50 protein-coding genes are annotated in these 57,279 nt (G+C 65.2%); 27 read left to right on the top strand and 23 right to left on the bottom strand.

What is annotated here, in order from left to right; all coding sequences use genetic code 11:
- Window positions 1-170: 170 nt before the first annotated feature.
- Window positions 171-1,604 carry a hypothetical protein gene (locus XH84_RS15985; protein WP_164935872.1) on the bottom strand — a complete coding sequence of 478 codons (1,434 nt, stop codon included), beginning with the start codon at window positions 1,602-1,604 and terminating at the stop codon, window positions 171-173.
- Between the two features lie 75 nt (window positions 1,605-1,679).
- Between XH84_RS15985 and XH84_RS15980 the strand changes: the two genes are divergently transcribed.
- Window positions 1,680-2,876: an MFS transporter gene (locus XH84_RS15980; protein ID WP_128916466.1), complete on the top strand. Its 1,197-nt coding sequence runs from the start codon at window positions 1,680-1,682 to the stop codon at window positions 2,874-2,876.
- On the opposite strand, the gene dgcA is transcribed toward XH84_RS15980, so the two are convergent.
- On the bottom strand, window positions 2,846-3,841 hold the full coding sequence (gene dgcA, locus XH84_RS15975) for an N-acetyl-D-Glu racemase DgcA (protein WP_128916467.1): 996 nt from the start codon (window positions 3,839-3,841) through the stop codon (window positions 2,846-2,848). The genes XH84_RS15980 and dgcA overlap by 31 nt on opposite strands.
- Before the next feature lie 134 nt (window positions 3,842-3,975).
- Between dgcA and XH84_RS15970 the strand changes: the two genes are divergently transcribed.
- The 3 genes from XH84_RS15970 to XH84_RS15960 are packed head-to-tail and all read left to right on the top strand — an operon-like array spanning window position 3,976 to window position 6,796.
- The gene (locus tag XH84_RS15970; protein ID WP_128916468.1) at window positions 3,976-5,109 is read left to right on the top strand and encodes an MlaE family ABC transporter permease; all 1,134 of its coding nucleotides are present in this window, start codon (window positions 3,976-3,978) and stop codon (window positions 5,107-5,109) included.
- Between the two features lie 2 nt (window positions 5,110-5,111).
- The gene (locus XH84_RS15965) at window positions 5,112-5,894 is read left to right on the top strand and encodes an ABC transporter ATP-binding protein (RefSeq protein ID WP_164935873.1); all 783 of its coding nucleotides are present in this window, start codon (window positions 5,112-5,114) and stop codon (window positions 5,892-5,894) included.
- 29 nt (window positions 5,895-5,923) lie between these two features.
- The gene (locus tag XH84_RS15960; protein WP_128916470.1) at window positions 5,924-6,796 is read left to right on the top strand and encodes an MlaD family protein; all 873 of its coding nucleotides are present in this window, start codon (window positions 5,924-5,926) and stop codon (window positions 6,794-6,796) included.
- Between the two features lie 389 nt (window positions 6,797-7,185).
- Here XH84_RS15960 and XH84_RS15950 read toward each other — a convergent pair whose 3' ends face one another.
- The gene (locus XH84_RS15950) at window positions 7,186-12,828 is read right to left on the bottom strand and encodes an apolipoprotein A-IV repeat region-like domain-containing protein (protein ID WP_128948487.1); all 5,643 of its coding nucleotides are present in this window, start codon (window positions 12,826-12,828) and stop codon (window positions 7,186-7,188) included.
- Between the two features lie 408 nt (window positions 12,829-13,236).
- On the opposite strand from XH84_RS15950, the gene XH84_RS15945 reads away from it, so the two are divergent.
- Entirely contained in the window at window positions 13,237-13,611 is a 375-nt protein-coding gene (locus tag XH84_RS15945; RefSeq protein WP_128918207.1) for an Hpt domain-containing protein, read from the top strand.
- Between the two features lie 164 nt (window positions 13,612-13,775).
- A complete protein-coding gene (locus XH84_RS15940) occupies window positions 13,776-14,096 on the top strand; it encodes a 2Fe-2S iron-sulfur cluster-binding protein (protein WP_018317347.1) in 321 nt (106 codons plus the stop codon).
- Window positions 14,097-14,112: 16 nt separating this feature from the next.
- On the opposite strand, the gene XH84_RS15935 is transcribed toward XH84_RS15940, so the two are convergent.
- A complete protein-coding gene (locus tag XH84_RS15935) occupies window positions 14,113-14,580 on the bottom strand; it encodes an acyl-CoA thioesterase (RefSeq protein WP_128918203.1) in 468 nt (155 codons plus the stop codon).
- Between the two features lie 181 nt (window positions 14,581-14,761).
- On the opposite strand from XH84_RS15935, the gene XH84_RS15930 reads away from it, so the two are divergent.
- The 3 genes from XH84_RS15930 (at window position 14,762) to XH84_RS15920 (ending at window position 17,088) form a co-directional block, all read left to right on the top strand.
- Window positions 14,762-15,790, top strand: coding sequence for an NAD(P)/FAD-dependent oxidoreductase (locus XH84_RS15930; RefSeq protein WP_128918202.1), 1,029 nt, complete (start codon window positions 14,762-14,764; stop codon window positions 15,788-15,790).
- A 104-nt stretch (window positions 15,791-15,894) separates the two neighbouring features.
- Window positions 15,895-16,488 carry a DUF2147 domain-containing protein gene (locus XH84_RS15925; protein WP_128918201.1) on the top strand — a complete coding sequence of 198 codons (594 nt, stop codon included), beginning with the start codon at window positions 15,895-15,897 and terminating at the stop codon, window positions 16,486-16,488.
- 243 nt (window positions 16,489-16,731) lie between these two features.
- On the top strand, window positions 16,732-17,088 hold the full coding sequence (locus XH84_RS15920) for a hypothetical protein (RefSeq protein WP_128918200.1): 357 nt from the start codon (window positions 16,732-16,734) through the stop codon (window positions 17,086-17,088).
- 53 nt (window positions 17,089-17,141) lie between these two features.
- Here XH84_RS15920 and XH84_RS15915 read toward each other — a convergent pair whose 3' ends face one another.
- From XH84_RS15915 to XH84_RS15885, 7 genes are all read right to left on the bottom strand, one after another.
- On the bottom strand, window positions 17,142-17,411 hold the full coding sequence (locus tag XH84_RS15915) for a hypothetical protein (protein ID WP_164936103.1): 270 nt from the start codon (window positions 17,409-17,411) through the stop codon (window positions 17,142-17,144).
- 184 nt (window positions 17,412-17,595) lie between these two features.
- Complete coding sequence (garD, locus tag XH84_RS15910) at window positions 17,596-19,137, bottom strand: galactarate dehydratase (RefSeq protein ID WP_128918198.1); 1,542 nt, start codon at window positions 19,135-19,137, stop codon at window positions 17,596-17,598.
- Window positions 19,138-19,298: 161 nt separating this feature from the next.
- Window positions 19,299-20,747, bottom strand: a complete 1,449-nt coding sequence (locus tag XH84_RS15905) for an aldehyde dehydrogenase family protein (protein WP_128918197.1) — start codon at window positions 20,745-20,747, stop codon at window positions 19,299-19,301.
- 18 nt (window positions 20,748-20,765) lie between these two features.
- Window positions 20,766-22,109 (bottom strand): glucarate dehydratase, encoded by a 1,344-nt coding sequence (gene gudD / locus XH84_RS15900; protein WP_128918196.1) that lies wholly within the window; start codon window positions 22,107-22,109, stop codon window positions 20,766-20,768.
- 24 nt (window positions 22,110-22,133) lie between these two features.
- A complete protein-coding gene (gene kdgD / locus XH84_RS15895) occupies window positions 22,134-23,078 on the bottom strand; it encodes a 5-dehydro-4-deoxyglucarate dehydratase (protein WP_128918195.1) in 945 nt (314 codons plus the stop codon).
- A gap of 131 nt (window positions 23,079-23,209) precedes the next feature.
- Window positions 23,210-24,115: a LysR family transcriptional regulator gene (locus tag XH84_RS15890; protein WP_128918194.1), complete on the bottom strand. Its 906-nt coding sequence runs from the start codon at window positions 24,113-24,115 to the stop codon at window positions 23,210-23,212.
- 124 nt (window positions 24,116-24,239) lie between these two features.
- Window positions 24,240-25,592: an MFS transporter gene (locus XH84_RS15885; protein ID WP_164936102.1), complete on the bottom strand. Its 1,353-nt coding sequence runs from the start codon at window positions 25,590-25,592 to the stop codon at window positions 24,240-24,242.
- A gap of 62 nt (window positions 25,593-25,654) precedes the next feature.
- On the opposite strand from XH84_RS15885, the gene XH84_RS15880 reads away from it, so the two are divergent.
- Window positions 25,655-25,999, top strand: coding sequence for a hypothetical protein (locus tag XH84_RS15880; RefSeq protein ID WP_128918192.1), 345 nt, complete (start codon window positions 25,655-25,657; stop codon window positions 25,997-25,999).
- 62 nt (window positions 26,000-26,061) lie between these two features.
- Here XH84_RS15880 and XH84_RS15875 read toward each other — a convergent pair whose 3' ends face one another.
- Window positions 26,062-28,011 carry an SGNH/GDSL hydrolase family protein gene (locus XH84_RS15875; RefSeq protein WP_128918191.1) on the bottom strand — a complete coding sequence of 650 codons (1,950 nt, stop codon included), beginning with the start codon at window positions 28,009-28,011 and terminating at the stop codon, window positions 26,062-26,064.
- A gap of 86 nt (window positions 28,012-28,097) precedes the next feature.
- On the bottom strand, window positions 28,098-29,180 hold the full coding sequence (locus tag XH84_RS15870) for a lysylphosphatidylglycerol synthase transmembrane domain-containing protein (RefSeq protein WP_128918190.1): 1,083 nt from the start codon (window positions 29,178-29,180) through the stop codon (window positions 28,098-28,100).
- Between the two features lie 427 nt (window positions 29,181-29,607).
- Here XH84_RS15870 and XH84_RS15865 point away from each other — a divergent pair, with 427 nt between their 5' ends.
- Entirely contained in the window at window positions 29,608-30,114 is a 507-nt protein-coding gene (locus XH84_RS15865) for a YciE/YciF ferroxidase family protein (RefSeq protein ID WP_128918189.1), read from the top strand.
- A 140-nt stretch (window positions 30,115-30,254) separates the two neighbouring features.
- Window positions 30,255-31,661: an MFS transporter gene (locus tag XH84_RS15860; protein ID WP_128918188.1), complete on the top strand. Its 1,407-nt coding sequence runs from the start codon at window positions 30,255-30,257 to the stop codon at window positions 31,659-31,661.
- Window positions 31,662-31,684: 23 nt separating this feature from the next.
- On the opposite strand, the gene XH84_RS15855 is transcribed toward XH84_RS15860, so the two are convergent.
- Window positions 31,685-32,119 (bottom strand): hypothetical protein, encoded by a 435-nt coding sequence (locus XH84_RS15855; RefSeq protein ID WP_128918187.1) that lies wholly within the window; start codon window positions 32,117-32,119, stop codon window positions 31,685-31,687.
- A 79-nt stretch (window positions 32,120-32,198) separates the two neighbouring features.
- Here XH84_RS15855 and XH84_RS15850 point away from each other — a divergent pair, with 79 nt between their 5' ends.
- Both XH84_RS15850 and XH84_RS15845 read left to right on the top strand, forming a co-directional pair.
- On the top strand, window positions 32,199-32,786 hold the full coding sequence (locus XH84_RS15850) for a hypothetical protein (protein WP_128918186.1): 588 nt from the start codon (window positions 32,199-32,201) through the stop codon (window positions 32,784-32,786).
- Between the two features lie 65 nt (window positions 32,787-32,851).
- Complete coding sequence (locus XH84_RS15845; protein ID WP_128918185.1) at window positions 32,852-33,451, top strand: YdcF family protein; 600 nt, start codon at window positions 32,852-32,854, stop codon at window positions 33,449-33,451.
- A 21-nt stretch (window positions 33,452-33,472) separates the two neighbouring features.
- Here XH84_RS15845 and XH84_RS15840 read toward each other — a convergent pair whose 3' ends face one another.
- Window positions 33,473-34,816, bottom strand: coding sequence for an aminotransferase-like domain-containing protein (locus XH84_RS15840; RefSeq protein WP_128918184.1), 1,344 nt, complete (start codon window positions 34,814-34,816; stop codon window positions 33,473-33,475).
- A gap of 187 nt (window positions 34,817-35,003) precedes the next feature.
- Between XH84_RS15840 and XH84_RS15835 the strand changes: the two genes are divergently transcribed.
- Window positions 35,004-35,240 (top strand): DUF1127 domain-containing protein, encoded by a 237-nt coding sequence (locus XH84_RS15835; protein WP_164936101.1) that lies wholly within the window; start codon window positions 35,004-35,006, stop codon window positions 35,238-35,240.
- Between the two features lie 316 nt (window positions 35,241-35,556).
- Here XH84_RS15835 and XH84_RS39815 read toward each other — a convergent pair whose 3' ends face one another.
- Complete coding sequence (locus XH84_RS39815) at window positions 35,557-35,718, bottom strand: hypothetical protein (protein ID WP_164936100.1); 162 nt, start codon at window positions 35,716-35,718, stop codon at window positions 35,557-35,559.
- Between the two features lie 507 nt (window positions 35,719-36,225).
- Between XH84_RS39815 and XH84_RS39810 the strand changes: the two genes are divergently transcribed.
- Window positions 36,226-36,864 carry a helix-turn-helix transcriptional regulator gene (locus XH84_RS39810; RefSeq protein WP_164936099.1) on the top strand — a complete coding sequence of 213 codons (639 nt, stop codon included), beginning with the start codon at window positions 36,226-36,228 and terminating at the stop codon, window positions 36,862-36,864.
- 252 nt (window positions 36,865-37,116) lie between these two features.
- Here XH84_RS39810 and XH84_RS15825 read toward each other — a convergent pair whose 3' ends face one another.
- The 4 genes from XH84_RS15825 to XH84_RS15800 all read right to left on the bottom strand — a co-directional run bounded on the left by XH84_RS15825 (window position 37,117) and on the right by XH84_RS15800 (window position 40,861).
- Complete coding sequence (locus tag XH84_RS15825; RefSeq protein ID WP_164936098.1) at window positions 37,117-37,941, bottom strand: papain-like cysteine protease family protein; 825 nt, start codon at window positions 37,939-37,941, stop codon at window positions 37,117-37,119.
- Window positions 37,942-38,792: 851 nt separating this feature from the next.
- Entirely contained in the window at window positions 38,793-38,984 is a 192-nt protein-coding gene (locus XH84_RS15815; protein ID WP_128948486.1) for a ParB N-terminal domain-containing protein, read from the bottom strand.
- Between the two features lie 530 nt (window positions 38,985-39,514).
- Entirely contained in the window at window positions 39,515-40,135 is a 621-nt protein-coding gene (locus tag XH84_RS15805) for a transposase (protein ID WP_128918181.1), read from the bottom strand.
- On the bottom strand, window positions 40,136-40,861 hold the full coding sequence (locus XH84_RS15800; RefSeq protein WP_164936097.1) for a transposase: 726 nt from the start codon (window positions 40,859-40,861) through the stop codon (window positions 40,136-40,138). It lies immediately after the preceding gene.
- 100 nt (window positions 40,862-40,961) lie between these two features.
- On the opposite strand from XH84_RS15800, the gene XH84_RS39805 reads away from it, so the two are divergent.
- Entirely contained in the window at window positions 40,962-41,189 is a 228-nt protein-coding gene (locus XH84_RS39805) for a hypothetical protein (RefSeq protein ID WP_164936096.1), read from the top strand.
- 93 nt (window positions 41,190-41,282) lie between these two features.
- Here the strand turns inward: XH84_RS39805 and XH84_RS15795 are convergent, their stop codons facing one another.
- Complete coding sequence (locus XH84_RS15795; RefSeq protein WP_128918180.1) at window positions 41,283-41,708, bottom strand: universal stress protein; 426 nt, start codon at window positions 41,706-41,708, stop codon at window positions 41,283-41,285.
- A 68-nt stretch (window positions 41,709-41,776) separates the two neighbouring features.
- The gene (locus XH84_RS15790) at window positions 41,777-42,313 is read right to left on the bottom strand and encodes a SixA phosphatase family protein (protein WP_164936095.1); all 537 of its coding nucleotides are present in this window, start codon (window positions 42,311-42,313) and stop codon (window positions 41,777-41,779) included.
- Window positions 42,314-42,409: 96 nt separating this feature from the next.
- Between XH84_RS15790 and XH84_RS15785 the strand changes: the two genes are divergently transcribed.
- The 9 genes from XH84_RS15785 to XH84_RS15745 all read left to right on the top strand — a co-directional run bounded on the left by XH84_RS15785 (window position 42,410) and on the right by XH84_RS15745 (window position 56,000).
- Window positions 42,410-43,879: an NAD(P)/FAD-dependent oxidoreductase gene (locus XH84_RS15785; RefSeq protein ID WP_128918178.1), complete on the top strand. Its 1,470-nt coding sequence runs from the start codon at window positions 42,410-42,412 to the stop codon at window positions 43,877-43,879.
- An 85-nt stretch (window positions 43,880-43,964) separates the two neighbouring features.
- Window positions 43,965-44,477, top strand: a complete 513-nt coding sequence (gene msrB / locus XH84_RS15780; RefSeq protein WP_128918177.1) for a peptide-methionine (R)-S-oxide reductase MsrB — start codon at window positions 43,965-43,967, stop codon at window positions 44,475-44,477.
- Between the two features lie 177 nt (window positions 44,478-44,654).
- On the top strand, window positions 44,655-46,922 hold the full coding sequence (locus XH84_RS15775; protein ID WP_128918176.1) for a flagellar hook-basal body complex protein: 2,268 nt from the start codon (window positions 44,655-44,657) through the stop codon (window positions 46,920-46,922).
- 34 nt (window positions 46,923-46,956) lie between these two features.
- Complete coding sequence (gene flgK, locus XH84_RS15770; RefSeq protein WP_128918175.1) at window positions 46,957-48,840, top strand: flagellar hook-associated protein FlgK; 1,884 nt, start codon at window positions 46,957-46,959, stop codon at window positions 48,838-48,840.
- A 21-nt stretch (window positions 48,841-48,861) separates the two neighbouring features.
- Window positions 48,862-50,754: a flagellar protein gene (locus tag XH84_RS15765; protein WP_128918174.1), complete on the top strand. Its 1,893-nt coding sequence runs from the start codon at window positions 48,862-48,864 to the stop codon at window positions 50,752-50,754.
- A 70-nt stretch (window positions 50,755-50,824) separates the two neighbouring features.
- Entirely contained in the window at window positions 50,825-51,610 is a 786-nt protein-coding gene (locus XH84_RS15760) for a hypothetical protein (RefSeq protein WP_128948485.1), read from the top strand.
- Complete coding sequence (locus tag XH84_RS15755; protein WP_164936094.1) at window positions 51,600-53,249, top strand: hypothetical protein; 1,650 nt, start codon at window positions 51,600-51,602, stop codon at window positions 53,247-53,249. The genes XH84_RS15760 and XH84_RS15755 overlap by 11 nt, the downstream gene beginning before the upstream one ends.
- Before the next feature lies 1 nt (window position 53,250).
- Window positions 53,251-54,504 carry an ATP-grasp domain-containing protein gene (locus XH84_RS15750; RefSeq protein ID WP_128918172.1) on the top strand — a complete coding sequence of 418 codons (1,254 nt, stop codon included), beginning with the start codon at window positions 53,251-53,253 and terminating at the stop codon, window positions 54,502-54,504.
- The gene (locus XH84_RS15745; RefSeq protein ID WP_128918171.1) at window positions 54,501-56,000 is read left to right on the top strand and encodes a pyridoxal phosphate-dependent decarboxylase family protein; all 1,500 of its coding nucleotides are present in this window, start codon (window positions 54,501-54,503) and stop codon (window positions 55,998-56,000) included. Before XH84_RS15750 ends, XH84_RS15745 begins: the two co-directional genes overlap by 4 nt.
- Before the next feature lie 75 nt (window positions 56,001-56,075).
- On the opposite strand, the gene flbT is transcribed toward XH84_RS15745, so the two are convergent.
- Complete coding sequence (gene flbT, locus XH84_RS15740; RefSeq protein ID WP_128918170.1) at window positions 56,076-56,501, bottom strand: flagellar biosynthesis repressor FlbT; 426 nt, start codon at window positions 56,499-56,501, stop codon at window positions 56,076-56,078.
- 324 nt (window positions 56,502-56,825) lie between these two features.
- On the opposite strand from flbT, the gene XH84_RS15735 reads away from it, so the two are divergent.
- Window positions 56,826-57,279 (top strand): flagellin N-terminal helical domain-containing protein (locus XH84_RS15735; RefSeq protein WP_488226095.1); only part of this gene is annotated, 454 nt, incomplete at its 3' end.

Raw genomic sequence — 57,279 nt, 5'->3', positions numbered from 1 at the left:
CTCGCCTCGTGCCCCGGACGCAGCGCAGCGCTAACCCGGCGATGCGAAGCATCGTCCGGTCAGCGGTGCGCTGCAGAGCCGGGGCCCATGTTGCAGTAGAACTCGTGGCTCCTAGGTCCCGGATCTGCGCTTCGCTTGTCCGGGACACGAAAGTGAGTACGCAGCTCCCCTTACGAGAAGAACGCGATCTTCTCGGCCTGGGTCATGCGGCGGATCGGCGCGAGGGGATCGTTGGCGGGCGCGCGGGGCTTTTGCAGAATGCCGCTGGCGAGGATGGTGGCCCCGAGCGAGGGCTCGGACGAGGACGCGGACAGAGGCGAGGGCGCGGTCAGCGTCGTGGCTGGCGCCGCGGCGAAGGTGGCACTGGCCGCCATCGCCGGGGCCTGCTGCTCCATCACTTCGGCGGCGGCCTCCGCGATGGCGTCGGTGAGGCGCGCGAGCGAGTCCATCGCGATCGGCGCGTCCGCCGGGTGCTCTTCCGCAACCGGGGCGGCGACTGGCTCTGTTGCGATCGGCTCGGCAAGCTCGGCGGCGAAAGGCGCTGCGGGCTCCGCGGGCATCGGCTCCGGAACAGCCGCTTCCATCTCGACCGGCGCGATGATCTCGTCGAACTCCGGATCGGGCGCAGCCATCTCGAGCGCGATGGCTTCGAGCACGGCGTCGTCCTCGGCTTGCGCGGCCGCATCGAGTGCGAACGCGTCGGCGACTTCCGCGAAGGCGGTAGGTTCAGTCCCCGGCTCTTCAAACGAGGCGTCTTCAGCCGCCGGATCTGCAGGCGCGACATTTTCCAGCGCGACCTGACCGAGCGCGGCGTTTTCGACGGCGGTCTGATTTTCAGTCGAAATCTCCGGCGCGACGGCCGTGTCCAGTGCCTGCTCGGCAGCGGCGAACGCTTCGGCGACGCTGGCCGCTGCTACTTCGGGCTGGGCACTTGCTGCGACGTCCTGTAGCGGCTCCGTAAAAGCCACGGGTGCCTCGCTGGCCATCGCCGCCGGCGCGGTCTCGACAGGCGCTTCGGCGGCGGATGACGGGGCTTCCTGCACCGGAGCTGCCACCTGCTGCTTTGCGCCGCCCTCGGTCTGGTCGACCCGATCCTTCAGCAGGTCGAAGGCGATCTTGAGCTCGACACGGGGATCGATGGTGGAGGCCTGTCCGCAGGCGGCCTCGATCGAGGCGAGCTGCGAATCAATGAGGTCGCAGATTCGCCCGTCGGCGCCGATCTCGCGCCAGCGCCAGGAGATCTCCTTGATGATGCGTACCCCGCGCGGGATCGGCGCGAGGCTCGCCTCGATCGCCGCGGGGTCGAACGCCGCAAGCGCAATCGTCTCGGCCTCGCGGATCGCGCGGCGGATCTCGACAAGCGCCTCGGGCAGGCGGTCCTCGACGACCGGTTGTCGCTGCGCCGCAAGGGTTTCTTCGATCTTCGCGACCGCGTCGAGCACCATGCGGGTGTCGGCATTGCGGTTGCGCTTGGCGTACTCGCCGAGGAACCAGCGGCCGCGCGCCGTCTCCATGAAGGCTTCGCGGATCGCGTCGTAATCCTGCTCGTTCGGCTCCGCCGCGCGGGCAGACATGGGCGAGAGGGCGAATGCTTCGTTGGCCATGGCGATCTCGTCGCGCAAATCACTGCGCGTTATTGTAACGATCACCACGATATCGACCGAATCGCAATTGGTTTGATGCCCTCCGAATCACAAATCCCCATCGCGGCATCCAGGAAGCGGCGATTCGCCGTCAGCCTCGCCCTGTTCTATTCGGCCGTCTTCGCGGTTTCGGGCACGCATCTGCCGTTCTTCCCGGTGTGGCTGAAGGGAAACGGCATCGACGCGGCCTGGATCGGGCTCATCAACGCGCTGCCGGCGATCACGCGCTTCACCACGCTGCCGCAAGTGACCGCCTTTGCCGAAAAGCGACACGCCATCCGCGCCGCCATCATGGTGTCGGTGCTGGCGACAGCGATCGGCTTTACGGCGGTCGGCCTGCAGCAGCAGCCGCTGGCGCTGTTCCTGATTTACGCGCTGACCTGCATGATGTGGACGCCGACGATGCCGCTGACCGATGCCTATGCGCTGCGCGGCGTCGCCCGTTACGGGCTCGACTACGGACCGTTGCGACTGTGGGGCTCGGCGGCCTTCGCCGCCGGCTCGCTCGCCTGCGGCTATCTCGTCGACGTCATCGCCGCGCGCGACCTGATCTGGATCATCGTCGCATGGGCCGTCGTTGCGGTCGCAGCCAGCCTGCTGCTTCAGCCGCTCGACGACATCAGGCGCAAAACGACGGAGAGGCATGCCGGCAAGGCGCTGCTGCGCGATGCCGGCTTCTGGGCGGTCATCGTCTCGGCGGCGCTGATCCAAGGCAGCCACGTCGCCTATTACACCTTCTCGGCCATCAACTGGCAGCTCCATGGAATCAGTGGGCTGACGATCGCGGGGCTGTGGACGCTGGGCGTGATCGCGGAGATCGTTGTGTTCGCGCTGTCGCCGCGCTTCTCGTTGCATCCGTCCACCATGATCGCGATCGGAGGCTTGAGCGCCGTGGTGCGCTGGATCGTCACCGCCAATGAGCCGCCGCTCGCACTGCTCGCGATCGTGCAGCTCGGCCACGGCTTCACCTTCGGCATGACCATCGTCGGCACGATGAACCTGCTGGTGCAGCGCGTGCCGCCGCATCAGATCGCGCGAGGGCAGGGCTATTATGCCGCGTGCAACGGCCTCTTGGGCGCCACGACTTCGATCGCGTCAGGCGCGATCTACGCCCGCATCGGCGACGGCCTGTATTACGTCATGGCGGCGATGGCCGCTGGCGGCGCGCTGGCGATCTGGTCGGCGCGGCACCGGCTCATGGCTCAGCCCCAGAGCGAGACGTCCGGCGGATAGACCAGGCTGTCATCGTAACGCAGCCCATGGTCGCGGTCGCGCGCCAGCAACAGCGGGCCGTCGAGATCGACGAAGCGCGCCTGCGGCGTCACCAGCATGGCCGGCGCCATCGACAGCGAGCTCGCGACCATGCAGCCGATCATGATCTCGAAGCCGAGCGCCTGCGCCGCATCGGCCATTGCCAGCGCCTCGGTGAGGCCGCCGGTCTTGTCGAGCTTGATGTTCACGGCGTCGTAGCGGTCGCGTAGGGAGGCAAGGGAGCTGCGCGTATGCACGCTCTCGTCGGCGCAGACGGCGAGCGGCCGTTTGATCCGCGCCAGCGCCTCGTCCTTGCCGGCCGGCAGCGGCTGCTCCACCAGGGTGACGCCGACGGCGGCGCAGGCGGCGAGGTTGGCTTCCAGATTGGCCTCGGTCCAGGCCTCGTTGGCGTCGACGATCAGCTCGGATTCGGGCGCGGCCTTGCGCACCGCCGCGATCCGCATCCCATCGCCGTCGCCGCCGAGCTTGATCTTGAGCAGCGGCCGGTGGGCCGCTTTGGCGGTCGCGGCGGCCATGTCCTCGGGGGTCCCTAACGAGATCGTGTAGGCGGTGGTCCGCTCGCCCGGCACCGGGCGCTGGAGCAGGTTCCAGGCCCGCTGGCCGGCCGCCTTGGCCTCCAGGTCGATCAGGGCACAATCCAGGGCGTTGCGGGCCGCACCGGGCGCCATGGCGGCCTGCAAGGCCTGCCGCGAGATACCGTCGGCGACGGCCTGCTGCATGGCCTGGATGGCCGCGAGCGTCGCCTCCGGCGTCTCGCCATAGCGGGGATAGGGCACGCACTCGCCGCGGCCGGTCAGCCCCTCCCGGCTGACCTCCGCGATAACCGTCACGGCCTCGGTTTTGGCCCCGCGGCTGATGGTAAAGCTGCCCGCGATCGGGAAGCGCTCGATTCGCGCCGCCAGGGCAGCAAATTTCATGGAAGTCATTTTGAACTCTGGCGAAATCTGAACCTGCTAGTTACCTCTAGCAACTAACATTAACCACTTGGGGATACCTTCTCTGGGTAAGGGCGCGTGCGCAACTCTCTGATTTTCTCCGCCCCGGCACGGGAGCGGACATCTTGAACAGCGATCCGAAGCTGGAACGGATTGCCAAGGGCAACGCGCTGGCACTTTGCGCCACTGGGACCTGGACCGCGAGCTTTGCGCCGGTCCTGGAGCGGATGGTGGCCGACGCCGAGAAGCTCGCCGGCACCCCGCAAAGCATCTTCATCGACGTCTCCGAAATCGCCAAGCTCGACACGTTCGGCGCCTGGCTGATCGAGCGGCTGCGCCGCAGTCTGACCAAAGGGCCGGTCGAGGCGCAGATCGCGGGGCTGTCGGCCAATTATTCCAGCCTCGTGGACGAGGTGCGGCGGGTCAGGGCGACGGCGGTGGTCGACAGCAGCCCGATCACCATCACCGGCATGCTGGAGCAGATCGGCCGGAGCGTGGCCGGCGTGGCCGGCACGGTCGCGGGCCTCATCGACATGCTCGGCGCCGTGCTCGCGGCCGGATTTCGCATCCTGATCCATCCGCGCTCGTTCCGCCTGACCTCGACCGTGCATCACATGGAGCAGGTGTGTTGGCGCGCGGTGCCGATCATCGTGTTGATCACCTTCCTGATCGGCTGCATCATCGCTCAGCAAGGCATCTTCCATTTCCGGAGATTCGGCGCCGACATCTTCGTGGTCGACATGCTCGGCGTGCTGGTGCTGCGCGAGATCGGCGTGCTCCTGGTCGCGATCATGGTCGCAGGACGCTCCGGCAGCGCCTACACCGCCGAGCTCGGCTCGATGAAGATGCGCGAGGAGATCGACGCACTGCGCACCATGGGCTTCGATCCGATCGAGGTTTTGGTGCTGCCGCGTATGATGGCCCTCGTGCTGGCGCTGCCGATCCTGGCTTTCCTCGGCGCGATGGCCGCGCTCTATGGCGGCGGGCTCGTGGCCTGGCTCTATGGCGGGGTCGAGCCCGAGGCCTTCCTGCTGCGCCTGCGCGATGCCATCTCGATCGATCATTTCATTGTCGGCATCGTCAAGGCGCCCGTAATGGCCGCCGTGATCGGCATCGTCGCCTGCGTCGAAGGCCTCGCGGTGCAGGGCAGCGCGGAATCGCTGGGACAGCACACCACGGCCTCGGTGGTGAAGGGCATCTTCTTCGTCATCGTCATGGACGGCATCTTCGCCATCTTCTTCGCCTCGATCGGGATGTGACGATGGCAAGAGAAGCTCAAAGCGAAACTCAAAATCCCATCATCCGCGTCCGCGACATCACCGTGCAGTTCGGCTCGACACGCGTGCTCGACGGCCTCAACCTCGACGTCAAGCGCGGCGAGATCCTTGGCTTCGTCGGTCCGTCCGGCGCGGGCAAGTCGGTGCTGACGCGCACCATCATCGGCCTGGTGCCGAAGGTCGCAGGCTCCATCGAGGTGTTCGGCGTCGACCTGGATTCCTCCAACACCTCGCAGCGCCGCAACGTCGAGCGGCGCTGGGGCGTCTTGTTCCAGCAGGGCGCGCTGTTCTCCTCGCTGACCGTACGGCAGAACATCCAGTTTCCGATGCGCGAATATTTGCGGGTCTCGCAGCGGCTGATGGACGAGATCACCATGGCCAAGCTCACCATGGTCGGCCTCAAGCCCGAGGTTGCCGAGCGCTTCCCGTCCGAACTCTCCGGCGGCATGATCAAGCGCGTGGCGCTGGCGCGCGCGCTGGCGCTCGATCCGGACCTCGTCTTCCTGGACGAGCCGACCTCGGGCCTCGATCCGATCGGCGCCGGCGACTTCGACGAGCTGGTCAGGACGCTCCAGCGCACTTTGGGGTTGACGGTTTTCATGGTAACCCACGATCTCGACAGCCTTTACACCGCATGCGACCGCATCGCCGTTTTAGGGAACGGTAAGATCATTGCGGCAGGGTCGATCGCCGACATGCAGGCCTCGCAGCATCCCTGGTTGAGGCAGTATTTCCATGGCAAGCGCGCCCGCGCGGTCATGGCTTGAGTAGCTGGGATGAGTAGCCGGAGCACCTGATGGAAACGCGGGCGAACTACGTGTTGATCGGATCGTTCACGCTGGCGGTGATCGCCGCGGCGATCGGCTTCGTGCTGTGGTTTCAGTCGCTGCACACCACCAAGCAGCGCAGCCCCTTGCGCGTCGTGTTCGAGGGCCCGGCGGCGGGCCTGCGCAATGGCGGCAGCGTCAACTTCAACGGTATCCGGGTGGGTGAGGTGGTCTCGGTGAAGCTGGACAACCCGCGGCGGGTTGTCGCACTGGCCATGATCGAGAACAACGCCCCGATCCGCAAGGACACCCTGGTCGGCCTCGAATTCCAGGGCCTCACCGGGGTTGCCGCCATCTCGCTCAAGGGCGGCGACGAAGCGGCGGCCTCGCCGCCGCTCGACCAGGACGGCATCCCGACGCTCACCGCCGATCCCAACAAGCTGCAGGACGTCACCGAGGCGATCCGCGGCACGCTGCAGAACATCAACAAGATCGTCGCCGACAATCAGGAGTCCGTGAAGAACTCGCTGAAGAATCTCGAGACCTTCACCAATTCGCTCGCGCGCAATTCCGAGAAGATCGACGGCGTGATGGCCAAGGTCGACGGCGTCATGCTCAAGGCCGACAATCTCATGCTCGGCCTCAACACGCTCGCCGGCGGCAAGGACGGCGGCGAGCTGTTCCAAGCGGTGAAGTCGATCCGCGAGCTCGCCGACGATTTCGACAAGCGCTCCGGCGCGCTGATGGCCGACGGCCGCCGCACCCTCGGCGACATCAGCCGCGCCGTGAACAATTTCGACCGCAACCCGACCCGCGTGCTGTTCGGCGCCAGTAACGGCAGCGCGCCGTCTCCGCCGCCTGAGCCGCCGAAGCCGGCGGCGGCCGCGAGCGGCCGGCGGTAGGAGTAAGAGGCGAGTAAGTTCGCGCCGCTGTCACCTCGTCATTGCGAGCGTAGCGAAGCAATCCAGACTGTCTCCCAGGAAGCAGTCTGGATTGCTTCGTCGCAAGGGCTCCTCGCAATGACGAGAGTGTAGCCGCCGCAACGTAATCACTCTTGTGTCCCGGACGCGCTGCAACGCTCTTGCGTTGCTGCGCAGAGCCGGGACCCAGAAGGCCACACCGTACGCCGCCGCGACATGGGCCCCGGCTCTGCAGCGCACCACGTCGCAAGGGGCGACGTGCTGCGCTGCCTCCGGCGCACGGGAGCGAGAATGACGCAAAACAAAAACGGAGCCCCGCGAGGAGCTCCGTTTTTCATTTGCTATTCGCCACTCGCCAATCGCGAGCTGCTCTACCCCAGCCGTCCCGCCGCATGCGCCAGCAGCGTGTACACGAGACCCGTCTCCGAGGTCAGGTGGCTGCGCAGCTCCTGCGGGCCGCGGCCGTCGCGGGCGACTTCGTCGAGCAGGCGCTCGAACTCGGCGACGTAGCGGTCGACCGTGGCCTTGAAGTTGCGGTCGGTGCGGTACTTGCGGGCGACCTCGTCGAAGGCCTTCTGGCCGGCGGGCGTGTAGAGGCGCTTGGTGAACGCCTTGTTCTCGCCGCGCTGGTAGCGGTCCCACATCTCGGCGGCGAGGTTGCGGTCCATCAGCCGGCCGATGTCGAGCGACAGCGATTCCAGCGGATTGGCGCTTGCCTGCGGGGCCTGCGGCTGCGGCGCGGGGGCGGCGCGGCCGCGCGGGGCCTCGCGGCCGGTCGGGGCGCCCTGATTGGCGTCCGTCCGGTTGAGCAGGTCCGACAGCCAGCCGTCACGGCCCTGGTCGCTGCCCGCGGGCGCGACCGGCGGCGCCTCGGTGCGGCGCGAGGGCGCCGGCATGCCGAGGTCCGGCGGCGGCAGCGTCGAGGCGCTGCCGGTGTCTCGCATGCGGGTCTCGGCGGCGCGAGCGCCCGCAACGGCCATCATCGGCTCATCCTGGCGCTGGACGGCGACGGAAGCGCGGCCCGCCGTGGAGACGTCGAGGCCGCGGCCGTGCTGGGCCACGATGCGGTTGAGCTCGGCGAGGGCCTCGATCTGGTCGACGATCACCTTGCGCATCTGCGCCGTGCTCTCGGCGGCCTCCTGCGGCATCTCGAGCACGCCGCGACGCAGCTCGTTGCGGGTGGCTTCGAGCTCGTTGTGCATCTCGAAGGCCATCTGCTTCATGCTGGAGACGAGGTTGGTGAACTTCTCGGTCGACTGCTTGAACATCGCATCCGCCTCGTCGGTGGTCTGGCGGTAGATGTCGTGCATCGCCTCGATGGTCTGGCGGTGCTCCTCCTCGGACGCCACGCGCACCGCCTCGAACTGGCGGGTGATCGCGGCGGAGCCTGCGCCGGCGGTCTCGGCGACGACGCGGGCGATGTCGCGGGCACGCTCTTCGGCCGCGGCCAGCGATTCGTCGAGCAGGCCGGTGAAGCGCGACAGCCGCTGGTCGAGATCGGCGGTACGCAGGTCGATCGTGGTGACCAGCGATTCCAGCGCCTGCTTGCGTTCGGCGAGCGAGGCGGTGGTATTCTTGTTGCTCTGCTCGACGACCTGCGCGGCGTCGACCAGTGCCTTGCCGTGCGCGTCGAACTGGGTCGACAGCTCGCCGAGATCCTGCAGCGCCTTCGTGGTCTTGCTGTTGAAGACGTTGAGCTGCTCTTCCAGGTTCTGCGTCGCCGCGCCGTTGCGCGAGGTGACGTCGTTCATCGCCGAGACGAAGTCGGCGACGCGCGTCACCAGCGCCCGTTCGAGCGAGTTGAGGTTGTCGTGCGCACCGGTCAGCACCTCCTGGAGCAGGATGTTGCCTTCGCGCAGACGCTCGAACAGCGCGACCGTGTCGGTGCGCAGGATCTTGCTGGTCTCCTGCATCTCGGTGACGGCCGCGACCGAGACCTGGCGCGACTGGTCGATCGCGGAACGCGAGGCCTGCTCGAGATCCTTGAGCGACTTGCCGACCGCGCTGGTGGCGATCTCGCTCGCCGCGTTGATGGTGCGGGCGACTTCCGAGCCGTTGCCCATCATGGTCTGCGAGAAGGCCTGGCCGCGCGTCTCGATCGACTTCAGCGCGTCCGAGGTGACGCGGTCGATGTCGAGCGTGAGCTGGCTGGTCTTCGAGCCGATCGCGTCGACCAGCGCGCCACGCTTGGCGTCGATCATGTTCGACAGACGGTCGGCCTGCTGCTGCACGTAGGTGACGATCTCGTCGGTCTTGCCGGTCATGGCCTGGCCGAAGCTGGAGCTGGCGGCGAGCACCGAACGCTCGACGTCGGCCGAGCTCGACTTGACCCGCGAGCTCGCCTCGTTGGAGGCCGAGATCAGCGCGTTCTGGGCGTTGAGCGCGCTGGTCTGGATGTCGTTGGTCGCGTTCGCGGTGGCCGCGCTCAGCGTGCGCTCGATCTCGGTCGAGATCGTGCGGATCTGGCTGGCGGCGTCCGCCGAGGTCGAGGTCAGCGAGGTCTGGGCCTCACGGGCGCTGTTGAGGATGGTCGAGGCGGTGTCGGCGCCGACTGCGGTCAGCGTGCGCTCGATGTCCGTGGTCAGCGACTTGATCTGGCTCGCCGCGTCGGTCGACGCGGAGATCAGCGAGCCCTGGGCCTCGCGCACGCCGCTGGTGAGCGCCTCGATGGTGGCGCCGCCGGCGGTCGCCAGCGCGCGCTGCATCTCTGCCGCGAGCGAACGGACCTGGCTGGTCTGCTCGGCCGAGACCGCGAGCAGGGTGCTCTGGGCGTCGCGGGCGCTGGTGGTGATCGTCTCGGCGGTCGACTGACCGACCTGCGAGAGCGAACGATGCACTTCGGCCGCGAGCGACTTGACCTGGCTGGCCGCATCCGAGGATGCCGTGACCAGCGTGCTCTGGGCTTCGCGGGCGCCGCCCATGATGGTTTCGGCCGTCGAGGTGCCGGCCATGCTGAGCGAGCGCTGCACGTCCGAGGACAGCGCCTTGATCTGGTTGGCAGTCTCGGCCGAGGCCGCGATCAGCGTGCTCTGCGCGTCGCGGGCGCCGGCGGTGATCGATTCCGCCGTGGTCGTGCCGGCCAGCGACAGCGAGCGCTGCACGTCGGCGGTGAGCGTCTTGACGTGGTTGGCCGCATCCGAGGACGCCGTGACGAGGGTGGTCTGCACCTCGCGGGCGCCGGCCAGGATCGAGGCCGCGGTGGCCGAGCCTGCCGCCGACAGCGTGCGCTCGACGTCGGCCGCGAGCCCCTTGATCTGGTTGGAGGCTTCGCCCGACGCTGCGACCAGCGTCGACTGCGCCTCGCGGGCGCTGCTCAGGATCGAGTTTGCAGAACCGGTGCCGGCCGCGGTCAGCGCGCGCTCGACCTCGGCGGAGGTCATCTTGAGCTGGGCGTTGACGTCGGAGGAAACCGTCATCAGAGACTGCTGGGCGGTGCGCGCACCGGTCTGGATCGTCTCGCTGGTGTTGACGACGAGGTTGGTGAGCGAGCGCTCGGCGTCTTCGACATGCGAGCGGATCGCGGTCGAGATCATCTCGGCGCGGGACATCATGTCCTCACTGGCCTGGCGACCGCTGCTTTCGATGCGGCCGGCAACGGCCTCGACGCGCGAGCCGAGCAGGTCTTCGAACTGCGCCACGCGGACGTCGATGTCGCTCGCGACCGAGCCGACCTTGGTCTCGATGGCCTGCTGGATATCCTGGAACCGCGCCGTGACCGTGTCGGTCAGATGCATGCTGCGACCGTCGATGATCTCGGCGACGCCGGTGATGCGGCGGTCGACCGCTTCGATCGCCTGCGCGGTGCCGTCCGTGAGCGTTGAGGTGAGTAGCGTCAGACGCGTGTCGATCGACTGTACGGCCTGCGAGGCGCCGTTGGTCACCGTGGTGGTCAGGTAGGTGAGGCGGTTATCGATGGACTCGAGCGCCTGCGACGCGCCGCCGGTGAGCGTCGTCGTGAGATGGGTCAGCCTCGTGTCGATTGACTGGATGGTCTGGGACGCGCCGTCGGTCAGCGACGCCGTTAGGTGGGTGAGGCGGCGGTCGATTGACTGGATCGCCTGCGCGGCGCCGTCGGTGAGCGACGAGGCGAGCGTGTTGATGCGCCCGTCGATCGTCTCGGTCATCGACTGCGCACGGGTGTCGAACGAGTGTTCGAGCGCGGTGACGCGGCCGCCGATCTGTTCGTCGAAAGTCTTGATGTGGTTTTCGATCGTGGAGTCGAGGCCGGCGATCTTGCCGTTCAGAGAGGCGTCGAAATTGCTGACGCGTTCGCCGATGGTGGTCTCGAACTGCACCAGGCGCTGGTCGAGGATCGCGGTGATCTCGCCGCCGTTGGCGGTGAAGCGGGTGTCGAAATTGTCGACATAGGTCTTCAGCGACTCGTGGATGTCCTGCGTGCGCTGGCCCATGCGCTCGACGATCTCGCCGCCGAAGGTCTTCACGGTGCGGTCGAACTCGGAGATGTGGCGCGTGATCAGGGCGCCCAGCGTGCCGGAGTCGCGGGCGAACTTCTCGACCAGCTCGGTGCCCTGGTTCCTGACCAGCTCGTCGAACGCGCTCATCTGCAGCGACAGCGAGTCGTGCGCGGTCTCGGTCTGGCTGACGACCTTGGCGACGAGGGTGTTGACGGTGGCGTCGAGCGCCTCGCTCGCCTTGTCGCCGCTCGTCATGATCTGGCCGGCGAGGCGGTTGCCTGCGTCGTCGATCTTGGCGGAAAGGTCGTTGGAGCGCAGCTCGAGCTCGAGCAGCAGCGAGTCCGAGGAGTTCTTCAAGGAATCGTGCACCTGCTCGGTGCGCTCGGAGATGCCGTCGACGATCGCAGCGGAGCGCTGTTCGAATTCGCCGGTGATGCGGTCGATGCGCTCGTTCAGCATCTCGTGGACGCGGTCGGCGAGGTCGACGAACTCGTCGTGGACGTGGCCGGTCTTGAAGTTGAGGCTGGTGGTCAGCCGCTCGCTGGCGTCGAGCACGGCGCGCGTCGTCTCGTTGCTGGCCTCCTCGAGGCGGTCGAGCAGGTCGCCGCCGCGTTCGCCGAGCGCCAGGATCATGTTGTCGCCGGCATTGCTCAGCGCGCTGGTGATGTGGGCGCCGCGCTCCTCAAGCGCGCCGGTGATGGACTTGGCGACCTCGTCGACGCGCGAGGCGATCGCGTCCGAGATCAGCGCGATGTCGTGGCGCAAATCGATCTGCACGCCGGAGATGGCGCTGCGGACCTGCTCGGCCTGGCCGACCAGATTGTCGCGTTGATGCGCGATGTCCTGGAGCAGGGAGCGGATGCGCACCTCGTTGTCGGAATAAGCGCGCTCCAGCGCGGCGACCTCGTTGGCGACCAGCGTCTCGAGCTCGCCGGCGCGCGCGATCGCGCGCTCGATGCCGTCGCCCATCGCCGCGACTTCACGGCGGATGGCCTGGCCGACGGTGACCATGGAATCGGAGGCCGAGCCCTCGGGCTCGGAGAAGCGGATCGCGACCTGCGCCATCGCCTGCGCGATCATGCGCATTTCCTGGCCGCGCCAGACCAGGCTCGCGAGGAAGTAGAACAGCATGATCGGCGCGAAGAACATCGCGATCAGGCCGGCAATGACGAGCACGCCGCCGCTCTGGCCCATGGCGGCCTGGATCGAGGGCAGGAAGCCGAACGTCAGCGCGGCGCAGGCAGCGAGCCAGACGCCGGCGAAGATGGTGGCGAAGGTATAGACGCTGCGGGCAGGGCGGCCCTTCTGAAGCGCCTGCAGCAGCTGGCCGATGGTCTCGCGGTCGTCGTTGGCGGCGCGACGCGAAGCGCGCGGCTCCTCGACCGGGTCGAACACGGTCGACCGTTCGTTGGCGGCAGGGCGCGGCTCGAAGCTCGGTTCGTCGAAGATCGGGGGCGGTGCCACCGACGGCGCCGTCTCGTTGCGCATCGAGGCGTTGCGGCTGGTGTCCGCGGCCGTGTCGCTGATGTTCAGGGCTTCCTGGATCGCAGAAAGCGCAACTTCTGTGGGGTCTTTGACCTTTTTCGGAGTGTTCGCCATGTTCAGTCCGAGCCCTCGTTACTTATACGCGTCCCCCCGCGAGCCCTGCGCGCTACGCAAGCCCACAGACCGGATCATGCCGCTTGCGCGGATCGCCGAGCCGTCCCCACCCGGACGGCTTGTCCGCCAATTTCTGCAACATCCTATTGGCAGAGCGTCGCGAATGAAATGCCCGCGATTAAGACAATCTTAATCATCCTTAATCATCGTTAACAGGATCGCGCCGTAACGCCTTAGCAATAAATGAAATTCTCCACGGAACTCGGCCGATTGCGGCAACTTTTCGTCAATAAACTGGCAGAACTGCGTCCCTGACCCCAAACATTTCGTTAACCATTTCCATGTTTGGGTGAGGTGAACTCACCGCCGGACCGGCGGAACCGTCGCGCGATGCCGGGGCCTTTCGCCATGATGCCTGAACTGCAACGGATGGACTGGATGCCCTCGCCCCCGCTTGCACCCATCGACAGCCCGCTCGACCTCGACCATCTCTCCCGGATGACGCTCGGCGATGCCGCGCTGGAGCAGGAAGTGCTGGCCATGTTCGCCGAGCAGGCGGTCCGCCTGATGGCGGCGATGGCGGGATTGCCGGCCGAGGCCGGCGCGCTCGCCCACAAGCTCAAGGGATCGGCCCGCGGGATCGGCGCTTTTGCAGTGGCCGATGCCGCAGCAAGCCTGGAGACCGCGATCCAGATCGGTCATAACGAGCGCCACGCCTTCGCCGCGCTGAAGGAAGCGGTGACCGAGGCCCGCGCCGCTATCGAGACGATCCTGAAGTCCTGAGGCCACGCGGCCGAGCCGGACTCTAGTCTCTTGTTTTGACGCATTTTCTTGCCGCAAAGCGGGATTCACTTCGCAGCAAAACCCTATGGCGCCGGGCTGATCGACCCGTTATAGGACAGCCCGGACCCTCCTTCATTCCCAGCACCGCGGCAGCACGAGCACACATGGCCAAGATTCACTTTGTCGACCACAAGGGCGAAACCCGCACGGTGGAAATCGAGAACGGCGCAACCGTGATGGAAGCCGCGATCCGCAACAGCATTCCCGGCGTCGAGGCCGAATGCGGTGGCGCCTGCGCCTGCGCGACCTGCCATGTGTATGTCGACGAAGCCTGGCGCGAGAAGGTCGGCAGCCCGACGCCGATGGAAGAGGACATGCTCGATTTCGGCTTCGATGTGCGCCCGAATTCGCGCCTGTCCTGCCAAATCAAGGTCAGCGACGATCTCGACGGTCTCGTCGTGACGACGCCGGAACGTCAGGCCTGATCGTCCCTCGACAAGACTAACTGCTCGGCGGCGCGACCTCGATGCCGCGCTTGTGCCAGGGTCTGAATTTCTCGATCACTTCCGCGGTCAGCGGTGCCGGCCGGCGCGTCGCCTCGTCGAGCAAGACGCCGACCGACGTCGCCGAGGCGATGCATTTTCCTTCCGAGAACACGACCTGCTCGAAGGTCACGGACGTGCGTCCCAGCTTCACGACGCCGAGGCCGAGTTCGATCGCGCCCGGCCAGCGCAACTCGGCGCGAAAATGCATGTCGAGCCGCACCATGATCCAGGCGAGGCCCGGCGGCGTCAGGCCGTATTCCGGCAGCTTCATCAGCGTGACGCGGCCGGTCTCGAAATAAGTGGCGTAGACCGCGTTGTTGACGTGCTGGTTGGGATCGAGATCGCCGAAGCGGACGTTGTCGCTGAGGCGGTAGGGAAAGTCCTCCAGGCGCGGCGTCGTATCGAGGCGACTTGGTGCGTTCACCGATTGATCTCCGTCATATCCTTGCTCGTTACAGCTCAGTTATCCTGCCCCGGCAAGTGGGCGCGGCCGCGGGGCGCTCCCGCTTTTATGCCTTCCCTGATCCATCCCCGTTGGCTAGACAGGCAGGGTCACCTCGGCCCACAGGGCACCGTCCAACAGTAACGACAGACAAAGAGACGACATGAGCGACGCGATCAAAACCGATGTGCTGATTATTGGCGCCGGCCCCTGCGGTCTGTTCGCCGCCTTCGAGCTTGGCCTTCTCGACATGAAGGCGCATTTCGTCGACATCCTCGACAAGGTCGGCGGCCAGTGCGCCGAGCTCTATCCGGAAAAGCCGATCTACGACATTCCCGGCATCCCGCACGTTTCGGGGCAGGGCCTCACCGACGCGCTGATGGAGCAGATCAAGCCGTTCCATCCGACATTCCATCTCGGCGAGATGGTCGAGACCGTGGAGAAGATCGGCGATCCCATGTTTCGCTGCACCACGGATGCGGGCAAGGTGTTCGAGTGCAAGGTGTTGGTGATCGCGGCCGGCGGCGGCTCGTTCCAGCCCAAGCGTCCGCCGGTGCCGGGCATCGAGGCCTATGAAGGCACTTCGGTCCACTACGCCGTGCGCAAGATGGAAACGTTCCGCGACAAGAATGTGCTGGTCGTCGGCGGCGGCGATTCCGCGCTCGACTGGACGCTCAACCTGCATCCGATTGCCAAGCGCATCACGCTGCTACACCGGCGCGACGAGTTTCGCGCCGCGCCCCACAGCGTCGAGCAGATGCGCGCATTGGTTGCTGGCGGCAAGATGGATCTGCGGCTCGGTCAGGTCACCGCGCTCTCCGGCGACGAAGGCAAGCTCACCGGCGCCACCATCAAGGGCAACGACAACAGCATCAGTGAAATCGCCTGCGACACCATGCTGCCGTTCTTCGGACTGACCATGAAGCTCGGTCCGGTCGCGAACTGGGGCATTGCGCTGGAGAACAATCTGGTGCCGGTCGAGACATCCGCGTTCGAGACCAACGTGCCAGGTATCTTCGCGATCGGCGACATCAACACCTATCCCGGCAAGATCAAGCTGATCCTGTGCGGCTTCCACGAGGGCGCGCTGATGTCGCAAAAAGCCCATCGTTACGTCTATCCGGAGAAACGGCTCGTGTTCCAGTACACGACCTCGTCCTCCAGCCTGCAAAAGAAGCTGGGTGTCAGTTGACGCAACGGGGCGGGAAGGGATGCCCCATGTTTCTGGTGCTGGAACCGTTCGCGAAATCGCCGTAGTCTGCGGCCATTCCGGTCGTGGAATAACAAGGTGATCTAATGCGGAATTTCTCCAGCTTTCGGCTGCCCCCCCTCCTCGCGCTCGCATTGTCGCTCGCGACGGTGACGCCGTCTGCGGCGCAGACCGCCGAGCCCACGGCGGCGGGCCTGTGGCAGAAGGTCGAAGACGGCAAGACGGTCGGATGGTTTCTCTTCGTCGACCACAACGGCATCTTCGAAGGCGTGATCGCAAAGACCTTCCCGCGCCCCGGCGACGATCCGAACGAGGTCTGCAGCAAGTGCACCGATGACCGCAAGAACGCGCCGGTGCTCGGCATCTCCTTCGTCCGCAACATGAAGCGCGAAGGCTTGAAGTACGAAGGCGGCAACGTGCTCAATCCGCGCGATGGCCAGATCTGGAAGGCCAACATGAAGGTCAGTCCCGACGGCCAGACCCTGACCCTGCGCGGCTATCTCGGCATTTCGCTGCTCGGCAAGGACGAGAGCTGGACGCGCCTGCCTGACGCCAACATCGCCCAGGTCGATCCCGCCATCGTGGCAAAATATCTGCCCGCGCAGGCCGCGGCCACCAAGCCGCCGGCACCCGCGCCGAAGAGGGGTGGCGGCACGATGATGGCACCGGCGAAGCAATAGGCGCATTTCTGAAGCATCGTCTTCTCGGCCTCGGATTTTGATCCTAGGCCGCATCCGTCGAAAGACGCATGGCTTTACGCCTTGCGGCAGTAGTTCCCCGGAATGCGCGCTGGCAGCGGATTTGCATAGTTGTCGTCAGCTGCTGGGGGAACGAGTCGCCGGTGCCGCGCCTGATTCAAGGCGCGGACAACGGATGGCATTGTCGTCCCCCCGCACGGATCATTTTGATCGCGGGACGACGAGATGAAATTTTCATCATTGTGCGCAGGGACGCTGCTGGGCGTGACGGCGCTTCTGACATTCTCGGCACAGGCGCGCGACGACGGGCGCTACGCCAACTCACCGTTGAAACCCTGGTTCGAAAGCCTGCATAGCGAATTCGGTCAGTGCTGCACCGACGCCGACGGCTACGTCATTGCCGACGTCGATTGGGAGTCCGATCGCGGCCGCTACCGCGTCCGTATCGACGACGAATGGGTCGTGGTGCCCGAGGGTGCCTTGATCACCGTGCCGAACAAGATCGGGCGCACCATGGTGTGGAAGCACTATATCGACGGTCATCCGCGCGTGCGCTGCTTCATGCCGGGCAGCATGACCTGAAAACGCCGACGGCGCCCGCACCAGATGCAGGCGCCGCAGGCCATGCGAAAGGCTTAGCGCGCTTCGCTGCCCGAACCCGCGCTCGCAAGCCGCTTCACGCGCGGCGACAGCACCGAGATCTGTGCGGGCGAGGCGGGCATGCCGGCGACGATCATGGTGGGCGCGGCCGGCTGCTCCTCGACGCCGGCACCGCCGAGCACCTGCACCTGGGTCGCCGAGATCGGCAACGACTTCACTTCGTAAGAGGGAAGCTCACCGGCGAACGCGCTGGTCGAGCCCGCAATCACGGCGCTGGTGACGGCAATCATTGTGAGAACACGCATTGGAAAATCTCCATTGAAGATGTCAATCGGAGGTTTGGTCGTGACGGTGCGGGAAGAGGTTCGCTCGTGTGCGAACATTCGTGTGTCGGGACGCGAATCCATTGATTGCGTGATGCGACAGGATGAAACGATGACGACGTTTTTCGCGTCAATGTTTCCGGAGGGTTTCGCGGCGACGCTAGGCTCAGGTCACCGGCGCCGGATTGAACAGCGTGAGATCGTTGTGGATGCCCCAGCGGTCCGACCACGGCTTGGTGCGGCCGGAGGCGACATCGAGGATCAGGCGGAACAGGTCCCAGCCGCATTCCTCGATGGTCTTCTCGCCGGTGGCGATACTGCCTGAATCGAAATCGATCAGGTCTTTCCAGCGCCGTGCGAGCTCGCTGCGGGTCGCGACCTTGATCACGGGCGCCGCCGCAAGACCATAGGGCGTGCCGCGGCCGGTGGTGAACACCTGCAGCGTCATGCCGGAGGCGAGCTGCAACGTGCCGCAGATGAAGTCGGAGGCCGGCGTTGCCGCGAACAGCATGCCCTTCTGCGTCGCCTTCTCGCCGGGCGAGAGCACGCCGGTGATCGCGCTCGAGCCGGACTTGACGATCGAGCCGAGCGACTTCTCGACGATGTTGGCGAGGCCGCCCTTCTTGTTGCCGGGCGTGGTGTTGGCGCTGCGGTCGGCGCCGCCGCGGGCGAGGTAGGAATCGTACCAGGCCATCTCGCCCACCAGCGCGCGGCCGACGTCCTCGTTGATGGCGCGGCGGGTCAGGAGCTGGATGGCGTCGCGCACTTCCGTGACTTCCGAGAACATCACGGTGGCGCCGGCGCGAACCAGGAGGTCCGCGGCAAAGCCGACGGCGGGATTGGCGGTGACGCCGGAGAAGGCGTCGCTGCCGCCGCATTGCAGCCCGATGACGAGATCGGAGGCCGGGCAGGTCTCGCGCTTGCGGGTGTTGAGCACCTTCAGCCGGGCTTCGGCCTGGGTCATGATGGCATCGACGATCGCGCCGAAGCCGTCAAAGGCTTCGTCCTGCATCCGCACGATGGCATCGCTGACGCCCTCCGGCACCAGCCGCTCGGGCGCGAGCTTCTCGCAGCCGAGGCCGACGACGAGGATTTCGCCGCCGAAATTCGGATTGAGCGCGAGGTTCTGCAGCGTGCGGATCGGCACCACCGCATCGGGCGCGGTGATGGCGACGCCGCAGCCATAGGCGTGGGTGAGCGGAACGACGTCATCGACATTCGGGTACTTCGGCAACAGCTCGGCGCGGATGCGCTTGACCGCATATTCCATCGTGCCCTTGACGCATTGCACCGAGGAGGAGATGCCGAGGATGTTCTTGGTGCCGACCGAGCCGTCCGGATTGCGGTAGCCTTCGAAGGTGAAGCCTTCGAGCGGCGGCAGCGGGGCAGGGACGGCGGTGGAGATCTCGAGCTTGTCGAGGTCGGGGGCCTCCGGCATGCGAATGCGCGCCTCGTCCACCCATTCGCCGGCCAGGATCGGCGACAGCGCGTAGCCGATGATCTCGCCGTAGCGGATGATCGGCGCGCCTTCCGCGATATCGACCAGCGCCGTCTTGTGCCCCTGCGGCACGAAGGCGCGCAGCGTCAGTCCGCTGGCAAAGCGGGAGCCGGCAGGAAGTCCGAAATCATTGACCACGATCGCGACATTGTCGCGCTCGTTGAGCTTGATGTAGCGGGGCTGCTCTTTCGCTGCAACGTCTTGGTCCATGGGAGACTCCGAAGTGTAGGGTGGGTTAGCCCTGTGATTGCGCGAAGCGCAATCACTCAGCGTAACCCGCCAAGGTCTCTGTCCGCGGAGGCAGAAGAGGTGGGTTACGCCAGCGGACTGCGCTTTGCGCAGCCGCGGGCTAACCCACCCTACGATCTCCGTCAGCCCGGGAACGTATAAGCCGTCTTCACCGTCGTGTAGAACTCGCGCGCGTAGGAGCCCTGTTCGCGGGCGCCGTAGCTCGAGCCCTTCCGGCCGCCGAACGGCACGTGATAGTCGACGCCGGCGGTCGGCAGGTTGACCATCACCATGCCGGACTCGCTGTTGCGCTTATAGTGCGAGGCGTATTTCAGGCTGGTGGTGCAGATGCCGGAGGCGAGGCCGAACTCGGTGTCATTGGAGATGGCAAGGGCCTCTTCGTAATTCTTGGCGCGGATGACGGCGGCGACCGGGCCGAAGATCTCCTCGCGCGCGATGCGCATGTTGTTGTTGGCCTCGGTGAACAGCGCCGGCTGCAGGTAATGGCCGGGGTTCTCGCGCTTGAGCAGTTCGCCGCCGAAGGCGAGCTTGGCGCCCTCGTCCTGGCCGATCTTGATGTAGCGCAGGTCCTGGTCGAGCTGGCTCTGGTCGACCACGGGGCCGATATGCACGCCGGCCTTGAGCGCGTCGTCGACCGACAGGCCGTTCAGGCGCTCGGCCATCGCCGCGACGAAGCGGTCGTGGATGCCTTCGGTGACGATCAGGCGTGAGGAGGCGGTGCAGCGCTGGCCGGTCGAGAAATAGGAGCCGTTGACGGCGACCTCGACCGCGGTCTTGAGGTCGGCGTCGTCGAGCACGACCAGCGGGTTCTTGCCGCCCATCTCGAGCTGGAACTTCTTCATCGGGTTCGAGAGCACGCAGGCCTGCGCGATCTTGCGGCCGGTCTGCACCGAGCCCGTGAAGGAGATCGCGGCGACATCCGGGTGCTCGAGCAGGGTCTGGCCGACCACCGAGCCGGAGCCGACCACGAGATTGAAGACGCCGGCGGGAATGCCGGAGCGGGTGATGATTTCGGCGAGCGCGTGCCCGGAGCCGGGCACCAGCTCAGCCGGCTTGAACACTACGGTGTTGCCGTAGCAGAGCGCCGGCGCGATCTTCCAGGCGGGGATCGCGATCGGGAAATTCCAGGGCGTGATCATGCCGACGACGCCAACGGGCTCACGCGTGAGCTCGACGTCGAGGCCGGGACGGACGGAGGCGCCCTTCTCGCCGATCAGCCGCAGCGCCTCGCCGGCGCAGAACGCAAAGATCTGGCCGGCGCGGGCAACCTCGCCGATGCCTTCCGGCAGGGTCTTGCCTTCCTCGCGGGCGAGCAGGCGGCCGAGCTCTTCCTTGCGGGCGAGAATTTCGAGCGAAATCTTGTTGAGCGCGTCGAAGCGTGCCTGCGGCGTCGACTGCGCCCAGGCGGGGAAGGCGGCCTTGGCTGCGGCGATCGCCTTCTCGGTCTGCGCCTTGTCGGCCTTGGCGTATTCGCCGACGACGTCGTTGGTGTTGGAGGGGTTGATGTTCCTGGTGACGCCGGAGCCGTCGACCCATTCGCCGCCGATGAAGTTTTTAAGGATCGCAGTCATCATTTCCTCCAGAGTGTTTTACCGTACCAGGCAGGGACGCTTGTCGTCGAAGGTCCAGCCGGGGATCAGATCCTGCATGGCAATAGCGTCATCCCGGGCGCCAAGTCCATGCTGCTTGTAGAGTTCATGCGCTGCGTCGATAGCGGCCCTGTCGATTTCGATACCCAGGCCCGGCCGGTCCGGGACCGCAATCTTGCCGGCCTTGATCTGGAGCGGCTCCCTGGTCAGCGCCTGGCCGTCCTGCCAGATCCAGTGAGTGTCGATCGCGGTGACCTTGCCGGGTGCGGCGGCGCCGACATGGGTGAACATGGCCAGCGAAATGTCGAAATGGTTGTTGGAGTGCGAGCCCCAGGTCAGGCCGTTGTCGCGGCAGGTCTGGGCGACGCGCACCGAGCCCTGCATGGTCCAGAAATGGGGATCGGCCAGCGGAATGTCCACCGCACCCAGGCGCAGCGCGTGGGACAGCTGGCGCCAGTCGGTCGCGATCATGTTGGTTGCCGTGGGCAGTCCCGTGGCACGGCGGAACTCGGCCATGATCTCGCGGCCGGAGAAACCGGCCTCGGCGCCGCAGGGGTCCTCGGCATAGGCGAGGATACCATGCATGTTCTTGCAGAGGCCGACGGCTTCATCCAGCGACCAGGCGCCGTTGGGGTCGAGCGTCACGCGGGCGTTCGGGAAGCGTCTTGCGATGGCGGTGACGGCCTCGATCTCCTGCTCGCCGCGCAGCACGCCGCCCTTCAGCTTGAAGTCGGCGAAGCCGTAATGGTCGTGGGTGGCTTCGGCGAGCCGCACCACGGTCTCCGGCGTCATCGCTTCCTGGTGGCGCAGGTTGAACCATTCCGCCTTGCCGGCCTCGCCTTCCACGTAGGACAGGCGGGACTTGCGCCGATCGCCGACGAAGAAGAGATAGCCGAGTGTCTCGACGCTGCTGCGCTGCTGGCCTTCGCCGAGCAGCGCGGCGACCGGCAGCCCGAGATGCTGGCCGAGCAGATCGAGCAGAGCGGATTCCACGGCGGTGACGGCGTGGATCATGACGCGAAGATCAAACGTCTGCTTGCCGCGGCCGCCGGCATCGCGATCAGCAAAGGCGGTGCGGATGTCGGCGAGGATGTTGTTCATCGCGCCGACGGTCTTGCCGATCACGAGATCCCTGGCGTCCTGCAGCGTCTGCCAGATCTTCTGCCCGCCTGGCACCTCGCCGACGCCGGTGTGGCCGGCATTGTCGGTGAGGATGACGATGTTGCGGGTGAAGAACGGCGCATGCGCGCCGCTGAGGTTGAGGAGCATGCTGTCGCGGCCTGCGACCGGGATCACCTGCATCGATGTGACGACCGGTGCACCGGAGATGTTCGTCTCGGCCATCGCACGCTCCTCCTGTTGTGTCTATTATTCAGCAGCCTGTTGTGACGATCGGATGGCGGGCAGCTGCTTCACCAGCGCGGTCAGCTCCGCGATCTCCTGCTCGGTGAGGTCGGTGAGCGGAGGACGGACGGGGCCGGAATCGCGGCCGATCACTTTCATGCCGGCCTTGATGATCGAGACCGCGTAGCCCTTTTTGCGGTTGCGGATCGCGATCAGCGGCAGGATGAAATCCTTCAGCCCGGCCTGGATCGTCGCATGGTCGCGCTTGCGCACGGCCGCGTAGAAATTGGTAGCGAATTCCGGCACGAAGTTGAACACGGCGGAGGAATAGGTCGTCACGCCCATGTCGAGATAGGGCAGGGCGAAGGTCTCCGCGGTCGGCAGGCCGCCGACATAGGTGAGGCGGTCGCCGAGCTTGGTGTAGACGCGGGTCATCAGCTCGATGTCGCCGATGCCATCCTTGTAGCCGAAGAGGTTCGGGCAGCGCTCGGCAAGGCGGGCGAGCGTATCGGGCTGGAGGATGGCGTTGTCGCGGTTGTAGACGATGACGCCGATCTTCACGGCGGCGCAGACCGCCTCGACATGGGCGGCAAGGCCGTCCTGCTCGGAATGGGTGAGATAGGGCGGCAGCAGCAACAGGCCGTCGGCGCCGGCCTTTTCCGCACCGATCGCGATCTCGCGGGCAATGGCCGTGCCGTAACCGGTGCCGGCGAGCACCGGCACGCGGCCCTTGGTCTCCTCGACGGCAACCTTCACGACTTGCGGAACCTCGGTCGGCGTCAGCGAGAAGAACTCGCCGGTGCCGCCGGCAGCGAACAGGCCGGCGACGTCGTAGCCGCACAGCCAGTCCATGTTGGCGCGGTAAGTAGCCTCGTCGAAGGAATAGTCAGCCTTAAACGGCGTGACGGGAAAGGACAGAAGGCCGGATCCGATCTTCTTGGCCATCTCCTGTGGGGTCATCTTGCTCACGGGCGCTGTTCCCTTGGTGCGTGTTGTGGAGGACGCTGGCCTTTCGGCCTGCGCGTCCATGCGCCGTGGTTTAAGAGACCGTTCGATGCGGGTCCAAGCCAAAGCCTATATCGACCGATGCGGATTGAGCATCAATCCTCCGCCACCTCCGCGGAGGACAATTCACCGGCGATTTTGACCAGCGCCGAGAGCAGCGGATTCTCGTCGTCGCGGCGCCAGACCATGAACAGCTCGACCGGCACGCGGCCCCTCAGCTTCAGCGGCCGCAACCGCACGTCGGAGATCTTCAGGCCCGCAGCCGCGGCCGGCACGATGGCAAGGCCGAGGCCGGCGCGGACCATCGCCAGGATCGAGTGGATCTGGCTGAGATGCTGGACATAGCGCGGCAGCACGTCGGCGCGGGTGAATTGCGCCACCAGCAGATCGTGAAAGTAGCGGCTCTCATAGGGCGAGTACATCACGAAGGGCTGGTCGTCGAAATCCTTGATGGTGATGCTGTCGACATTCGCCAGCGGGTGCTTCTTCGGGATCGCGGCGAGCAGGGGCTCGGCGACGACGCGGCGGCTGGCGAGCTCGGGCCGCGCGATCGGCGGCCGCAGCAGGCCGGCGTCGATCTGGCCCGAGGTGAGCGCCTCGAACTGGTCGCCCGACACCATCTCCTTCAGCGAGAAATCGACCTCGGGCAGCTTGGCGCGGCAGGCGGCGACGAGCTCGGGCAGGAAGCCGTAAGCGGCGGCTGCCGTGAAGCCGATCTTCAACGAGCCGATCTTGCCGAGCGCGATGCGGCGGGCGACTTGCGAGGCGCTTTCCGCAAGCTTGAGGATGCGACGCGCCTCGGGCAGGAAGCTGCGCCCGGCCGGGGTGAGGCGGACCGAGCGGCTGGTGCGTTCCAAGAGCGGCGCATCGATGATGTGCTCGAGCACCTGGATCTGCCGGGACAACGGCGGCTGAGTCATGTTCAGCCGCGCGGCGGCGCGGCCGAAATGCAATTCCTCCGCCACCGTGACGAAACAGCGGAGCTGGTTGAGGTCGAACATCGATACATGCCTTAGATGAATAAGGCGTTTCCCCGGCACTTCTAGCATCGATCACCCCCAAAACAAAGACGGCGGCTTTTGAGGGCCGCCGTTGAGTTGCCTGGTCAAGCTCCCATGGGAGCGCTCAGGAGGAACGTTTGAGCGTCACCCGCTCGATCTTGCCGACGATGACTAGGTAGGCGAACGCCGCCACCAGCGCGTTGAGGCCGACGAACAGCAGCGCGCCGTTGAACGAGCCGCTCGCGGCCAGGATGTAGCCGATCACGATCGGGGTGGTGATCGAGGAGAGGTTGCCGAAGGTGTTGAACAGGCCGCCGGAGACGCCGCCGGCCTCCTTCGGCGAGGTGTCGGAGACCACCGCCCAGCCGAGCGCACCGATGCCCTTGCCGAAGAAGGCGAGCGCCATGAAGCCGACCACCAGCGCCTGTCCGTCGACATAGTTGCAGGCGATGATCGACATCGACAGCAGCATGCCGCCGACGATCGGGATCTTGCGCGCCATGGTCAGCGAGCCGGTCCTGCGCAGGATCGCGTCCGAGATGATGCCGCCGAGCACGCCGCCGATGAAGCCGCACAGCGCCGGCAGCGTTGCGACGAAGCCGGCTTGCAGGATCGACAGGCCGCGCTCCTTGACGAGATAGACCGGGAACCAGGTCAGGAAGAAATAGGTCAGCGTGTTGATGCAGTACTGGCCGAGATAGACGCCGAGCATCATGCGGTTGGAGAGCAGCTGGCGGATGTGGTCCCATCCGGAGCCGGCCTCGGCCGCACGCGCGCGCGGCAGATCGTTCTTGGGCGCGTCGAGATCGACCAGCGCGCCGCCTTCCCTGATGTAATCGAACTCGGCCTCGTTGATCGAAGGATGCTCCTTCGGGCCGTAGATGGTCTTGAGCCAGACGAAGCCCATGACGATGCCGAGCGCACCCATCACGAAGAACACGAAGCGCCAGCCGTAAGCGTGCGCGATCCAGCCCATCAGCGGCGCGAAGATCACGGTCGCGAAATACTGCCCCGAATTGAAGAAGGCCGAGGCAGTGCCGCGCTCGTTGCCCGGAAACCACGCCGCGACGATGCGGGCATTGGCGGGAAAGGACGGTGCTTCCGCGATGCCGACCAGGAGGCGGAGCGCGAACAGCACGACGACGGCAGCGCCGGCGCTGAGGAAGCCGACCCAGCCCTGCATCAGCGTGAACAGCGACCAGATGATGATGCTGAAAGCATAGACGAGGCGCGAGCCGTAGCGGTCGAGCAGCCAGCCGCCCGGCACCTGCGCCACGACATAGGACCAGCCGAACGCCGAGAAGATCCAGCCCATGGCGACGGGATCGAGATGCAGCTCCTTGGAGAGCGCGGGACCTGCGATCGACAGCGTGGCGCGGTCGGCATAATTCACTGTCGTGACCAGGAACAACATGGTCACGATGAGCAGCCTGACGCGAGACCTCCTCACGTCCGCTGCGGACACCACTGCGCTCATCAGGCGCCTCCTTAAAACTCGAACATTTCCTCAAGGCGACTCCTAGAGGCGAGCGCGGCGAAGTGTCCAAGTTCAAGGCAGTATCGATCGATGCCGTTTTTGGATTGATGGAACGGCGGGTGAGGGGAACGATGCTGGTGCGACGAGATCGTGCGAGCGATGGTGATGCGCAAGACAATGCCGCGCACTCCGCTGTCATTCCCCGCGAAGGCGGGGAATCCAGTACGCCGCGGCATCTCGATTCAATCACTGCTGCCACGGAGTACTGGATCGCCCGGTCAAGCCGGGCGACGACAGCGAGAGTGTGGAAAGTGCGAACCCAAGCTCGTCATTGCGAGCGCAGCGACTTGTCCGCCGAAGCCTTCGGCGAAGGCGGAAGCAATCCAGGAATCCATCTGCGGAAATAGTCTGGATTGCTTCGTCGCAAGCGCTCCTTGCAATGACGCGAGGAGAGAGCTCGCGCTTGCTTCTACTGCTGCGCGCTTGGCAACAGCTGCGGCAGCAGTCCCCGCGTCACGCCCGGCGGTACGGCGTCCAGCCCGAGCACCGCGCTCGCGGCCGGCAGTGCGGCATCCGCCATCGCGGCATGGCCCTCCGCGCTCGGATGCACCGCGCCGCCATAGACGGCGGAGAGCACGCCCCAGGTCGCGTCGTGGATGTCGGTCGGCTGGCTCGCCGCCGGTAGCCCTTGCGGATAGGTCATCGCGGAAAAATAGCTGTCATTGGCGTCGCGGATCCAGCGCCCGCGGGGCAGGTAGGCGCGATATTCCGAGGCGCCGCGGCCGCACAGCATCGGCTGGCTCGCTGCGCTCACGATATCAGGATTGAAGCTCTGGCCATTCTCGGCAAAGCAGCTGCGGTCGAATTCTGGATCGTTGCCGGAATGCGCGCAGAAGCCGTGATCGGCAAACGCGGCCTGGTGCGCATCGACGAAGGTCATGCGGTCGGCTTCGGGATCACGGCACAGCGCGCCGCGGGTGCAGGTGGCGAGCCCCTTCAGCTGCGGCAAGAACTCGGTGTCGACGAAGGTCGAGACGCGGGCAAGCCGCTGCGGGTCGGCATTGAAGGCCGGATGGATGTCGAACCCGGCGCGGCCGCCACGGCAGGGCACGCCGCCATCGGCGAGCGCGGGATTGGCGTAGGAGACATAGACGACGTGCGAGAGGTCGCCGCCGACCAGCGGCTTCAGTGCCTCGCGCAGCTTGACGAAGTTCTGCGGCAGCTCGCGGGCCAGCGCATCGCGGGAATCATCGACGCTCGCCATCACGCCGGAGCGGCGGAACAGCGCCCGCTCGGTCGCGGTGTCGACGATCACGTCGGCGACGAGGCCGGAGAAATAGACGTCGTTGGCGCCGACCGAGAGCAGCACGAGGTCGAGCGTGCGGTCGGGCTGGCGCTTCTTCGCCGCGGTAAGGGCCTCGCGCAACTCGGCGACCTGGGCGGTCACACTGGTGTTGCAGACGCCGGTCTTGCCGGGGGGGCATTCGCGGGCGCGCTGCGAGCCGAGCAGCCCGTCGCCGATGCTGGCGCCGGTGCAGGCGAGCGGCAGATAGGTCACCGCGATGTGGGTGTAGCGGACCGCAAGCGCGAGCGCGGTCCGCGTCTGGTAGCTGTAGAGCGAGCGGTGGCAGGGCGAGTTGAACCAGAGCGCGCCGTAGCGCTGCCAGTTCGCGAGCGTGTCGGGCGCCTCGCAAGCGCGGCCGCCCTTGAAGCCGTGGCGGCTCGGCCGGTAGTACTGCGCGCCGGCGGTACCGAGATAGGAGCGGAAGCAGAAACCTTCGTCGGACAGTGCCAGCGGCCGGTCCGGATTGCCCTCGCCCGAGGCGATGCTGTCCCCGAGGCCGGCAACGAAGATGTCGCGGACCTGGATCTCGGTCTGGACCCGCTGGGTCGGATCGGAGCCGGAGGAGACATCAACGGTCGCGACCGTCTGCTTGCCATAGCGGACGCGCAAGTTGATCGGCTCGGCGCAGTCGAAGGTCGATTGTTGCGGGCCGTCGCCGTCGTCGAACGACCAGGCGCAGGTGGCGCCGACAGGCACGGCGCCGACGAGACGTACGGTGATGGGATGATCAATCGGGGTGAGGTAATTTTCCTTGGTGTTGTCGCGGGTGCAGGGCTGGTTGACGCGGCCCTGAAGGTCGATGCAGAGGCGGTTGACCATATTGCGAGCCCAGCCGCGGCCTTCGCTCTGGAGCTCGAGCGATTGTTCTGCGGCCAGGATGCTGCGGTTACGCGCATTCTCGACATGGAGCAGGAAGTCGCGCTCCTCACGGAACAGCCGGAAGCGGTTACGCACCTCCCAACTGATCTGCAGGCCCGCGTCCTGCGCGGCGGCGCGCTCGGCCGGCAAAACGGTCAAAAGCCCGGCCAGCAGCAGGGCGCCGGCGGAGAGGGTACGAAGGAATACAGGGATCATGGCCCGCGTCTTCAACGGCAAAGTTGAGGCGGAAATAAGAGAGGATTGCTCTTCCGTCCGCAACCCTTTGGTCCGGGCTGCCTGTTTCAGCGCTTATTGGCCTGCCGCAGCAACCGCTCGCGCTCCATCGGCGTCACCTGCTTGGGTAAATTGGCCTGCGCGCACGCCTCTGCCAGCCGCCGCCGCTCCTGCCAGGGCTCGACCACGTTCATCCAGAGCTCGCGCGTGCCCATGATGGAGATGGCGAGGCCAAACGGGATCACAAAATAGAGGATGCGGAACACCAGAAGCGTCGCCAGAAGCTGCTCGCGGCCGAATTCGGGCAGCGCCAGCAGCATGGCGGCATCGAACACGCCGATCGAGCCGGGGGCATGACTGGCGAAGCCGAGCAGCGTCGCCAGGATGAACACCACGGCAAGCGACATGAAGTCGATCGGCGGATTGGCCGGCATCAAGAGGTACATCGCCGTGGCGCAGAAGCCGAGATCAACCACCCCGATCAGGATTTGAACCAGTGTCAGCGGCGCCGACGGTAGCACCACCTTCCAGCCCTTCTGGCCAAGCTCGCGTCGCTTTTCGCCCAGGCAGAGCCACACCAGATACGCGCCGATCGAGGCGAGGCCGCCGAGTGCGATCAGCCGGTTGATCGACGAGGGGAGCTGATCCATCGAGGAGGCGGCATCCGGATGGATGGCCATGCCGATCGAGAGCACGAAGATGTTACCGAGCCAGAAGGTCAGGCCCGACAGGAAGCAGATCTTGGCGACGTCGATTGCGTTCAGCCCGTAGTCCGAATAGATCCGGAAGCGGATCGCGCCGCCGGTGAACACGGTGGCGCCGATGTTGTGGCCGATCGAATAGGACGTGAAGCTGGAGAGCGCCGCGATGCGATAGGGCACCTGCTTCTTGCCGATCGTTCGCAGTGCAAAAAAATCGTAGAAGGTCAGCGTACAGAACGCGAAGAGGACGCAGATCGCCGCCATCCCGATGCTCCCGCGGGGAATCTCGGTTAGCGCGGTCAGGATGACCCCGGTATCGATGCCCTTGAGGGTCCGCACCAGCGTGGTGATCGCGAAGGCGATGATGAAGACGCTCGCGGCAATGCCGAGGCGTCGCCAGCCGATCCATCTCTTGAAGCCGCGCTTCAACGCGGTCAGCAGTCCGTACATTCATCCTCCCGGCGGGGGGCAAGACCGACCGAGCCAGGCATTGGCCAGTCGGGTACCAATCATGGCCAAAGGCAGGCATCGATCGCTAGGCATGATCCAGCTCATTTAAGGCAAAAACAGCGGCTTGTGCAGCCCTTGACAACAATAGGTTCTGCGTCGGACCGGCCACTTTTGTCATACGCGGTTCACATCGGAGGCGCGTTAAGCATATGAGTCGTGAAACCGGCCCGGCTCGTGTGTTCATATGTGCCCATGATTTCGGATCCCGACGCCGTCCGCATTGTTCCAGCGCAAGTCGTACGGGTCTTTTTGGAACGTCGATGCCGTGCGCTCGTTGGGCCCCATCAGCAACCGAACATGGCGGAATAAGCGGCTTTTCGTGCAAGCCGCTGCCTTCGTGTTCCAGAAACCGAAAGAGGACGGAACGATGGGACTGTTCACAAAAGACATCAAGACCATGAACGACCTGTTCGTGCACCAGCTCCAGGACATCTATTACGCCGAGCAGCAGCTGACCAAGGCGCTTCCGAAGATGGCAAGCAAGGCCACTGATCCGCAGCTGAAACAGGGCTTTTTGACGCACCTTCAGGAAACCAAGCAGCACGTCACGCGGCTCGAGGAAGTGTTCAAGATGCACGGCGTTGCCGTGAAGGCGGTCGACTGCCCGGCGATCGACGGCATCATCGAGGAAGCCGACGAGACCGCCGGCGAGGTCGCCGACAAGGCGGTGCTCGATGCCGCGCTGATCAACGCGGCGCAGGCCGCCGAACATTACGAGATCGTCCGTTATGGCAGCCTGATCGCCTGGGCCAAGCAACTCGGCCGCAACGACTGCGCCGCCGTGCTGGCCAAGACGCTCGAGGAGGAAAAGGCGACCGACAAGAAGCTAACGACCCTCGCCGAGAGCAAGGTGAACCTGCGCGCGGCGAGCTAAGCGCAAGCTGAACCGGCAGGGCGCCGCGCGGTCACTCCGCGCGGCGCTTGCATGCCTTGCGTCATCATTCGGTCGTTATCGAAACATGGCGTGGCGGTGAGAGCGTATGTTTCGCACGGGGCTGCAACCGAGGTGGCAGCATGCGAGCGAGCACCATCAGATATGAAACTCTCGACGGCAGGGCCGGCACGTCGCGCACCTCGTCGTCTCTTGCAACCTCTCTCACGCTGGCCGCAATGAGCCTCGGCTATGGCGTGGTGCAGCTCGACGTCACCATCGTCAACACCGCACTCGATGCGATGGGCAGGACGCTCGGCGGCGGCGTCGCCGAGTTGCAATGGGTGGTCAGCGCCTACACCATCGCGTTTGCCGCCTTCATCCTGACGGCCGGCGCGCTCGGCGACCGCATCGGCGCCAAGCGTATCTTCATGGCGGGGTTCGCCATCTTCACCGCGGCCTCGCTCGCCTGCGCGCTGTCGCCTAATGCGACCGTGCTGATCGGCGCGCGGCTGGTCCAGGGGCTGGCGGCAGCGATTCTGGTGCCGAATTCGCTCGCGCTGCTCAATCATGCCTATGCGGACGACCGCGCGCGCGGCCGCGCCGTTGCGGTCTGGGCTGCCGGAGCGAGCCTTGCGCTCACGGCTGGCCCCTTCGTCGGCGGCGCGCTGATCACGCTGGTCGGCTGGCGCGCGATCTTTCTGGTCAATCTGCCGATCGGGCTCGCCGGCTTGTGGCTGAGCTGGCGCTACGCCCGCGAGACCACGCGGGCGCGCTCGCGCGAGATCGATCTGCCCGGCCAGCTTGCCGCGATCGGCGCGCTGGGGGCGCTGGCCGGCGCCATTATCGAAGGCGGAGCGCTGGGCTGGGGACATCCGGCCGTGATCGCAGGCTTTGTCGGCGCCGCAATTCTCGCTGCGCTCTTTATTTTGCGCGAGAGGCGCGCGGCGCAGCCGATGCTGCCGTTGTCGCTGTTTGGCCACAGGCTGTTCGCGCTGACCTCGCTGGTCGGCCTGCTCGTCAACATCGCGATCTACGGCCTGATCTTCGTGCTCAGCCTGTACTTCCAGCGGATCAACGGGCTGTCGGCGTGGTGGACCGGGCTCGCCTTCGTGCCGATGATGGGGGCGGTGCTGCCGATCAACCTGCTGGCGCCACGCCTCGCCGAGCGCATCGGCGCGTGTCCGACCATCGTCGTCGGGGCCTGCGTGTCGGCGCTCGGCTGTCTCGGTCTGCTGTGGATCGCGCCGGACACAAGCTATTGGATGATTTGCGCGCAGATGATCGCGATCTGCGGCGGACTTGGGCTGCTGGTTCCGCCGCTGACCTCGACCTTGCTGGGCAGTGTCGAAAGAGCGCGCTCCGGCATCGCGGCAGGCGTCCTGAACGCGACGCGGCAGACCGGTAGCGTTGTTGCGCTGTTCGGCTCGCTCGTGGCCGCGCAGGACGCCTTCATGGCGGGATTGCATCTGTCGCTCGTCATCTCCGCGCTGGTCTTGTTGCTGGGCGCAGCGGTGATCGGCTTCGGTGCGCGCGAAAGTAGGCCGTGAGCGACTTGCGCTCAGCGCAAAGGTCAGCCGCGGCGCAGTGCGAAATGGGCGCCGCAAAATGCCATGACGGCGCCGAGGCACAGCGCGGCGAGCCCAGCCAGTACGCCCGAGACGGTCGGGATCGGACTCGGCGCGGAAGCCACCTGACCCGCCCCCGCGAGCAGCAGCACACCGACCGCGATCAGGAACTGGCGCATCCGCTGCGAGATCTGGCCGGACACGGCGCTCTGCATCAATGTCGCGGTGAAATAGCCGCCGGAGAATCCGACCGTGGCAATCAGCCACCAGGCGATTGCCGCGCCCGCGGGGATGAACTCGGCCGCGTCGGAACGCCAGAGCGCGCCGAGGTCGAGCCCGTAGCGCGCGCCCAGCATGTGCACCGCGAGCGCCAGCAGCACGCCGGCGATCATTGCGGCGCCGAGAATCAGACGGCGCGGAAAAAAGGTCGTCTCAACCATGCCTCGCTTGTAGGATGGGCGAGGGCGATCGCGCAAGCCGATCGCCGCGGGGTTTTCGTGGACGGGATCGATTGCGGCAATGCAGGGTTCGGAAGCCGAGGCCGCGTCAGTCACCAGCTATGCCTACAAGGCGTCGCTGATCGGCTCGGCGCATCGCTTTGCGCTGACGGAGGACGGGCTGTCCTGGCACATCGGCGGCCGGTCCGCCCTGTGGCCTTATGACGAGATCAGCGCGATCCGGCTCTCGTTCCGCCCGGTGTCGATGCAGCAGCACCGCTTCCGCGCCGATGTCACGCACACTGGCGGTCGCCGCATCGCGATCCTGTCGACGAGCTGGCAGACCGCGGCGCTGATGGCGCCGCAGGACAACGGCTTTCGCGCGTTCATTGTCGAATTGCATGCACGGATGGCGAAAGCGGGTAGCCGCGCCGTACTGACCTCGGGACTCGGCCGCACCGCCTATGCGACGGTGCTCGCATTCCTTGCGGTGCTGACGGTGGCGATGGCGGGCCTGTTGATCCGCGCGCTCGTGATCGGCGAATTCGCCGGCGCGCTGTTCATCCTCGGCTTTGCCGCGCTGTTCGCCTGGCAGGTCGGCGGCTTCGTGCGGCGCAACCAGCCGCGCTCCTATACCCTGGCGCATCTGCCGGAAGCGTTGCTGCCGTAGCTTTGCAACCGGCCGCAATCAAACGTGACTTCGCAGCCGCGCGCTGCCGCTGCATCGTGCAGGCCATGTCAACCAGGGATGATGGTGCTCGTCTGCCGACCGCGGACGAGATCGCCGAGATCAACCACACGCATCTGATCGAGACGCCGCTCGTGCCGGCCGATCTGTTGTTCATGTTCGGGAGCCGAGAGGATGTCGCGTTGCGGGCCGATACCGCAGCAAAGCTGTGGCGCGAGGGCTATTTCCGGTGGGCGATTGTCAGCGGCGGGGTGACGCCTGGCTCGGAGCAATCCGAGTGCACGCTCATCAAGGCGGCGATGATTGCGGCGGGCATTCCGGCGGAACTTGTCCTCGAGGAGCACCGTGCGATGAACACCGGGGAGAACGTGATCTTCTCGCTGCCGATCATCGATGCGGCGCTCGGCCTTGCCAACATCCGCAGCGTGATCTGTCTCGGCAACACCTGGACCGCGCGGCGCTACCCGATGACGCTGCATCGGCACTGGCCGGAGGTCGAGAAAATACTGATCACCGTCGACAGCTTCGCGACGCCGCGCGCACTCTGGCACACCGATGCCGAATTCCGCCGCCGCATGCTGCATGAATGGGACAAGATCGAGCCGTACAAGGCGAAAGGCTTCATTGCTGAATGGCCGGAGGCCTGAACAGCACGAGGTTTCGCAACGCTACTCCGTGGAATCAAAATCCTCTTCCTTGGTGCCGAGCAGCGACACGATCGTGCGCAGGCCGGAATCGAGCTGCTCGAACGAGGGCGGGGCGAGTGCGAGGCGCACCGCGTTCGGTGCATGGCCATGGGCGATCGCGAAGGTGGAGGACGGCGTCAGCGCGATGCCGCGCCGGGCCGCAGCCGCGACGAAAGTCTGCGAGCGCCAATGCGGCGGCAGCGTCAGCCACAGATGGTAGGAGCGCGGATCGGCGGCGAGCTGGTAGCCGGCGAGCAACCTTGCCGCGGTCTGCTGACGGCGCGCGGCATCGATGCGTTTCAGGCGCGTGAGCTCGGCGACGGTGCCGTCGGCCATCAGTCTTTGCCCGGCCGCAAGCGCATGGCCGGAGGCGATCCAGCCGCCGGTGCGGACCGCGCTCATCACGCTCTCGCGCAGTTGCGGCGGCGCCACGAGGATGCCGAGTGCGACGCCGGGCGCGACCTTCTTGGACAGGCTGTCGACCACGATACAGCGGTCCGGCCCGAGCGCGGCCAGCGGCGTGTCGTCGGCGAGGAAGCCGTACACGGTATCCTCGATGATGGTAAGGTTGAGCTTTTCGGCGACGCGCATGATGTCGGCGCGTCGCGTCGCGTTCATGGTGACGCCGAGCGGGTTCTGGATGATGGGCTGCAGATACAGCGCCGACAGATGCGCCTCGCGATGCGCCTTCTGGATCGCATCGGGCCGTGCGCCGAATTCGTCCATCGGAATCGGGACCAGCGTGATGCCGAGCCGCGCCGCGATGCTCTTGACGTAAGGATAGGTCAGCGCCTCGACCCCGCAGCGTCCGCCGGTAGGAACGAGCGCCGCGAGCGCGGCCGCGAGCGATTGCTTGCCGTTGGCCGTGAAGACGATCTGCTCGGCCTGCGGTGCGAAATCCTTGCGCGCGAGATAGGCGGCGGCTGCATTGCGCACGCTCTTGGTGCCGGTGCTGGTCGAGACGCGGAGCGCCGATTCGAGCGCATCGACGCGCTCGAGCCCGGCAAGGCTCTTGGCGATCATCGCCCATTGCTGCGGCAGCAGCGGGTAATTGACCTCGAAATCGATCCGCGCGTCGCGCGGCTCGCTCAGTGCCTCGACCTCGCGCCTGATGTCGCCGGAAATGAACGTGCCGCGGCCGACCTCGCCGACCACGAGGCCGCGGCGAAGCAATTCCGTATAAACCCGGCTCGCGGTCGAGACCGCAATGCCACGGTCATAGGCAAAATTGCGCTGCGGCGGCAGCCGGTCACCGGGTCTTAACGTGCCGTTAGAGATGTCTGCGGCAATGGCATCGGCAAGCTTCACGTACTCGAACTTGGACATTATTGCACCGAGAGCAATGTTTTACTTGCTCCGAGCAGTGTACTGAAGCATTTAAGGTCCATCAAGGCCCGCGATTGAGCCGAGGAGAGCGAGAGCAATCCGACGGCAAATGAGGTGCAGACGCCCACAAGCGTCCGCGGCAATGGCATCTGCTTCGCCGCGCGGAACGACAGGCCGGAGAAGAAAAATGACCACGATCTCGCAAACTGCCGGGCAGAGTTTAGGCCCATCCTCCTCGAGCGGATTTTTTGCAACGCTCGCCCACGCCGCCTATGCGCTGTTCGACCGCCTGGAGCGCCGCTCCGCCGTCAAGACGCTGAGCGAGCTGGACGACCGCGCCCTGCGCGACATCGGGATCACGCGCAGCCAGATCGAGGACGCGGTCTACGGACAGGTCAAGACCGAGCTGACGCGGTATCTGTAAAGCGTTTGAGCTGTGTCCCGGACGCGCTGCAACGCCCTTCGCGTTGCGGCGGCAGAGCCGGGACCCAGCAGGCCGCACGACACGCCGCCACATGGGCCCCGGCTCTGCATCGCACCGCCGAAGAGGGCGCTGCGCTGCGTCCGGGGCGCGAGAGCGGGAGTTGTCGCACGCCGGTTGGGTGGTGCGTGCGAGGCTGGCGGAGACAGCGGCGATCGGACGGGAACGAGCGTCGGCGGCACTGTTCTTGCCAACGTAATCCTGCCACGGCCTTGCACTGTCGAATACAACGACTGCTTTGCTCACGGCACGCGCCCCGCTATTGGACGGGCACGCTGGCTGCTCCCATCGCGCTCACGGTGGTCGCGCACCGGAGCTGCAGATCATTCAACGAGGCGAGATCGGCCTTCTCGATCTTGCTGAGGACCTTGCATGTTATCTTGACATCGAAGTCATTCGTCGCGGCGGCTGATTTTTCCATAGGTCTTTCCCTTGCGTTCGGCACCGCCCGGCGAATAGGGGAATGATCGCCGAGCCGCGCGTGGTGGCAACGGGAAGCCGATCAGGCATGACCCCGAGGGGTCGTGAACAGCTTGCGATGATGTGCGGCACGATAGCGAACCTCTGATGATGAGCGCGCGGCGCGAGTTCATGCAGCCCCATGGCGTAAAGGTGGCTCAGATTGTTGCGCGTGTCATGCGTAAACTGCGATCTATGTCGGTCAATTGCGTAAATCGAAGCTTCCAATGCTTCGTCATGCGATCCCGCTGTTGCCTCTCGCGGCAAGTTTCCTCTCTATCGGCTTTTATTTGAGCCGACATATTGACTGCGCTGGCAAAGCAGATTGAGAATTATCCATCAACAGGCGTTCGAAAATAACAACAGCGCCCGTTGCCACGGCGTCACTGCTCGCAGCTTCGTCTCAGCGGGCGGCACCACTCGACCGTAGACATTGACGATGGACCCCGGATCACTTCCGGGGAGGTTGATGGCTGTCATGATAAGTACAGAGTTGGCGAAGCGCTTCTGCGTGACATGCAATCAGGAAAAGCCAGAGACTGAGTTCTCTTTGACGGCCCGCAACGGATGCGAGCGACACCGCATGCAGGTCTGCGCCGAATGCCACGCTTTAGGTGAGCCCGAAAAGAACAGTGCACCTGATAACTGGCCTCGACCTCGACGCATGCTGAACGAAAAGCAGGTTCTTGAGATCGTGCCGGTCGGGCGTTCGACGTTGTGGCGAATGGAAAAGGCGGGTCGGTTTCCGAGATCGACCTATATCTCGCCGAACCGGCGGATTTGGTTCGAGGACGAGATCATCGCCTGGCAGAAGGCGATTGCCGAGTGCGATCCGCATTTCGATCCCGCGCGTGGTCGTGGCAAAGGTCGGCGCAAGGCCCGCGAGCAAGCGGCGGTGCAGCTGACCCGAACAACAAAGTCACGATCCAACGTTCCATGGTTGCGCTGGCGTCTGCCGACTTCTCGCGGGTTTAATCGCCTGGCAATTCATATATCCGACGAAGTTCCCTTTGAACGCGGTCCACGTGCTCTTGTGGCATGGGGCGGGCCCGTCCACGGTGCCCCTTCGGAAAGACGGCGGTCCAGCAAAGTTTTTCGTCAGGAATGATGGCAATTGTGACGCCCTTGCTGACGTCGTCGAAAGCCGTGAGACGTTCACGGAAGATGTACCACATGCGCAAGGCGACTAGATCAAGGCTTCGGGGTGTCTTGCACCGCGAGCACTGGATTTCCCGCTGTCTTGGCCCGGTCGGGGCGAAATGGGCGAGGCCGACGCGCCAGCTTTCTCACCGTGTCAGCGTGCTGGGTCGATCGAGGGCAAGCCACGAAGGCGTTGGGTTTTTTTTGTTCGAACACCGTCTCACTTCCCGAACCGTGTCGCCGCAAGCGGTGAGTACAGGTTCGAGTTCGCGTTCATCCGCTCGCACTCGCGCGACGCGTTCCAGAACGTTTCCACGCACGGCTTCGTAGTGCCGGCGGCCTGCCTCCAAGTGATCGTGAGCGTACTCGGTTCAGTGAAAACCCACCTGCCGGTGTTGTGTGGCTTGGCCGGGGCGCCGGGCGAGGACGGCGCCGTCTTACTCGACATCGCGATATTGCCGTTGCCGAGGTAATAGTACCATGTGCTGCCGTCCCACACGCGCCACCAGCCCGTCGGCCATCCATCTTTTTTTGTCACTCCGTCTGATGCGAGAACGACTTCTTTCTGGTATCGAGCCCACTGGTTGAGCTGCGGGTCGCGCACCAGCATTCCACCCACGACGCCGCCTCCACCGGTGCGATAAATATTGAACCTGTTCACCGGCATGGTTTGATAGGGTCCAACGGCGGGATCATGGTGGTACAAGTCTAGCCCGAGGACGCTAACGACCAGCGATACGTGTAGACCTCCGCCCCAGCTGACCATGATTGGCCCGAGCGCGGTCAGCGCTAGGTCGATATCGTTCGCTGTGGACGTCGGAACGTCCTTGTGAAGAAAGCTTAAACCCTCGTTTCTCATAAATTTGTTATACGCGTCCCCTCCCAGTCGTTGATGAGTGCCGTCCTCGTTCTCAAGTTCCGGCAACCGCTGCGGAGTGGCATATCCGCCCCCGTAGTATAAGCGCAGCATGCGTGCACATGCCCACCAGCAACCTGTGGGATCATAGGCTTGGCTTACAAAAGGCACGGGCCGCGGCAAGGGCATGATCGACCTCTGACTTTTCAATGCGCACCATACGCAGTTAGAGCAAGCGAGCCAATGGCTCGCCACCGCCATTGCTGCGGCGCGGTATCGACACCAACCACCCCGCCGCGCGGTCCCCGACCGCCATCAAGCATCAGCGACTTCGACGGCCTGCATTCCCGCAAGCACAATCACGAAGTCCAATTCTACGCCTTCGACATTCTCGTTTCCGACGGCGAAGATGTCCGCAAGTTGCCGTTGTCCATGCGCAAGACGAACCTCGCCCCGAATGCTGGCGCGGCGCAAATTTGGTTTTTGGAGAGGCTTGGTCGCACTAGGCGTTCTCCTTGCTCTCTGGAAAATGCTTGGTCCTAGCGACGCCCCTGTCAAACAGGACGGAGCGCAGGCCGTGACAGCAGCAAAAGCGGCGACCTGGCGACCAATCGGTGAAATGCCCGATCTTGAAAGGAAGTTTATTGCTGCTGTGGAGAATGGGCGCTCAGTTTACAAGTCGGGAGCAAATGACATGGCAAAGGGGGCCGCACGACCGCTGCGCGCAAAGGAATTGTGTGCATTAATGCGTTCGCCAACCATCAACAATTGGGTTGGGCGTGTCTCCAAGCTCTCGACGAATGGAGCAGCGGCGCAACTAATCCGGGTTCAGCGGGGGCACGAGGATGAGATCGTCGCTTGGCGGAACGCGGTCAATGAGTGCGATCCGAAATCGTGGCAGGGCAAAGGGCGGCTTCGGCGGGCGCGATCAGGCACACGATGGGCTGTAACCTTGGCGCGCGCCGAAGATCTCCGACTGGGCGCTTGATCAGCACACGATGCAGGGCAAGTGAGCGAGACATTATCTCTCGTCGAGCGGCTTAGGCTGAATGTCGAAGAGAACTTCCATAATGCTTGAAAAAGTTATCAAGCTTCACTGGTTCGCCGGTATGTCGCCAGAACAGTTTTTTACCAAGGCTGGCCGCCATCGCGAGGCGGTGGTGGCCGCCGATTAGAGTATGGTCATCGGATGCTGTGGCGATGATCTCGCCGTCTTCGTCCACGATGATCATGTGCTGCCTCCGATCCAGCGCGCGGTCAGCGCCGCCGCGATGGTGCACGTCCATCTAACCTCGTGCCGGTCCCGGCGTTCCAATGGCCGCAGGAAGGCCGCACAACGCAACCGTGAAACTAGGGCTTGTTAGGGCCCAGCAGGTTCGGACGGGCCTCTCGCCCGTCCGGCAGCAACAGAAATATACTTTTATCTTCAGGCGCTTCCGGCGATTTCAACAGGCCGAAAAAATCGCTTGCAGCAAGGCCACACGATTTTGCCGTACGCAAATCACACCGGTCGTGTGCGCGAGGTCTTTTGCTCACGGCTCTCCGCCCTGCAAAACCCTTCGCGCCGATGCAATCAGCGTCCACCGCCGCCCGGCCCGCGTTCGTGACGATCGCGATACGCCTCTCTTCCTTGGGCCGGGTTGCGGCGACACATACGATATTTCCGAATTTCGGTAAAGTGGAATATTTTCGGCGATGCGGATTGACCAAGTATTTGGGTGTTTTGCCCGATGAGACTGAGCAAGAATTACTGGTTCGCGGGTCAGGCCGGGTTGGGTCGGCCAATTGCGGGCATCGGCGGCGGATTTGTCCAGAAGGTCGCCAGAGCAACCTGAATGCACGTCAGCAGGGCTGCGAGGGTGCATCGGCAAGGAGCAAACGTCTTTGCGAGCGCGGCCAGAAACGCGTCGACCCCAAGGATGTTGAGCACGCGGGTGAAGTTGTAGCAGAGCGCCATCAGGCTCCATTCACCGCGGACCTTGTCGAAGCCGCGGACCAGGAAATGACGATAGCCGGCACGGCATTTGAGCGTGCCAAACGGATGCTCGACGATGCCAGAACGACGACGCATCAGCTCGCCTGCGCCCTGCATCCGCGCGCGATGACGTTCAAGAACGTCTTCATGCTCCCAGCGACCGATCGTCCGGTAGGCCGCGTTCGAGCCGAGGCAACGGAGCTTGAGCGGGCAGGTCCTGCAGATCACTCCGCGCGCCGCGTAGCGGATCTCGACGCGGCCGCTGGTGTTCTTCTGCCTGCTCTTCATCGGATGCAGCAGTTGGCCAGCAGGACAATGGTAGGTGTCGGATGCGTCATCATAGTTGAAGTCCTTGAGGGCGAAGCGGCCTTGCTTCTCGAGCCGGGCGTTGGCCTCCGGTACCGGCACTTAGGCCGTGATGCCATCGTCCTCACAGGCCTTCAGTTCGCGACTGCTGTAATAGCCCTCATCTGCCAGCGCCTGCAGGGTCTTGACCTCAAGGGCCTCCTTTGCCGCCATGGCCATCGCATGTAGCTGGCCGACATCGCTGCTGGCGTTCACCACCTCGCTGGCGACAATAAGCTTGTGCTTGTCGTCGACGGCGGTCTGCACGTTGTAGCCTGCGACCCCCTGGCCGCTCTTGACCAGCAGCCGGGCATCCGGATCGGTCAGGGACAGCTGCGTCTGGCCATTCTCCTCCAGCCGAGCAAGATCGGTTTGTGCGCCCGCGCGCTTCGCCATCAGCGCCGCGACTTTCGCGCCGATGTCGCCGTCATCTCCGCCGCCGCCATCGGGCCCATCCTTGCCCGGCTTTCTGGCTTCTGCGGCATCATTGTCCTCTAGGGACTTGCCGTAAGCCTCGATCTCCTGGTCAAGCTTTGCGATCTGATCGGCAAGCCTCTTGCGTGTAAAGATGCTGGCCTTGCTGGCGTCGCCATGGAAGAACGAGCCGTCAATCGCAACAACGCTGCCGCCGACAAGACCGAGCTCGCGCATCAACAGCACGAAACTGCGGTTGGCTGCCTTCAGAGCCGCCCAATTCTCCTTGCGGAAGTTGCCGATCGTCCGATAACCCGGCTTCAGATTCCTCAGCAGCCAGATCAGTTCCAGATTGCGGCAGGCCTCCCGCTCCAACCGGCGCGACGACCTGATTTGGTTGATGTAACCGATAGAGCTTCAGCAGATCAGCCGGATCGTATGGCGGCTGACCGACCTCCTCAGCCTTGCGATCCGCATGGCAAAAGCCGAGCTTGGCAAGGTCGAGGACGCGGACGAAGCTCTCGATCGCCCGAACCGGGTTGTTCGGCCCGACATAATCCTCAATCCGAGCAGGAAGCAGACTGGCCTGCTCGCGGTTCTCGCCGGTCTTAAATGTGCGATTCGTCATCAGCAGAATCGTACACCAACTCCCCCAAATGCCGAGTTCTTGCCCAGCCTCGATGGGCAACGCAAGGTTTTGTAGCCCGGATGAGCGAAGCGATATCCGGGATCCTCATTCCGAGCGGCCCCGGGTATCGCTTCGCTCACCCGGGCTACAAGGGCATTGATCCAGCCCTCAATGCCTGACCACCAGCACCGAACATTTGGCGTAGCGCACGACGTGGCCGGCGTTGGAGCCGAGGAAATAGGTGCGCATCGCCGGCCGGTGCGAGGTCATCACGATCAAATCGGCCTTCATCTGCGCCGCTTCCTCCAGGATCTCGTGGTAGATGCCGCCCTGGCGCACCACGCTGGAGATCCGCCCTGCCTCGATGCCGGATTCGCGCGCGACGATGGCGAGTGCCTCTTCCGAGGTCTGGCGCTGCTGCTCGTCGAAATCGGCCGGCACGTATTCGGCCAGCATCACCGGCGTCATCGGCAGCACGTTGAGCAGGCGCACCGTGCCACTCCAGGTCTGCGACAGCGTTGCCGCGGTCGCGATCGCCGGCTTGGCCAGATCGGTGTCGGCGAGGTCGATGGGCACGAGGATGGACTTGAACATCTGCGCCTCCAAATCTTCAGCCCCTTGATCGCACCGGATCAACCGGTCGAGGCGGCGGGCCACGCCTCTCATCCCGATCGAAGCAGCTTGGGGCTGGTGAACAGCACCAGTTTGCCGCGGCGGTAGGCCACGTCACCCCAATCCTTGACGTCAAAGTCGAAGATCGCAAGTCCCGAAGTGGGCAAATTGTCGGCGAGAGCCCTGGCGCCGGCCGGATCGCCGCCGCCCATCAGCATGAGCGCGGCCTCGTGCATGCCGGGATTATGGGCGACCAGCAGCAATCGCTTCGGGTTGGCCGGGGCCGTTGCAGTGCGAATGGACTCCAGGATCTGCGCCGGATCGGCGCCATAGAGTTCCGGCAGGACCTCGACCTGCGGCGCCGGCACGCGGTCCTTCATCGCCTCCCAGGCGATGTCCCAGGTCTGCCGGGCCCGGACGGCGTGTGACACCAGCACGGTATCGGGGAAGGGCGGATGGGCGGCGATCCAGTCGCCGATTTGCGCAGCATCCCTTTGGCCGCGGTCGTCGAGCCGGCGGTCCTGGTCACGGCCGCTCGGCGCGTCAGTCTCTGTCTTGGCGTGACGCAGCAACATCAAGCGGCGCATGGCATTCCCGAATCGTTCCACGTCCAGAATAATCTACAGGCGCCGGTTGAGGACAAGGTGACAGGCGCCCGATCGGTCCTTTAATAAGAAAACGGCATGAGCGAGACTTACACAAGCGTATCCCAGGAAGAAGCCGGCTTTCGCGACCGCACGCGGCTGTCGTTCGAGCTTGACGCCGACATCTGCGTCATCGGTGCGGGGCTCGCCGGGCTCACCATCGCGCTGGAGGCGGCCCGGTTAGGGGCCAGTGTCGCCGTGCTCGAAGGCCGCCACGTCGGCTGGAACGCGTCCGGCAACCAGCTCGGCACGGTGATGCCGGGCTTTGCGCTGCCGCTCACCGAGCTTATCGAGCGCATCGGCTTCGAGGACGCGCGTGAATTGTGGAGGCTGTCGAAGGAGGGCGCCGAGTTCGTCCGGGCCAACGCCACGGAAGAGAACATGCCAGGGATCGCCAGAAGCGAGGGCGTGCTGGAGGTCTCGAACGTCGATGCCGGCGACCGGCTGATCAGCCGGTTGCAGATGCTGAACGAGGATTTCGACACCGAGGTCGAGGGTTGGCAGGTCGATCGCGTCCGCGAGGTGCTCAAGACCGATCGCTACTTCCACGGCGTGTATTATCCCAAAGCGTTTCAGGTCGACGGCCGCAAATATGTGCACGGCCTCGCGGGGCTGGCGCGTCGGGCAGGCGCCCGCATCTTCGAGGACACGCCGGTCGTCAGCATCGATCATTCCGGCATCCGCAAACGCATCGTCACGCCCTCGGCGCGGCTGCGCGCCACCCACATCGTGCTCGCGGGCAACATCCATCTCGGCGCGCCCTTAAGGCGCCTGTCGGAGACGCTGCTGCCGGTCTGGCGCTATGCCGGCATCACCGCGCCGCTCGGCGAGCGCGTGCATGAGATCATCGCCTTCAAGGGATCGGTGATGGACTCCGACGGTGTCGATCATTTCCGCATCGTCGACGGCGACCGGCTGATGTGGGAAAGCCCGGAGACCACTTGGGCCGCCGGTCCGCAGCGCTTTGCGGGCGCCGTGAGGCGGCGGATCCGCACGATCCTTCCAGCGCTCGGCAATGTCGAGGTCACGGACATGTTTGGCGGCGCCACCGGCCAGACCGTGCACGGCATGCCGCAGATCGGCCAGTTGCGCAAAGGGCTGTGGGTGGCGAGCGGGTTCGGCCGTCAGGGCATGAACACCTCGGCGATGGCCGGGCAGATGATTGCGCGCAGCATCCTGTGGGGCGATGAGCGCTGGCGGCTGTTCTCGCCGTTCGAACTGGTCTGGGCAGGCGGCGCCACGGGACGGGTCGCAGGCCAATTGGTCGGGATTTGGGGCAGGGCGAGTTCCGCCGCTGCAGGCTCGCTCGCCCGCTATCGCGAGCGTGCCAGGGTCAAGAACAGGGAGCGCGAGGCGCGCCTTGCCGAGGCCAACCGGGCCGCCGGCACCGGTCCGCGCCGTCCGCCGCCGGGCGTCAGGCCGCGGCCGGCCCCGGCGCCGAAACCCGCGGTCGAAGCGGCAGACCCGCCCTCGGAACCGGCCTCCCACGACGTCGGCGTTTCGCGATAGACCCGCGAAAAATTCCGCCTGGAGGTGTAACGTCGGCCGTTAAAGCCCGTATCTCAGGGCGTGGAGCTCCCGCACGGAGAATGAGATGTTTGACCGCCGCATCCTGTTGACGACTGCCGCCGGCCTGTTCGGCCTTGGGGCCTTCCGCTGGCTGAGAGGAATGCCTGCCGAGGCCGGCGAGAAGGCCGCGGAAAAGTTCGAGATCACGAAGACGGAGGCTGAATGGCGCGCCCAGCTCACGCCGCAGCAATATGAGATCCTGCGCAATCACGGCACCGAGCGGCCGGGCTCCAGCCCGCTGCTGAAGGAGCATCGCAAGGGCATTTTCGCCTGCGCCGGCTGCGATCTGCCGCTGTTTGCGTCCGAGACCAAATTCGAGAGCGGCACCGGCTGGCCGAGCTTCTACCAGCCGATCGAGGGCAATGTCGGCAAGACCGAGGACCGGGCCTACGGCATGGTGCGCACCGAGGTGCATTGCCGGCGCTGCGGCGGCCATCTCGGCCACGTCTTCGACGACGGTCCGAAGCCGACCGGATTGCGCTATTGCATTGATGGTTTCGGGCTGGTCTTCCATCCCGCGGCGGCATCGGCGACGTAAGGAAGGCCCGGCAATTGTTGCCGGTCCCGGCAATTGTGCCCCGGTCGTCAGGGCGGGGCAATTTCATTAAGTCATTGAATTTCTGAAGATACCCGCATTGGCATAGCCCTTGCGACTGTCTCCTCCGACTGCGGCCATGGTCGACCGGCCGCCGAGATCGGATTTGGAGACAAAGTTATGGGTATCTTCGATGCAATGAACACCTCGGTGGGTGGCCTGCAGGCGCAGTCCTACGCGCTACAGAACATTTCGGGCAACATCGCGAACTCATCCACCACCGGTTACAAGGGCATCGGCACCAGCTTCGTCGATCTCATTCCCGACTCCTCGGTTCCGAGCAAGCAGGTCGCGGGCGGCGTGACGGCCAATGCGAAGGCCACCATCACCACGCAGGGCACGATCTCGGGCTCCACCGTCGCCACCAACATGGCGATCACCGGCGACGGCTTCTTCTCCATTCAGAAGGCGACCGGCGTCGTCGACAACGTTCCGGTGTTCAGCGGCGTCACCTATTACACCCGCCGCGGCGACTTCCAGCTCAATGCCAACGGCAATCTGGTCAACGGCGCCGGCTATTATTTGATGGGCACCACGGTCGATCCCAAGACCGGCAACCCGACCGGCAACGTGGCGACGGTCCTGAAATTCCAGAACAACTTCATCCCGGCCCAGGCGACCACCTCGATCCAATACGCCGCGAACCTGCCGAGCGTGCCGAATACGGCGGCCAGCTCGACCGCGGCGACCGGCACGCTGCTGGCGGCCGGCGGCCTGAACCCGTCTGACTTCGCCGCCAACCCGCTGATCATCGGCACGCCGCCGCCGCCCTACACCAATGCGACGATCTCGGGCGCCGCGGCCACCGGCAATCTGCGCTCGGCCTATACGGCGACGACCGCGACCGGCACGGTGACGCTGCTGGACAGCGCCTCGGCGGCGGTATCTGGCGGCACGTCGCTCGATTCCGCCGTGTCCCCGCATCTCAACAACACCCTTCTCACCAGCCTGGCCGGCAAGACGCTGACGGTCAACGGTCAGACCATCAACTTCGACGCCACCGTTTCCGGCGCCTCCACGGTCGGCACGACCACCACGATCGGTTTGCTTTCGCCGACCGGCGCAAAGATGTCGGACATCCTGAATGCGATCACCCTGGGTGCCGGCGGCGCCCCCGCCGCCGCGATAATGACCACCGGCGGCAACATCCAGATCACGACCAACACCACCTCCGACGTCACGATCAGCGGCACCGCGGCAGGCTTGCTCGGCGTCAGCAGTGTGACGCGCGGCGGTAACGTGCTGTCCACCCCCGCGATTACGGGTGCTACGGTGCTCGGCGGCAGCGCGACGCCCGGCGGCCCGGAAGTCCTCTCGACGCCGTTCGTGGCTGGCAACTACATCCAGGTCAATGGCACCGGCCCTGCCAATACAATCACCTTCGTGAATTCCGGTGCTGTCGCTCCGAACCAGATCAACATCACCGACGACATCTCGACCTTGCTGCAGAGGATCGACACGCTCAGCGGTGCGAGCGGTTCGTCGATCAGCAACGGCGTGATCACCCTGAATACCGGTATCGCCAATCCGACCCTGACGGTGACGAGCAACAACAGCAGCGCCTTCGCCGCGCTCGGCTTTACGTCATCCATTTCCAAGAACCGCGGCGGCGGCGGCACGGCCGGCACCGGCGGCGTGATCGGCAACGACATCGCCACCTTCACCAAGGAATCGATCAGCGGCGGCGCGGTGACCGCCTACAACGCCGCGGGCACGCCGGTGAACCTGCAGCTGCGTTGGGCCAAGACCGACAGCGCCTCGCTGGGCACGGGCCATTCCGATACCTGGAACCTGTTCTACCAGACCGATCCGAACGCGACCGGCACGACGGTCGGCTGGGTCAATACCGGGCAGGCCTTCACCTTCGCCGCCGACGGCTCACTGACCTCCCCGAGCACCTCGGGCATCACCATCAACAATGTCAGCGTCAGCGGTCAGTCGCTCGGCTCGCTCGCTTTCAACATCTCTCAGGGCGGCCTGACGCAATATGCCAGCACCAGTGGCGCGGTGACCATCAACACCATCACCCAGAACGGCTACGCCGCAGGTCAGCTCCGCTCCGTCGCCGTCAACAACAACGGCCTCGTGGTCGGTACCTTCTCCAACGGCCAGAACCTCGACCTCGCGCAGGTCTCGTTGTCGCACTTCAACGGCACCAACTACCTGAAGGCGCTCGACGGCGGCGCCTATGCCGCGACCGAGCAGTCTGGACCTGCGATCGACGGCGCTTCGGGCACCATCAGCGGCTCGTCGCTGGAAGGCTCGAACACCGACATCGCCGACGAATTCACCAAGCTGATCGTGACCCAGCAGGCCTATTCGGCCAACACCAAGGTGATCACGACCGCGAATTCGATGGTGCAGGACCTCCTGAACGTGTTGCGCTGATCGGCGCGTAACGTAACCAAAGGCGGTAAGTAACATGGGTTTGAGTTCAGCCCTCGCCAGTGCGATGAGCGGCCTGCGTGCCAACCAGGCCGCGCTCTCGATCGTCTCCTCGAACGTCGCGAATGCGCAGACGCCGGGTTACGTCGTCCAGACGCCGAACCAGATCGAGGTCACCACCGGCGACTTCGGCTCGACGGCGATGACGACCGGCGTCAGCCGGGAGCTCGACACCTATGTGCAGAACCAGCTGCGCACCGAAACCGGCGGCAGCGGTTACGCCGACCAGATGGCCAGCATCCTGAAGCAGCTTCAGAATGTTTATGGCACGCCGGGCAACAGCGGCACGCTCGAAACCTCGCTGAACAACTTCACCACGGCGCTGCAGGGGCTGTCGACGAGCTCGGGTGCCTCGTCAGCGCAAACGGTTGCCCTCGGCGCGGCGCAGGCGCTGGCCACGCAGCTCAACGTCACCACCAAGGGCATCCAGTCGCTGCGCTCCAACGTCGAGCAGGATCTCGGCACCTCGGCGGCCGCCGCCAACGCGGCGATGCAGAAGGTCGCCACCATCAACACCAAGCTGCAGGGTCTGTCGGCCAACGACCCCTCGGCCGCGACATTGATGGACCAGCGCGACCAGGCCATCAACACGCTATCGAAATATGTCGACGTCCGCGTCACCACCGACGGTTCGAACCAGGCCAACATCTACACGACCACAGGCATCCAGCTGGTCGGCGCCGGGCTCGCCTCGCAATTCACCTTCGCTTCCGCAGGCGCAATTTCGGCGACGTCGCTGTACAACACGGATCCCGCCAAGTCCGGCGTCGGCGAGCTCAACATCGTGCTGCCGAACGGCTCGAAGGTCGACGTCGTCGCCAACAACGTGGTCTCGTCGGGCGAGATCGCGGCCGACCTGAAGCTGCGCGACCAGACGCTGGTGCAGGCGCAGGACCAGATCGACCAGCTCGCCGCCACGATGTCGAGCGCGCTGTCGGACAAGACCACCGCCGGCACCACGGTGTCCGGTCCACCGGCCGGCTTCGACATCGACCTTGCCGGTGCGCTGCCGGGCAACACCGCCAGCTTCACCTACACCGACACGGCGACCAATACGAAGCGCCAGATCACGCTGGTCAACGTCACCGATCCGGCGGCGCTGCCGCTCCAGAACGCCACCAACGCCAATCCGATGCAGATCGGCGTGAATTTTGCGAGCGGCATGGGCACGATCGCCTCCGTGCTCAACACCGCGCTCTCGGGCTCGCACCTGTCCTTCTCTGCAGCCCCGTCGCCGGCGACCGCCACAACGCTGCGGATCACCGACGACAATAGCGGCCTTGCCAAGGTCAATTCGGCCTCGACGAGCAAGACGATGTCGTCGCTGACCTCGGGCAATCCGCAACTGCCGCTGTTCACCGACGGCGGGCAGGCGCTCTACACCGGCGCGATCTTGGCCTCGGGCTCGCAGCTGACCGGCTTTGCCGGACGCATCAAGGTGAACACGCAGCTGGCCGCCGACCCGACCAGGATGTCGGTGTACAACACTTCGCCGGTGACGCCCGCGGGTGACACCACGCGCTCGGACTATCTCTACTCGCAGCTCACCAGCGCGGTGTTCTCCTATTCACCGCAGAGCGGCCTCGGCTCGGCCAACCAGCCCTTCACCGGCAGCGTTTCGAACTATCTGCAGCAGTTCCTGAGCGTGCAGGCCAACGCCTCGACCCAGGCGACCCAGCTCCAGCAGGGCCAGAGCGTCGTGGTCTCGACGCTGCAGGCCAAGTTCGACTCGACCTCCAAGGTCAATCTGGACTCGGAGATGTCGAACCTGATCCAGCTGCAGAATGCCTACGCCGCCAACGCCCACGTCATGTCGGTGGTGCAGAGCATGATGAACACGTTGATCCAGGCTCAAGCGTAACAAGTAACAGGGCTCTGAAACATGTCGATCAGCAGTATCAACTACTCCTCGTCGGTTCTCGGCTCGCAGATCCGCAACATCAATCAGCAGCTCACTGACCTGTCGACGCAGCTCTCGACCGGCAAGCTGTCGCAGAACTATTCCGGGATGGGCACCAACGAGGGCTTCGCGATCGCCGGGCGCGCGCAGCTCTCCAACATCGCCGCCTATACCGACACGATCACCAACGTCAATGTCAGCATCAACCTCGCCAATACCGCGTTGCAGTCGCTGACCAAGATCCGCAGCACGGTGCAGACGGGCTCCGCCAACACCGCGCAGGATCTCAACGTCAACGGCCAGACCATCGCGCAGAACACCGCCGCGGCCCAGTTCGGCTCGATGGTCGGCGTCCTCAACACGCAGACGGGCAACCGCTATCTGTTCTCCGGAACCGCCGTCAACACGCAGTCGGTCGCGGATTCCGGCGACATCATCAACGGCACCACGACGCAGGCGGGCTTCAAGACCGTGATGGCGGAGCGCCAGGCCGCCGACTTGGGGGCCAACGGCATGGGTCGCCTGGTGCAGACGCAGCCGACGCCGAGCTCGATCCAAATGTCGGAAGATGTCGCGGGCTCGCCGTTCGGCCTCAAGATCAAGGCGGTCTCCTCGACGCTGACGGGCGCGACCGTGACCGGCCCGAGCGGCTCGCCGGTGTCGTTCTCGGTCGATCTCAACGGCATCAACCCGAACAATGGCGACAAGCTCAGCATCCAGTTCACGCTGCCGGACGGCACGACCGAGCAGATCGAGCTGACCGCATCCTCAGCGACGCCGACGCCGCTCGGCAGCTTCGCGATCGATGCGAGCACCCCGGTCAACCCCAACAACACGGCCGCGAATCTCAATACCGCGCTGAACACCGCGATCACGAAGCTCGCCAACACTTCGCTGGTCGCGGCATCCGCCGTCACCGCCGGCGATAATTTCTTCAACACCGATAGCTCGGCGATCGGCGCCGCCAAAAACAACCAGGCGACGCCGGCGGCACCGATCAGCGGCACCACCGCGCTGTCGGGCACCGCGCCCTCGGACTCGATCTCGCCCGGCTTCTCCGCCGGCGACACCCTCACCGTCAACGGCACCACGCTGAGCTTCGTCGCCTCGGGCGCGACCGGCAACCAGCTCAACGTCACCGACAGCATCCAGACCCTGCTCGGCAAGATCGACCGGATCACGGGGACCTCGAAGCCGTCGACGATCCATGGCGGCTCGATCACGATCAACACCGACGATGCGGCGAGCCTGAGCATTTCGGGCTCGACCCCGGGCGCCATCGCCGCGCTCGGCGCCCTCGGCTTCAGCTCATCGCCCATCACCGCCACGCAGCCGCCGCTGCGCGTCGGCTCCTCGCCCGCGAGTTCGGCGACGACGCTGGTCAACGGTTCGGCCACCACCGTGAAATGGTACTTGGGCAATGACGGGCCCGGCTCGGCGCGCTCGACCGCAATGGCGCGGGTCGACGATTCCGTCACGGTGCAGTATGGCGCCCAGGCGAACGAGGACGCGATCCGCCGGCAATTGCAGGCGATCGCGGTGTTCGGGACGTTCTCGACCTCGCCGACCGGACAGTATTCGGGTGGGCAGGTCTCCGCGCTGAGCCTGCGGGTGACGCAGGCGCTGACCCAGCAGCCCGGTCAGCAGCGCATCGAGGACATCCAGACCGACATCGCGATGGCCCAGAACACGATGAAGGACGCCTCCACGCGCCAGACCCAGGCCAAGGCGCAGCTCCAGACCATCATCGACCAGGCGGAATCGGCTTCGCCCGACCAGGTGGCGAGCGAAATCCTCTCGCTGCAGAACGCGCTCCAGGCGTCCTACCAGGTGACCTCGAACCTCGCGCAGCTCTCGCTCGTCAAGTTCCTGTAAGGGCGCGTTAAGGCGCCGTTAACCATGGCTCTTTACCTCTTGGTGAGGATTGGAGCGGGGCGGAGCTGCGATGTCGGACAAGATGCAACTGGTGGTGGCAACGCCATGCTTCGGCGGGCAGGTGTCGAGCATCTATGCGAGCTCGATCTTCGCGCTGCAGCGCGCCGTGCACGGCATGTCCAATCTCGAGCTCAAGGTGCTGCTGCGGGACGGCGACGCGCTGATCACCCGCGCCCGCGCCAACCTGGTCGCGATGTTCCTGGACGATCCCAAGGCAACGCATTTCCTGTTCATCGATGCCGATATCGGCTTCAAGCCCGAGCAGGTATTCCGGCTGATCGAATGCGGCGCGGACGTCGTCGCCGGCTGCTATCCGATCAAGCGGGTCAATTGGGACAAGGCCGCGCGGGCGATCCAGTCGGGCCGTGCCGACGTGGCGGCGGCTTCGCTGGACTATGTGCTCGAGATCGAGGATCCCGACCGTATCGTCGTGGTCAACGGCTTCACCCGCGTACGCTACGCCGGCACCGGCTTCCTGATGATCCGGCGCCGCGTGCTGGAGGCGATGTGCCGCCATCCGGATTATGCAAGCCTGCAGTTCTTCCGCGAGCATTCGCACGACACGCTGGCCGCGAGCCAGAACCGCTTTGCGCTGTTCGAATGCATGATCGATCCGGCCACTGGCACTTATCTTTCCGAGGACTTCGCCTTCTGCAAGCGCTGGACCGATGTCGGCGGCGAGATCTGGGCCGACATCCAGAGCTCGCTCGATCACGTCGGCCCGTCGGTGTTCCACGGCGACATCGCCTCGCAATTCGCACCGGCCCCCACAAGGGCGGCGGCCGATGCCGCGTGAGCCTTCCGGGATGAGCACCGGCGCATCCCGTCTGCCAGAACCGGAACGCGCACCCGACTATGATTCGCGCTACCGCCTGCGCGATCTCTTCACGCCACTCGACACGCTGCTGGTCTCCGGCGGAGATCCGCGGCTGGCGCTCGACGCCAGGGAGCGGGTCAACGTGTATGGCTGCGCGGCCTCGCCGCAGCCTGAGATCTGGAATTTCGCGTCCTCGACCGCGTCGACGATCTCGCAAGCTGCCTATGACCGCGCCGCGTTGGCGCGCGAAGAGCTGGTGCACAAATGCCTGTTCGACGAAGTTGAGGTCGCCTTCGACGCGCGTTGCGAGGACATGCGGAACGAGCTGCGCGGCCACCTCCAGCTTCCGCCGCGCGTTGAAATCGTCTTCTCGCCCTCAGGCACGGACTCCCAGCTCCACGCCCTGTTCCTGGCGCGCGCGGTGCTCGGGGCGCCGCCGGTGACGATCGTGGTCGGCGCCGACCAGACCGGAAGCGGGACGATCCATACCGCCCGCGGGCACCATTTCAGCGCCATGACGGCGAACGGCCTTGCGGTTCGCAAGGACGGCGCGGTTGCGGGGCTCGCGGGCGCCAGTCTCGCGTTGCCGCTGCTCGAGACCGGCCCCGCGATTGCAATGCGCGGGGATGCCGATGCCGCGGTGTTGCATGCGGTCGAGGCCACGATCGCGCAAGGCGCGCCCGTGCTGCTCCAGATCATGGATGCATCGAAGCTCGGCTGGCGCGCACCGAGCGCGGCTTGCCTCGACGAGATCGCGCGGCGCTGGCCGCGCAAGGTCCAAATCGTCGTCGACGCCTGTCAGGCCAGGCTCGGCCGCCGCCGGCTGCGCTCCTATCTCGACCGCGGCTATATGGTGCTGATGTCAGGCTCGAAATTCTTCGGTGGGCCTGCCTTCAGCGGTGCGCTGCTGGTGCCGAAGGGCCCGTCGCGACCGCTCGACCGGATCGAGGGGATTGCGCCTGGCATCTTCGACTATGCCGGTCGCTGTGATTGGCCGATGGCCTGGACGATGCTGCGTTCGCGCTTCGAGCGCCGTCCGAATTTCGGTCAATGGCTGCGCTGGGAGGCGGCGCTCGCCGAGATCGGCAGCTACTACGCCGTGCCCGGCGCATTCCGCGCCAAGGTGCTCGCCGAGCTCGCCGCCGGCATCGACAGCATGATCGCGTTGTCGCCGTCGCTTCGCCCCGTTGCAGCCGCGACCAGGACGGCCGATCTGGATGACGAGGAATTTGCGCAAACTACGATCTTTCCGTTCATGCTTCTGCGCGGCGGCAAACCGGTCTCGATCGCCGAGACCAACGCCGTTCATCAGGCACTGGCGCGTGACATGAGCCAGGAGATCAGCGGCAGCGCGGCCGACCGGCAGGTCGCCGCGCAGCGCTGCCTGATCGGCCAGCCGGTCCGTCTGGAGCGGCAGGCCGCGGCACCGCAGGCCGTGCTGCGCCTTTGCGTCGGCGCCCGGCTCGTCACCGAGGCCTGGTCGCCGGACGCGACAGAGGCGCAACGCAATGTGCAGCACGTTCTCGATCGCATCGCCCATGTGCTGGTAAAGATCGAGCTGCTGCTTGACCGTGGCGCGGTCGCGGCCGCGCCGGTAAACTTCGCGTTCGAGGTGTGAGATGCAGCATCCGGTTTCCGCGCCAATCGGCATGATCGCGGCGAACTATGCCGATCGCATCGGCTTTGCGCAGCTGACGCGCCAGGCCTTCGAAGGTGTCGACCTGCATCCGTTGCGCGACCAGTTGGTGGCGCGGATTGCGGCGGGGACGGCGCTGGCGGGCGAGGGACTGGATCTGTCGTTGATCACCCAGCTTCTCGGCGACAAGGTTCAGGGGCTCGCGATCCAGTCGGAGGTGCTCACCTTCCATCAATTGTTTCGCACGCCGAGTGCCGCTCCGAAACCCCGCTTGCGCGTGCTCGCGCTTGCCGCCGACATCGACATGGGCGGCAACACGCCGATCGATTTTCTGCTCGAAGGTTCCGACATCGAGCTGTTGACGCTCTACGTGGTCAAGGGCGTCGGCCTGCCGCAGAATTTGCCCGAGCACGACGTTGCCATCGTGGTCGCGTCCGACTCCGAGGAATGCCGCGAAGCGCTCGCCTTGATCGAGAAGGCCGCGCCGCACTGGCCGCGGCCGCTGCTCAATCGTCCCGATCGCATCGGCAACCTCGATCGCGACAAGCTGCATCGGCTGCTGGCCGGCGTGCCGGGTCTCGACATTCCCGCAACCATCCACGCGACGCGCACGCAATTGTCGGATCTTTCGCGCGGGCAGATCGCCTGCCAGGACATCGCGGGCGAGCTGCGCTTTCCGATGATCGCGCGGCCGCGCGGCTCGCATGCCGGCGTCGGGCTCGCGAAGCTCGACGATGCGGCGGCGCTCGCATCTTATCTTGCCGAGCGGAACGAACAGGATTTCTTCGTCGCGCGTTTCGTCGATTATGTGAATCCCGACGGGCTCTATCGCAAATATCGGCTCGCGATGGTCGACGGCAAACCTTACGCCTGCCACATGGCGATCGCCGAGCGCTGGGACATCTGGTATCTCAACGCCTACATGGCCTTCAGCGAGGAGAAGCGTGCAGAGGAGGCGCTCTTCATGCGCGACTTCGACCACGCTTTCGCGGTGCGCCACAGCAGCGCGCTCGAGGAGATGAGCAGGCGCGTCGGCCTCGACTATTTCATCGTCGATTGCGCCGAGAACCAGGCTGGCGAACTCCTGGTCTTCGAAGCCGACAACACCGCCGTCGTGCACAACATGGATTCGCCGGCCGTGTTTCCTTACAAGCCGCCGCAGATGCGCAAGATCTTTGCGGCGTTCGCGGCGATGCTATCGCGGCATGCAAGAGCGGGCGAGGAGAGCGCAACATGAACGAGATCATCCGTAACGCGCAAAGCTCCGTCGCCCACACCTCGCTCGACCCGCAGGACTGGAGCGCATTTCGCGCGCTCGCCCATCGCATGCTGGACGAGACGATCGACGGCATCGCCAACGTCCGGACGCGCCCTGTCTGGCAGCCGATCCCTGATGACGTCCGCGCGGCATTCAAGGCCGACGTGCCGCGCGAGGCGAGCGACCTCGCCGAGGTCTACCGCGAATTCACCGAGCACGTCGCGCCCTATGCGACCGGAAACGTCCATCCCGGCTTCATGGGCTGGGTGCATGGCGGCGGCACCGCGGTCGGCATGCTCGCGGACATGCTCGCGGCCGGGCTCAACGCCAATCTCGGCGGACGGGACCATATGCCGATCGAGGTCGAGCGCCAGATCGTCGACTGGATGCGTCGCCTGTTCGCCTTTCCGGACAGCGCGAGCGGCATCTTCGTCACGGGCACGTCGATGGCCAATCTGATGGCGGTGCTGGTGGCGCGTAACGTTGCGCTCGGCACGCTGGCGCGGCAATACGGCATCGGCAATGGCGGTGTGCTGCTCACGGCCTATACCTCGCAGGCCGCGCATGGCTGCGTCTCCAGGGCGATGGATATTGCCGGCCTCGGCACCGATGCGCTGCGCAAGATCGGCGTCGATGCTGACCATCGCATCGATGTCGAGGCGCTGCGCGCGCAGATCGCCGTCGATCGCGAGGTCGGCTTCAAGCCGTTCCTGGTCGTCGCCTCCGCCGGCACGGTCGACATTGGTGCGATTGACGACCTCAAGGCCGTCGCACAGCTGTGCCGCGAGGAGGGAATCTGGTTTCACGTCGACGGAGCTTTCGGCGCGCTCGCGATCTTCTCGCCCGAGCTCGCGCCGCTGCTCGGTGGTATCGAGCTTGCCGATTCCATCGCGCTCGACTTCCACAAATGGGGGCAGGTGCCCTACGATGCCGGCTTCCTGCTGGTGCGCGACGGCGAGCAGCATCGGCAGGCCTTTGCGCAGCCCGCGGCGTATCTGCGCCGCGAGGCGAGGGGACTTGCGGCGGGGGCGGTCTGGCCCTGCGATCTCGGCCCGGATCTGTCGCGCGGCTTCCGGGCGCTGAAGACCTGGTTTACGTTGAAGACGTTCGGCACTGAGCGGCTTGGTGCGACGATCGCGCGAAGCTGTGCGCTCGCGAAGTATCTGGAAGCGCGCATTCTCGCCGAGCCGCGGCTGGAATTGCTGGCGCCGGTCAACCTCAACATTGTCTGCTTCCGTTATCGCGCCGATGATGCGATCAACCGCGAGATCGTCGCCGACATCCAGGAGTTCGGAATAGCGGCGCCGTCGAGCACGACACTGGACGGCAAATTTGCGATCCGTGCCGCGATCGTCAACCACCGCTCCGACGAGAGGGATGTCGACGCGCTGGTCGCGGCGGTGCTCGAATTCGGCGCACGCCGAACCGGCGAGGGCTTGATCGAGGTCGAGGCGCCGTCGCTCGCGGCGCAGTGAACGGCGGTCCGCTGAAACGACAACGGCCCCGGAGATCGTCCGGGGCCGTTGTCGTATGCGCGGTCGGGTCTGGGATCAGGCGGCGGAGCTGACGTCGCCCTTAGGGTGCGTGGCCTCGTACTGCTCCCGAAGCTTCTCCTCATAGGCGATCAGCTTGCGGGCTTCCTTGAGCGCCCGGTAGAGATCGCCGCTCATGATGTGGTTGTTGATGCCTTCGATGATCGGCCAGGAGCTCGGCACGGCAGTCATGATCTCGCGCACCAGGTTGAAATAGGTGCCGTGCTGCGTCTGCGGATCCGGCGAGATGTACATGAGCTGCACCGCCAGATACACCAGCTTGGCAGGCGTGTCGGCGGTCTCGGGCGTGAGGATGTCGCGCTCGCGCAGGATCGGCACGTTCTCGCCGTCGATCAGTAGACGCGCGCGCTGATCGGTGTTGGTGATCACGGAGTTGCCGACGATGATGCGTTCGTGTGGTTTGAGCTCGACCTTGAGAGCCATGCCTGTTCTCCATCAACCGTTTTGTAACGAGCCTTGCGCGAGCGCCCTGAATGATGGCTGCTGGCCCTGATTTGGGTCCAATCCTTGCTGAATGTGGTTAACGGCTTGTAAACGCCGGCCGCCGTGGCGGAAAATTGAACGATTTCAAGGCGCTGGTTTCGAGCGCTGTCGGGACTTGGGCCTCCTGAGGGGCTCTCGGAGGTCCGACGCAGAGAAACCCGGGGTTTCATTTCACGGATTGTTAGAGGCTTGGACGCACCGTCCCGCCGGTCGTCTGATCAATCTCGGTCAGACAGGACGCGTAGCTACCAGAAAGGTAACAGTATGTCCGGTATCGTTCTCTCCTCCTCGGTTCGCCAGAACCTGCTCTCCCTCCAGTCCACCGCCGACCTGCTCGCCACCACCCAGTCCCGTTTGTCGACTGGCAAGAAGGTGAACTCGGCGCTCGACAACCCCACCAACTTCTTCACCGCCCAGTCGCTCGACAACCGCGCCAGCGACATCAACAACCTGCTCGATGGCATCGCCAACGGCGTGCAGGTGCTGCAGGCCGCCAACACCGGCATCACCTCACTGCAGAAGCTGCTCGATTCCGCCAAATCGATCGCCAACCAGGCGCTGCAGACCACCGTCGGTTACTCGACCAAGTCGAACGTCGCGACCACGATCGCGGGTGCGACCTCGACCGACCTCCGCGGCACCACGACCTACACCAGCGCGACTGCGCTCTCCAACGTGCTGTTCTCCGGCAATGCCGGCGGCACCACGGCGGCGACCG

It is taken from the genome of Bradyrhizobium nanningense (assembly GCF_004114535.1).
Classification (GTDB): Bacteria; Pseudomonadota; Alphaproteobacteria; order Rhizobiales; family Xanthobacteraceae; genus Bradyrhizobium; species Bradyrhizobium nanningense.
Note: the sequence above shows the minus strand (reverse complement) of the source record. Positions and strands in the feature narration are given on the sequence as shown.

Bases quoted from the DNA above. Each gene is read 5' to 3' on its own strand.
- XH84_RS15890 (WP_128918194.1), bottom strand. From the start codon at position 24,115: ATGTTCGACCTCAACCAGCTCCGCTGTTTCGTCACGGTGGCGGAGGAA.
- XH84_RS15840 (WP_128918184.1), bottom strand. From the start codon at position 34,816: ATGTCCAAGTTCGAGTACGTGAAGCTTGCCGATGCCATTGCCGCAGAC.
- XH84_RS15755 (WP_164936094.1), top strand. From the start codon at position 51,600: ATGCCGCGTGAGCCTTCCGGGATGAGCACCGGCGCATCCCGTCTGCCA.
- XH84_RS15885 (WP_164936102.1), bottom strand. From the start codon at position 25,592: ATGAGCGCAGTGGTGTCCGCAGCGGACGTGAGGAGGTCTCGCGTCAGG.
- XH84_RS15965 (WP_164935873.1), top strand. From the start codon at position 5,112: ATGGCAAGAGAAGCTCAAAGCGAAACTCAAAATCCCATCATCCGCGTC.
- XH84_RS15790 (WP_164936095.1), bottom strand. From the start codon at position 42,313: ATGCGCCGCTTGATGTTGCTGCGTCACGCCAAGACAGAGACTGACGCG.
- XH84_RS15815 (WP_128948486.1), bottom strand. From the start codon at position 38,984: ATGATCATCGTGGACGAAGACGGCGAGATCATCGCCACAGCATCCGAT.
- XH84_RS15825 (WP_164936098.1), bottom strand. From the start codon at position 37,941: ATGCCCTTGCCGCGGCCCGTGCCTTTTGTAAGCCAAGCCTATGATCCC.
- XH84_RS15860 (WP_128918188.1), top strand. From the start codon at position 30,255: ATGCGAGCGAGCACCATCAGATATGAAACTCTCGACGGCAGGGCCGGC.
- XH84_RS15905 (WP_128918197.1), bottom strand. From the start codon at position 20,747: ATGACTGCGATCCTTAAAAACTTCATCGGCGGCGAATGGGTCGACGGC.
- XH84_RS15835 (WP_164936101.1), top strand. From the start codon at position 35,004: ATGACCACGATCTCGCAAACTGCCGGGCAGAGTTTAGGCCCATCCTCC.
- XH84_RS39805 (WP_164936096.1), top strand. From the start codon at position 40,962: ATGGCAAAAGCCGAGCTTGGCAAGGTCGAGGACGCGGACGAAGCTCTC.
- XH84_RS39815 (WP_164936100.1), bottom strand. From the start codon at position 35,718: ATGGAAAAATCAGCCGCCGCGACGAATGACTTCGATGTCAAGATAACA.
- msrB (WP_128918177.1), top strand. From the start codon at position 43,965: ATGTTTGACCGCCGCATCCTGTTGACGACTGCCGCCGGCCTGTTCGGC.
- XH84_RS15925 (WP_128918201.1), top strand. From the start codon at position 15,895: ATGCGGAATTTCTCCAGCTTTCGGCTGCCCCCCCTCCTCGCGCTCGCA.
- XH84_RS15915 (WP_164936103.1), bottom strand. From the start codon at position 17,411: ATGCGTGTTCTCACAATGATTGCCGTCACCAGCGCCGTGATTGCGGGC.
- XH84_RS15950 (WP_128948487.1), bottom strand. From the start codon at position 12,828: ATGGCGAACACTCCGAAAAAGGTCAAAGACCCCACAGAAGTTGCGCTT.
- XH84_RS15985 (WP_164935872.1), bottom strand. From the start codon at position 1,604: ATGGCCAACGAAGCATTCGCCCTCTCGCCCATGTCTGCCCGCGCGGCG.
- gudD (WP_128918196.1), bottom strand. From the start codon at position 22,109: ATGGCCGAGACGAACATCTCCGGTGCACCGGTCGTCACATCGATGCAG.
- dgcA (WP_128916467.1), bottom strand. From the start codon at position 3,841: ATGACTTCCATGAAATTTGCTGCCCTGGCGGCGCGAATCGAGCGCTTC.
- XH84_RS15875 (WP_128918191.1), bottom strand. From the start codon at position 28,011: ATGATCCCTGTATTCCTTCGTACCCTCTCCGCCGGCGCCCTGCTGCTG.
- XH84_RS15745 (WP_128918171.1), top strand. From the start codon at position 54,501: ATGAACGAGATCATCCGTAACGCGCAAAGCTCCGTCGCCCACACCTCG.
- XH84_RS15930 (WP_128918202.1), top strand. From the start codon at position 14,762: ATGAGCGACGCGATCAAAACCGATGTGCTGATTATTGGCGCCGGCCCC.
- XH84_RS15870 (WP_128918190.1), bottom strand. From the start codon at position 29,180: ATGTACGGACTGCTGACCGCGTTGAAGCGCGGCTTCAAGAGATGGATC.
- XH84_RS15865 (WP_128918189.1), top strand. From the start codon at position 29,608: ATGGGACTGTTCACAAAAGACATCAAGACCATGAACGACCTGTTCGTG.
- XH84_RS15945 (WP_128918207.1), top strand. From the start codon at position 13,237: ATGATGCCTGAACTGCAACGGATGGACTGGATGCCCTCGCCCCCGCTT.
- flgK (WP_128918175.1), top strand. From the start codon at position 46,957: ATGGGTTTGAGTTCAGCCCTCGCCAGTGCGATGAGCGGCCTGCGTGCC.
- XH84_RS39810 (WP_164936099.1), top strand. From the start codon at position 36,226: ATGGCTGTCATGATAAGTACAGAGTTGGCGAAGCGCTTCTGCGTGACA.
- XH84_RS15765 (WP_128918174.1), top strand. From the start codon at position 48,862: ATGTCGATCAGCAGTATCAACTACTCCTCGTCGGTTCTCGGCTCGCAG.
- XH84_RS15850 (WP_128918186.1), top strand. From the start codon at position 32,199: ATGCAGGGTTCGGAAGCCGAGGCCGCGTCAGTCACCAGCTATGCCTAC.
- XH84_RS15920 (WP_128918200.1), top strand. From the start codon at position 16,732: ATGAAATTTTCATCATTGTGCGCAGGGACGCTGCTGGGCGTGACGGCG.
- XH84_RS15775 (WP_128918176.1), top strand. From the start codon at position 44,655: ATGGGTATCTTCGATGCAATGAACACCTCGGTGGGTGGCCTGCAGGCG.
- flbT (WP_128918170.1), bottom strand. From the start codon at position 56,501: ATGGCTCTCAAGGTCGAGCTCAAACCACACGAACGCATCATCGTCGGC.
- garD (WP_128918198.1), bottom strand. From the start codon at position 19,137: ATGGACCAAGACGTTGCAGCGAAAGAGCAGCCCCGCTACATCAAGCTC.
- XH84_RS15855 (WP_128918187.1), bottom strand. From the start codon at position 32,119: ATGGTTGAGACGACCTTTTTTCCGCGCCGTCTGATTCTCGGCGCCGCA.
- XH84_RS15960 (WP_128916470.1), top strand. From the start codon at position 5,924: ATGGAAACGCGGGCGAACTACGTGTTGATCGGATCGTTCACGCTGGCG.
- XH84_RS15760 (WP_128948485.1), top strand. From the start codon at position 50,825: ATGTCGGACAAGATGCAACTGGTGGTGGCAACGCCATGCTTCGGCGGG.
- XH84_RS15750 (WP_128918172.1), top strand. From the start codon at position 53,251: ATGCAGCATCCGGTTTCCGCGCCAATCGGCATGATCGCGGCGAACTAT.
- XH84_RS15940 (WP_018317347.1), top strand. From the start codon at position 13,776: ATGGCCAAGATTCACTTTGTCGACCACAAGGGCGAAACCCGCACGGTG.
- XH84_RS15785 (WP_128918178.1), top strand. From the start codon at position 42,410: ATGAGCGAGACTTACACAAGCGTATCCCAGGAAGAAGCCGGCTTTCGC.
- XH84_RS15795 (WP_128918180.1), bottom strand. From the start codon at position 41,708: ATGTTCAAGTCCATCCTCGTGCCCATCGACCTCGCCGACACCGATCTG.
- XH84_RS15980 (WP_128916466.1), top strand. From the start codon at position 1,680: ATGCCCTCCGAATCACAAATCCCCATCGCGGCATCCAGGAAGCGGCGA.
- XH84_RS15845 (WP_128918185.1), top strand. From the start codon at position 32,852: ATGTCAACCAGGGATGATGGTGCTCGTCTGCCGACCGCGGACGAGATC.